Genomic DNA, 54,130 nt, shown 5'->3' on the forward strand with positions numbered 1-54,130 from the left:
CGCGCCTTGAGGATGGCGTTCTCGACGAACGACAGGCCAGTTTCTTCCGGTTCCACCTGGCTGAACTCACCGATCGAGCGCAGTTGCACGGATTCGCCGAGCATGGCCTGGAGTTCTTTGAGTTTGCCGGCGTTATGGCTGGCCAGCACGAGTTGAGTCAGGTTCATCAGTCCGCCGGAAACAGTTCCTGGTTGAATTGGAAACCATGGGCCTTGCCGCCGGTTTCAACGTTGATGGTGAAAACCCGCATTTCTTGTTGCGGCACGTTGTAGGGCGCGAGGTAATAGATCGCACCTTTCTCGGTAATCTGCTTGAACGTCAGGATTTCGCTCCTGCCGCTCAGGTCTTTGACCGTACCGGTGACTTGCGCGGCCACGGGCGTCACGCCCTTGATCACGGTCACGTTGATCAGCCCCTTGTTTTTGCTGCGTACCACGCCAACCGCCTGGGCCGTGTCGGGCTGCAGGAAGCTGGAGGTGAAGGTGTTGTAGTGTACGGTGATATCGCCAAATTCTTTCTGGCGTTTACTGTCGATAGGGTCGGCGGCCATGGCGCTGACGCCCAGGCACGCGGTGAGTAGAAAAACAGCCAGGCGACTCATGATCGTCCTCCTTAAAAATAGTTAGACGGCAATCTTATGGTCCGTCAGACCAGGACTGCTGACCCGGTAAATCCCAATCTCACCCAACAAATTAGGCCATAGCTTACTCGCCCAGCCGTGGCGATGCTGTTGATCGACGGCAAGGCGGTTGATCACCTTGGCTTTGCGTTCGCCGCACAGCGCTTCGAAGTCTTCGAACGTGCAGAAGTGGATGTTCGGCGTGTTGTACCAAGTGTAAGGCAGGAAATCCGATACCGGCATGCGGCCCTTGGTGGCCAGGTACCAGCGGCAGCGCCAGTGCCCGAAGTTGGGGAAGGTGATGATGCACTGGCGGCCGACGCGCAGCATCTCGTCGAGGATGCGGTCCGGGTAATGCACCGCTTGCAGGGCCTGTGTCATCACGACGACGTCGAAGCTGTTGCTGGCAAAGTTGCCCAGGCCCTTGTCCAGGTCCTGCTCGATCACGTTGATGCCCTTGGCCACGCACTGGGCGATGTTGTCCGGGTCATTTTCCAGGCCGTAGCCGGTGACCTGCTTGTTGTCGCGCAGCCAGCTCAGCAGTTCGCCATCGCCGCAGCCAAGGTCGAGCACACGGCTGCCGGCGGGTATCCAGTCTTGGATGATTTCCAGGTCGGCTCTCATGGCGTTCTCACAGAGTAATGCGGTTCATGTAGTTCCTGAACGCCTGCAGATAACGAGGGATCGGGATCAGGAAGGCGTCGTGGCCTTGCGGAGCATCGATTTCCAGGTAGCAGACGTCTTTCTTCGCTGCCATCAAGGCATCCACCAGTTCCCGCGAGCGGGCAGGCGAGAAGCGCCAGTCGGTGGTGAACGACATCACGCAGAATTTGGCCTTGGCACCTTCGAAGGTTTTCGCCAGGTCATCGTTGAAGTTCGCCGCCGGGTCGAAATAGTCCAAGGCCTTGGTCATCAGCAGGTAGGTGTTGGCATCGAAACGCCCGGAGAACTCCTCGCCCTGATAACGCAGGTAGCTCTCCACCTGGAATTCGACGCTGTGGAAGTCGTAGTTGAGCTTCTCGCTCTTGAGGCCACGGCCGAATTTTTCGCCCATGGAATCATCGGACAGATAAGTGATATGCCCGACCATCCGCGCCAGCATCAGCCCACGCTTGGGGATCACGCCCGCTTCCTGGAACGAACCGCCGTGAAAATCGGGGTCGGTCAGGATCGCCTGGCGGGCCACTTCGTTGAAGGCGATGTTCTGCGCCGACAACTTGGGCGCCGAGGCGATCGCCAGGCAATGGCGCACGCGATCCGGGTAGGTGATGGTCCATTGCAGCGCCTGCATGCCGCCCAGGCTGCCGCCGATCACGGCGGCCCATTGCTGGATGCCCAGCAGGTCGGCCAGGCGGGCCTGGCTGTGGACCCAGTCTTCCACGGTCAGCACCGGGAAGTCCGCGCCGAACGGCTTGCCGGTTTCCGGGTTGAGGCTGCTGGGGCCGGTGGAGCCGTTGCAGCCGCCGAGGTTATTCAGGCTGACCACGAAGAACTTGTTGGTATCGATGGGCTTGCCGGGGCCGATGCAGCTGTCCCACCAGCCCGGCTTGCGCTCGTCGGCACTGTGGAAGCCGGCGGCGTGATGATGGCCGGACAAGGCGTGACAAATCAGCACGGCGTTGCTCGCCGTGGCGTTCAGTTGCCCGTAGGTTTCATAGATCAGGTCATAGGCAGGCAGCGAACGGCCGCAGGCCAGGGCCAGCGGTTCGCTGAAGTGCGCCACTTGGGGCACGACCAGTCCAACAGAATCGGGGGGGAAGGCAGTTGGCATCGACCCTGCTCTCGTTTAAATGAGGCGTAAGTCTAAAGACCGCTGCACCCAGCGGCAAGCAAAGGCCGGAGGGGAGTGGGAGATCGTTCTCGCGCAGGGCGTGAGAACGATCATCCGAGGGAGGATCAGATCAGGCCAAACAACAGCGGCGGCATGGCGACGAAGTCCGCCAAGTATGGAATCGCCCAGCTTTGCAGGAGCTGGATCGCAATGAACGCGAAAATCGGCGAGATATCCAGGCCACCCAGGTTGGGAATCAAACGACGGAACGGCGCCAGCACCGGCTCAGTGATCTGCGCCACCAGCTCAGCCCCCGGGCTGCGGCTGCCCGGTGCCACCCACGACAGAATCACGCTGATGATCATCGACCAGAACAGGATCTTCAAGAACAGCGAGAACACGCCAATCAGTGCCCACGGCAGCAACAGCAAGGTTTTGGGCAAGTAGCCCTTGAGCATCAGGATGACCGCAAACAGCAGGATCTGCAGCAGCAGCGCCAGCACCAACGAGGACATGTCCAGGCCGAACATGCTCGGGACCACCCGGCGCAGGGGCTTGAGCAGTGGTTGCGTGGCCTTCACCACGAATTGGCACAGCGGGTTGTAGAAGTTCGCCCGCACCAGTTGCAGGATAAAACGCATCAGCACGACCAGCAGGTACAGGCTGCCCAGGGTCTGGATGATGAAGATCACAGCGTCATTGAGTCCAAGCATCATTTATTCCTTTGTAAGGGACGACTATTGGCCCAGTTGTTCGGCCATTTCAGCCGAACGGTGCGCAGCGGCGCCGAGAGCTTTTTCCACCAGGGCTTCAAACCCCCCGGCCTGGAACGATTCGATAGCGGCTTGCGTGGTGCCGCCTGGGGAGGTCACGCGACGGCGCAGCTCGGCGGCATCCACTTCGCTGGTCACGGCCATCTGCGCGGCGCCCAGGGCGGTTTGCTCGGCCAGTTGCTTGGCGACTTCCTGGGGCAGGCCCAATTTCACGCCGGCGGCGGTCATGGCTTCGATCAGCAGGAAAAAGTACGCCGGACCGCTGCCGGACACGGCGGTGACCGCATCCAGTTGCTGTTCCTGTTCCAGCCACAAGGCGATGCCCACGGCGGACAGCAGTTCCTGGGCCTGGTCGCGCTGTTGGGCGGTCACTTCGGACGTGGCGTACAAACCGCTCACACCCTTGCGCAGCAGCGCCGGGGTGTTGGGCATGCAGCGTACGATCGGCTGGGCGCCGAGCCAGTTGTTCATGCTGGCGCAAGTGATGCCGGCGGCGATGGACACCACCAGTTGATGGGGTTGCAGGCTTGGGCGCAGGCTTTCGCACACGGCCTTCATGGCCTGCGGCTTGACCGCCAGCACGACCACGTCGACGCCCTGGATGGCCTCGGCGTTGTCGGCGAACGTGTCGATACCGTGCTCGGCGCTGACGCGGGCGCGGGTCTCGGCGCCCGGGTCGCTGGCGCGAATCTGTTGGGCTTGCAGGCCCTTGGCCCGCAGGCCGCCAATCAGGCTGGCCGCCATGTTACCGGCGCCGATAAAGGCAATACGCGTGTTGCTCATGACAGGTCCTTATTCAGTGGGAGATCAGCCATTTCACGGCTGGCCATAATCGCGGGCGCCAAACAGGGCGGTGCCGATCCGCACCCAGGTGGCACCTTGGGCGATGGCCGACTCAAGGTCATGGCTCATGCCCATGGAAAGTGTGTCCAGCGGCAGGTTCAGGCTGGCTTGCAGGTCACGCACGGTGGCGAACGCTGCATCTTGAGCGGTTCGATCTTCCGTCGGCTCGGGGATCGCCATCAGGCCGCGCAGCTTCAAGCGCGGCAGGGCGCTGATGGCGTTGGCCAGGGCCGGCAGGTCGGCGGGCGTACAGCCGGATTTGCTGGCCTCGCCACTGACGTTGACCTGGATGCAGATATTCAGTGGCGGCAGGTCAGCCGGGCGTTGTTCGGAGAGGCGTTGTGCGATTTTCAGGCGGTCCACGGAATGCACCCAAGCGAAATTCTCGGCGATCGCACGAGTCTTGTTCGATTGAATGGGGCCGATGAAGTGCCAACTCAAGGGCAGGTCGGTTAATTCGGCCTGTTTGCCCAATGCTTCCTGCAGGTAGTTCTCACCGAAGTCGCGCATGCCGGCGGCATAGGCTTCGCGCACGGCTTGCGCGGGTTTGGTCTTGCTCACGGCCAGCAGGTGGATGCTGTTTGCGTCACGTTGCACGGCGTTGGCTGCGGCGCGGATCCGCTCGCTAACCAGGCCGATGTTGTCTGCTATCGTCGACATTCAAGATGCGCCCGTGGATATGGAGTCCGCGGCATTCTACTGGAAATGGAAAGCCCTATGGATATCACTGAATTACTGGCGCACAGCGTACGCCAGGGCGCCTCCGACCTGCATCTGTCGGCTGGCCTGGCGCCGATGCTGCGGGTGGACGGTGAGGTATGGCCGTTGGATTGGCCGGTGCTGGCACCTGCCCAAGTGGCTAACTTATTGAGCCCTTTGCTCAACCAATACCAACAAAAGGATTTCGAAACATCTCTTGAAACGGATTTTGCCTTCGAACTGCCCGGTGTGGCGCGGTTCCGGGTCAATGTATTTCAGCAGGCGCGCGGTATGGGGGCGGTGTTTCGCACGCTTGCAGCCGAGGTCCAGAGCTTGGAAGCCCTTGGCCTGGGGGAGGTGTTCCAGCGTATTGCCCAGTTGCCGCGCGGCCTGGTACTGGTGACCGGACCCACCGGCTCCGGCAAGTCCACCACCCTGGCGGCGATGATCGACTACCTCAATCAGCATCGGCGCCAGCACATCCTCACCCTCGAAGACCCTGTCGAGTTTATCCATACGCCGAAAATGGCCCTGATCAACCAGCGTCAGGTCCACCGCGACACCCACAGTTTTTCCACCGCCCTGCGTTCGGCCCTGCGGGAAGACCCTGATGTGATCCTTGTGGGCGAATTGCGCGACCTGGAAACCATTCGCCTGGCGCTGACGGCCGCTGAGACCGGCCACCTGGTCTTTGGCACCCTGCACACCACCTCGGCGGCAAAGACCGTGGACAGGCTGGTGGACGTGTTCCCGGCGGGGGAAAAGGCCATGGTCCGCACCATGCTGTCTGAGTCGCTGCAAGCGGTGGTGTCACAGGTGTTGGTCAAGAAGCTCGGCGGTGGGCGGGTGGCCGCCCATGAAATCATGTTGGGCACGCCAGCCATCCGTAACTTGATCCGCGAAGACAAGGTGGCGCAGATGGTCTCGGCGATTCAGACCGGTGCAGCGTTGGGGATGAAAACCTTGGATATGAGTTTGAAGGCGTTGGTCACGCAAGGCGTGATCAGCCGGGAAGAGGCGCGGGAGAAGGCGAGGGTACCTGGGGATATCTGAGGGCTTGTGGACAGTACAAATCAAATGTGGGAGGGGGCTTGCCCCCGATAGCGGTGGATCAGTCACTTTGATGTCGACTGACACTCTGCTATCGGGGGGGCAAGCCCCCTCCCACATTTATTACTGCATTCCAGCTTTGGATCAGCGTTGGACTACCCGCAAGGTGTTCTGCTCTTTTGGCAGAACCCGCTTGGCAATCACGTAGTTCTTGTCCCAGAACGGCTTTTTCAGGGTGTCGATGCTGACCGACTTGCCACGGCGTGGTGCGTGGATAAAGCGGTCGTTGCCCAGGTAGATGGCAACGTGGTTGACCTTGCGGCTCTTGAGTTTGAAGAACAACAGGTCGCCCGGTTTCAAATCCTTGCGCTCAACCTTTTGCCCGTGGCCGGCGGCCATGGCGTTGGAGGTGCGCGGCAAATCCACGGCCGCTACGTCGTTAAACGCATATTTCACCAAACCGCTGCAGTCGAACCCTTTACTTGGGCTGCTGCCGCCCCAACGATAAGGAGTACCGAGCACGTTGACGGCGCGGCTGAGGACGGTGCTGCTTTGTTTGGTGTTGGCTGCCATCAGGCCTGGGGTGGTTTTGCCGTGGGCCTTGCTCAGTTGAGTCGGGCGGCTGACAGTAGGCTTGGCTGATTTGGCCGTGCTTGGTGTGCTGTGAACTTTAGGGGTGAAACCGTTTACGTTAGGAAGTCGTTGCTCACGATTGGTGGCGTGGGCGGCCAGTGGCATTAATAGGCAAATGGTTAGCCATGTCTTGAAAAATGGTCGCATTAGGCGTGGCTCTTATGGGTTTGCGCGCAACTTTATAACAGCTTTTTGTGTCGTTCTCAGGCCGTTTGTCGACTGAACCTTGGGGTCAAATCCAGGAAAAACGCGACGAATCGCCGCAATTGTCCTACACAAGTCAGGTGGCATAAGGCTTTCAGGGGAGGGAAGATACCATTGGCCGTACGTCGGGCGCCCGTAAAAAAGTCACAAATAAAGTGAAAAAATTTATCTATCAAGGCAAAAGAGGTACTCCATGAACACCTATCAACAGCTTGGTTCGCAGCAAGACACCCACAGCAAGGTGATCGGTTACCTGCTCTGGATTTTCGGGTTTACCGGCTCGCACCGCTTCTATTACGGCAAGCCGGTGACCGGCACGATCTGGTTTTTCACCTTCGGCTTGCTCGGTATTGGCTGGCTGATCGACCTGTTCCTCATCCCGGCCATGGACCGTGAGGCCGACCTGCGTTTTACCGCCGGGCCGATCGAATACAACGTGGCGTGGATTCTGTTGACGTTTCTCGGGGTATTCGGTGTGCACCGGATGTACCAGGGCAAATGGATCACCGGCCTGATCTACCTGCTGACCGGAGGTTTGTTCCTGGTGGGGGTGCTGTATGACTTCTGGACGTTGAATACGCAGATTTCGATCCGCAATGCCGAGCTAAGAGGCGGGCGCTGATTTCTCAGACCTTATAGCGAACTCAATGTGGGAGGGGGCTTGCCTCCCACATTGACCGTGCCCGCTTCAGGCCTGGTAGCTGATCCGCCCATCCACCAGGGTGTAGCGTACCGTCGCCGGCAGGCTATGGCCGATGAACGGGCAGTTTTCACCCTTGGACAACCAGTGCTCGCCGGCAATCGTCGAGCTGGCTGGATCAAACAGCACCAGGTCTGCCGCGGCACCTACCGCCAACTTACCCGCCGGCAGGCGCAAGGCCTCGGCCGGGCCTGCGCTCAGGCGTGCCAGCAGTGTCGGCAGGTCCAGCAAGCCATCCTCCACCAAGGTCATCGCCAGTGGCAGCAACAACTCTACGCTGCTGATACCCGGCTCTGTTGCGCCAAACGGCGCCAGCTTGGCATCGCGCTCGTGGGGTTGGTGATGGCTGGAAATGGCCGAGACCACGCCAGACTTCACTGCGGCACGTAAACCGTCACGGTCGGCACGGGTACGCAGCGGCGGTTGCACGTGATACAGGCTGGAGAAGTCGATCAGCGCCTCGTCCGTCAGGATCAACTGGTACAGCGCCACATCCGCCGTCACTGGCAGGCCACGGGCCTGGGCCTGGGCGATCAGGGCGACGCCGCGAGCACTGGTCAGCTGGCTGAAGTGCGCGCGTACACCGCTTTGCTCCACCAGCAACAGGTCGCGGGCCAGGGCGACGGTTTCAGCGGTTTCCGGAATGCCCGGCAGGCCGAGGAAGCTGGCGACGGCGCCCTCATGGGCCAGTCCACCTTCGGCCAGGTCGCGGTCCTGGGAGTGGAAGATAACGGTCAGGTCGAAGGTCGCGGCGTATTCCAGGGCGCGGCACAAGGTGCGAGTGCTGCGAAAACTCTCCAGCCCGTTGCCGAAGGCCACGCAACCGGCGTCACGCAGGGCGATCAGCTCGGCGAGCTGTTCACCTTCCAGGCCCTTGCTCAGGGCGCCGATGGGAAACACTTTGCAATTACCGGCCTCACGGGCGCGGTCGAGGATCAGTTCGGTCACGGCCGAGGTGTCCAGTACCGGCTTGGTGTGCGGCGGGCAACACAGGCTGGTCACGCCACCGGCAGCGGCGGCGCGGGTTTCGCTGGTAATGTTGCCCTTGCGGCTGTAACCCGGCTCGCGCAGGGCGACGTTCAGGTCAACCAGGCCAGGCGCGGCCACCAAGCCTTTGGCATCGATGGTCTCGACCGCGGTGAACCCGCTGGGCGCCGCACCGATGGCGATGATCTTGCCGGCTTCCAGATGAAGATCGGTAACTTGATCCAGGCCACTGGCTGGATCGATGACTCGGGCGCCGAGAATGCTGAGCTTCACTGGGCCTTCTCCTGCTCGAATTGACGTTGCGCGGTTTGCCCGCTCATGGCCATGGACAACACCGCCATGCGCACGGCGATGCCATAGGTGACCTGGTTGAGAATCACCGACTGGTTACCGTCGGCCACCGCCGACTCAATCTCCACCCCTCGGTTGATCGGCCCCGGGTGCATCACGATCGCATCGGGCTTGGCGCCGGCCAGGCGTGCGGTGGTCAGGCCGAACAGGCGGTAGAACTCGCCTTCGCTGGGCAGCAGGCCACCGGCCATGCGCTCGCGTTGCAGGCGCAGCATGATCACCACGTCCACATCCTTGAGGCCGGTGGTCATGTCGGTGTAGACCTTCACGCCATATTGCTCGATACCCACGGGCAGCAGGGTTTTCGGTGCGATCACGCGGATATCCGGGCAACCCAGGGTCTTCAGGGCCAGCATGTTCGAGCGCGCCACCCGCGAGTGCAGGATGTCGCCGACGATCGCTACCGAGAGGTTTTCAAAGCTGCCCTTGTGCCGACGGATGGTGAGCATGTCGAGCATGCCCTGGGTCGGGTGGGCGTGACGGCCGTCACCGCCGTTGATGATCGCTACCTGCGGGCACACGTGTTCGGCGATGAAGTGCGCGGCACCGGAGTCGCCGTGGCGCACGACGAACATATCGGCGGCCATGGCTTCCAGGTTGCGCAGGGTGTCGAGCAGGGTCTCGCCCTTGCTCGCCGACGAGGTGGACACGTTCAACGTGATCACGTCGGCCGACAGTCGCTGGGCCGCCAGTTCAAAGGTGGTGCGGGTGCGGGTGGAGTTCTCGAAGAACACATTGCAGATGGTCTTGCCGCGTAGCAGCGGGACCTTCTTCACCGCGCGGCCACCGACCTCGAGGAACGAGTCGGCGGTGTCGAGGATTTCGGTGAGCAGTTCGCGGGGCAAACCGTCTAGGGACAAGAAGTGTTGCAACTGGCCCTGAGCATTGAGCTGCAGCGGGCGCTTGGCATCGAGAGGCGTCATCGCGGGGACTCTTTACAAGGCGGTTTAAAGGGCAAGGTCTTGCAGTTCGAGTTCGAGCGGCGTGGGACCGGACAATTTTACCCGCTGGTGGGCTGAAAGCGACAGGGTGGCGCCGACCACATCGGGGCTGATCGGCAATTCGCCGGCGTCCAGGTCGAGCAGGCAGACCAGGGTCACACTGGCCGGGCGGCCATAGTCGAATAGTTCGTTCAGGGCGGCGCGAATGGTACGGCCGCTCATCAGTACGTCATCGATCAGCACCAGATGCTGGCCTTCGATCTCGAACGGCAGCGCCGAGGGACGCACCTGCGGGTGCAGGCCGTTCTGGCTGAAGTCGTCGCGGTAGAAGGACACGTCCAGGGTGCCCAGTGGCGAATCGCTGCCCAGTTCCTTCAACAGTGCCTGGGCGACCCATACGCCGCCGGTGCGAATGCCGATAAAGCGCGGTTCGCTGATGGCACGGTGTTCCAGATGGGCCTTGAGGCGTATCGCCATCTGGCTGATCAGGTCGGCGGGATTGGGCAGGCTCATGGTGGCTCCTTCAAGGCCCTGCGTGGCGGGGGTGCCTGCACGGTCCGGGCTCAAACGTAAAAAGACGCGGCAAGCCGCGTCAGTCAGGATTCAAATAAAGCGGTGTTTTCATCCAGCCAGCCCTGCAACAGCAAGGCGGCGGCGATGGCGTCCACGGGGTTGTCGCGGTAGCTGCCTTTTTGCCCGCCACGGTCACGTCGCTCACCCTTGGCTTCGAAAGTGGTCAGGCGTTCATCGTGGGTATAGAAAGGCAGGTTGTAGCGGCCGTTAAGACGGCGGGCGAACTTCTCGGCGCGCAGGCACATGTCGCTGGGGGTGCCGTCCATGTTCAAAGGCAGGCCAACCACGACGGCGTCGGGTTTCCATTCCTTGATCAGGGCTTCGACCTGGTTCCAGTCCGGCACCCCATTCTGGGCTTTCAAGGTGCACAGCTCGCGGGCCTGGCCGGTGATCACCTGGCCGACCGCAACGCCGATCTGTTTGGTGCCGTAGTCAAAACCGAGGATCAGACGCAAGGCCATCAGGCGTGCCCCGCCTGGCTGGTGAGCAGGCTGAGGTTGACCCGCAGCTTGGCGGCGGCAGCTTCCAGGCGCAGCTCACTGGCGGTGTTGAACAGGATGTCGGCGTCGTACGGGCAGGTCAGCCAGGCGTTACTGGCCAGTTCGGCTTCCAGTTGCCCGGCTTCCCAGCCGGCGTAGCCGAGGGTGATCAGGCTCTGCTCGGGGCCGACGCCATCGGCAATGGCAAACAGCACGTCCTGGGACGTCGACAGCGACAGCCCCTCGAGGTCTACCGTGGCCTGGAACTTCGGCCCGCTCGGGTGCAATACAAAGCCGCGATCGGTCTGCACCGGCCCGCCGGTATAGATCGGCACGCCTTGGCAGCGGGCCGGTGGGTCGACCTCCGGGCGCAGTTGCTCAAGGATATCGGCCAGGTTGAGCTCTTGTGGGCGATTCACCACCAGCCCCATGGCACCATTGGCCGTGTGCTCGACGATGTAGGTCAAGGTCTGCGCAAAGTTCGGGTCGGCCATATGGGGCATGGCGATCAGGAATTGGTGCTTGAGGTAGGTCGGGTCGACATTTTTCATGTCCGCTAGTGTGGCGTTGGAGCGGCGAACTGACAAGCTGGAGTTGCCTGTTGTGGCAAGCCCGCCGCAGGGTGGGTGTTATCAGTTGCTGGAGAGGCGATCGCCCTTGGCAAACTTCCAGGTGCGGATAATTTCCAGGCGGTCGACGTCGTTCAGGTCCCCGGTAAACGGGGCAAAGGGCGCAGCCAGGCGCACGATGCGCTGGGCGGCCTGGTCCAGCAGCGGCTGGCCGGACGACTCCAGCACCTGGACTTCATATAACGTTCCGTCGCGGTTGATCGACACCAATAAGCGCAAATTGCCATAAATCTGCTGGCGCCGGGCTTCATCCGGGTAATTGAGGTTACCGATGCGCTCGACCTTCTTGCGCCATTCGTCCTTATACCAGGCACCTTTGTCGCGCATGGTGGAGGCCGCGTTCAGGCGGTAGATGCGCGGGCGCTTGGCGTACAGCTGTTGTTCGTTGGCCAGTTCGGCTTCGAGGCTGGAAATCTGGTCGGAGAGTTGCGAGCTGTCAAAGGTGGGCGCCGGTTTCACCGGTTCGGGCTGCGGCTCGGTCTTGGTTTTCTCGCGTTGGGTCGGAGCCTTCTGCGGTTTTGGCGCGACGGTGGTCACGGCAGCCTTGGGCGCGGCCTGCTTGACCTCGGGCTTGGGGGCCGGGGGCGGCGTGACTTTGTTGACCTGGTTGTCCTGGAACGGCGCCAACTCGGTGGTCTTCGGCACGGCTTTCTTGTCGAGGGTGCCGCTGCCTTGCTGGTTGTCCTGGGCGAGAAAGTCTGCCTTCTCGGGCTTCTTTTCGCTCTTGAACGTGGCGAGGGTGATTTCCAGGGTTTTACTGATCTGCTTGGGTTCGACCATGGTGAAACCCACGCCCAGGATCAGGGCCAGGTGGATCAACGCCGCGAGAAACAGGGTAAATCCGAGCCGATCAGCCGGGCGCACGCCGCGTTGGGAGAGTTCGGGAGGCAGTTCGGACGGGAGTGTCATGACAAGAAAACCAACATCGCGCGTTTCACAGGTGGCGCATGATAACGCAATGTTGGTTGGTGTCCGGCTGTTCTATGTCACTTGGCTTGTAGCTTGCGTTCAATCGCTGCCATCAACATTTCGCCGATGTTCGTGCCAAATGCGTTATCAATCTCGCGGATACAGGTTGGGCTGGTGACGTTGATTTCGGTGAGGTTTTCACCAATTACGTCTAGGCCTACAAACAGCAGGCCCTTTTCCCGCAGGGTCGGGCCGACCTGGGAAGCGATCCAGCGATCCTTGTCTGACAATGGTCGCGCTTCACCGCGACCACCGGCCGCCAGGTTGCCGCGAGTCTCGCCGGCCGCCGGGATACGCGCCAGGCAGTAATCGACCGGCTCGCCGTCGATCATCAGGATGCGCTTGTCGCCATCCTTGATCGCGGGCAGGTAGGCCTGGCCCATGATCTGCTGGGTGCCCAGGTCGGTCAGGGTTTCCAGAATCACCGACAGGTTCGGGTGGCCGGCGCTGTGGCGGAAGATCGACGTGCCGCCCATGCCATCCAGCGGCTTGAAGATCACATCACCGTGCTTGTCGGCAAATTCACGCAGCACATCGGCGCGGCGGCTGACGACGGTGGGCGGGGTGCACTGCGGGAACAGCGTGGCGAACAGCTTTTCGTTGCAGTCGCGCAGGCTCTGCGGCTTGTTGACGATCAGTACGCCGGCGCGCTCGGCCTGCTCCAGCAGGTAGGTGGAATAGACGAATTCCATATTGAAGGGCGGGTCCTTGCGCATCAGGATCACGTCCAGGTCGCTCAGGGGGCTATCGATTTCGTCATGCAGCTCGAACCACCTATCAGGGTTGGCGAACACTTGCAGCGGACGCATGCGCGCGCGGGCCTCGCCGTCGCCCTGATACAGATCGCCCTGCTCCATATAGAACAGGCTCCAGCCGCGGGCCTGGGCAGCCAGGAGCATGGCCAGCGAACTGTCCTTTTTATAGGAAATGCTGGCGATAGGGTCCATGACAATGCCGACGCGAACGCTCATGGGGGATTTCCTCTAGCAAATTAGGGCATATAAAAGTGGCGTCAGAGTGGCGCTGCGGCTGTTGTGGGTCAAGGAAAAACCACCTGGCAGGCTGCTCGATAGATTGCGCCCGGAGACTGTGCTAAAAAGACTGCCACGGCGCAGCAGCCCTTGAATTCCAAGGCTTGCGGCGCTCATCCTGTGCAACATCAGGCAGTGCACACCGAAAACCGATTCGCTGTGGCGATGGTAGAGCAGATATGGAACAGCATTCCAACGCCTTGAGAGTGATGGTGATCGACGATTCGAAAACGATCCGCCGCACCGCCGAAACCTTGTTGAAGAATGTGGGATGCGATGTCATCACGGCCATCGACGGTTTCGATGCCCTGGCTCGGATTGTGGATCATCACCCGCACATTATCTTTGTCGACATCATGATGCCGCGCCTGGATGGCTATCAGACCTGCGCCCTGGTGAAGAACAACCCGGCGTTCAAGTCGATCCCGGTGATCATGCTCTCCTCCAAGGACGGCCTGTTCGACAAGGCCAAGGGGCGCATCGTCGGAGTTGATCAGTTTTTGACCAAGCCTTTCAGCAAGGAAGAACTGCTGGGCGCGATCAAGGCCTACGTGCCTGGGTTCGCCGCAGTAGAACAAGCACACTGACGTCACCTCACAAGGGCTGGCGCCGACCAATGTAGTGGGGAAAACCATGGCACGCGTTCTGATCGTCGACGATTCGCCGACTGAAATGTACAAACTGACCGGTATGCTGGAAAAGCACGGCCACCAGGTCCTCAAGGCCGAAAACGGCGCAGACGGTGTGGCCCTGGCTCGCCAGGAAAAGCCCGACGCGGTCCTGATGGACATCGTGATGCCGGGCCTCAATGGTTTCCAGGCGACCCGCCAGCTGTCCAAGGAGCCGGAAACCAACGGTATTCCGATCATCATCATCACCACCAAGGACCAGGAGACCGACAAGATCTGGGGCGCGCGCCAAGGCGCCAAGGACTACCTGACCAAACCGGTGGATGAAGAAACCCTGATCGCCACACTGAACAAGGTGTTGGCCGGCTGACGGCACGCCATCATGACCGAGTCGCAAACCGCCTTCGAGTTGCTGCTGGACATCGATCGCCGCTGCCGCCTGTTGGCCGCTGACCTGCCATCCCAGGAAGCCCGCCTGCACAGCTGGAGCGGCATCGGTTTTCGCCTGGGCGAGCATTGGTATGTGGCGCCCATGGGCGAAGTGGCCGAAGTGCTGCATGAGCCTCGCTGCACTTTAATGCCCGGGGTCAAGACCTGGATCAAGGGCGTGGCTAACCTGCGTGGGCGCCTGTTACCGGTGATGGACCTCGGCGGCTTCCTCGGCCATGCGTTGTCCAAGGCGCGCAAGCAGCGGCGGGTGTTGGTGGTGGAGTACCAGGACATATTTGTCGGGCTGCTGGTGGATGAGGTGGTGGGTATGCAGCATTTCGCACAAGACGCGTTGCAGGCACACGCCGCCCCAGGCGCGCCGTTTATCCAAGGCCAGTTTGATGGCGACCCGCTGTGGCAGGTCTTCAGCCCCTTCGCCCTGGCCCAGGCCCCAGGTTTCATGGATGTTGCCGCATGACCACTGTCACCACGCCTAAACCCCAGGCCGGCTCGCGTAGCCGCTCCCAGATCATCGTGCTGTTTATCGCGCTGATCGTGTTCATCATGTTGTTGTTCGCCAACTTCGCCTACCTCAATACCCAATCCACCTACGATAAGCAGTACATCGGCCACGCCGGTGAGTTGCGCGTGCTGTCCCAGCGTATCGCCAAGAACGCCACGGAAGCCGCCGCCGGCAAGGCCGCCGCGTTCAAGCTGCTGGGGGAGGCCCGCAATGATTTTGCCCAGCGCTGGGGGTACCTGAAGAAAGGCGACCCGGAAACCGGCCTGCCGGCGGCGCCCAGCGCGGTGCGCACCGAAATGCGCGCAGTGCAGACCGACTGGGAAGCGTTGTTGAAAAACACCGACGTCATCCTGGCCAGCGAACAAACGGTGCTGTCCCTGCACCAAGTGGCCGCGACCCTGGCCGAAACCGTGCCGCAATTACAGATGGAATCGGAAAAGGTCGTCGACATCCTCCTGCAACGCGGCGCCCCCGCCAGCCAGGTGGCCGTGGCCCAGCGCCAGTCGCTACTGGCCGAACGCATCCTCGGTGCGGTCAACACCGTGCTCGCCGGCGATGAAACCGCCGTGCAGGCCGCCGATGCCTTTGGCCGCGATGCCAACCGCTTCGGCCAAGTCCTTAATGGCATGCTCAATGGCAACCCTGGCCTGCGTATCACCCAGGTTGAAGACCGTGATGCCCGTGCGCGGCTGGCAGAAATTGCCGAGCTGTTCGAGTTTGTTTCCGGCTCCGTGGATGAAATCCTCGAGACCTCGCCGCAGTTGTTCCAAGTGCGCGCCTCGGCGAGCAATATCTTCAACCTCTCGCAAACCCTGCTCGATGAAGCCTCGCACCTGGCCACCGGCTTTGAAAACCTGGCCAGCGGACGCAGCTTCGACACCATTGGCGGTTATGTGCTGGGCCTGCTGGCGCTGGCGTCGATCATCCTGATCGGCCTGGTGATGGTGCGCGAGACCAACCGCCAACTGCATGAAACCGCCGAGAAGAACGAGCGCAACCAGAACGCGATCATGCGCCTGCTGGATGAAATCGAAGACCTCGCCGATGGCGACCTCACCGTCACCGCCTCGGTGACCGAAGATTTCACCGGCACCATCGCCGATTCCATCAATTACTCCGTGGACCAACTGCGTGACCTGGTCGCCACCATCAACCTCACCGCCGGGCAGGTTGCCGGTGCGGTGCAGGAGACCCAGGCCACGGCCATGCATCTGGCGCAAGCCTCTGAGCATCAAGCCCAGCAGATCGCCGAAGCCTCCACCGCAATCGAACAGATGGCCCAGTCCATCGACCAGGTGTCGGCCAACGCCGCTGAGTCCTCGGCGGTGGCGGAACGTTCGGTGGAAATCGCCAACAAGGGCAACGAGGTGGTGCACAACACCATCCACGGCATGGACAACATTCGCGAGCAGATCCAGGACACCGCCAAGCGCATCAAGCGCCTGGGCGAGTCGTCCCAGGAGATTGGCGACATCGTCAGCCTGATCGACGACATCGCCGACCAGACCAACATCCTCGCCCTCAACGCGGCGATCCAGGCGAGCATGGCCGGAGATGCCGGGCGCGGCTTTGCGGTGGTGGCCGACGAAGTGCAGCGCCTGGCCGAGCGCTCGTCGGCGGCCACCCGGCAAATCGAAACCCTGGTGCGAGCGATCCAGACCGACACCAACGAAGCCGTGATCTCCATGGAGCAGACCACCACCGAAGTGGTGCGTGGCGCGCGGCTGGCCCAGGACGCTGGCGTCGCGTTGGAAGAGATCGAAGGCGTGTCGAAAACCCTGGCGGCGCTGATCCAGAGCATCTCCAATGCGGCGCAGCAACAGACGTCGTCGGCGGGGCAGATCTCCCTGACCATGAACGTGATCCAGCAGATCACTACTCAGACGTCCTCGGGGTCCACCGCCACCGCCGAAAGCATCGGCAATTTGGCGAAGATGGCCAGCCAGTTGCGCAGGTCGGTGTCGGGTTTCACCTTGCCTGTGGCCAAGCAGGCAGATGATTGAAATGCGATCCAAGTGTGGGAGGGGGCTTGCCCCCGATAGCGGTGGGTCAGTTAACACACTTGCTGACTGATACACCGCCATCGGAGGCACGTCGAATCGTCGCACCGCCCCTCCCACATTTGATCTCCATCTGTCTGGAGATCTCGCACTACCAGCAACCCATGAATTCTAAGCGGAGCAGTTATGGTTGATCGGCACGACTACGTGGCCCTCGAATGGGTCAAGGGCGACATTGCCGAAACCCTGAAACAGGCCCGTTCGGCGCTGGACGCGTTTGTCGAAACCCATGACGGCGATGTGATCAGCCAGTGCCTGGCCGGTATCCACCAGGTGCACGGTGCCCTGCAGATGGTCGAGTTCTACGGCGCGGCCCTGCTCGCCGAAGAAATCGAACAGCTGGCCCTGGCGCTCCAGACCGGGCATGTCAGCCAGTGGGAAGAAAGTATCCGCCTGCTGCAACAGGCCCTGGGCCAATTGCCGCTGTACCTTGACCGTATCCACAGCGCGCGCCGCGACCTGCCCCTGGTGGTGTTGCCGCTGCTCAACGACCTGCGCAGTGCGCGCGGCGAAAGCCTGTTGTCGGAGACCAGCCTGTTCAGCCCGCAACTGCTGTCGATTGCGCCCTTGCCCGATGAAGTACTGGCCCAACGTGCGCCGCCGGACCTGACCGAACAACTGCGCCAGTGGCACCACCTGCTGCAACAAGCCCTGGCCGGCCTGCTGCGCGAAGACCATGGCCCGAGCAACCTGGAAGACATGGCGCGGGTGTTCGCGCGGCTCGAAGCGTTGTGCCAGGGCGCGCCGCTGTTGCCGCTGTGGCAAGTCACCTCGGCGCTGGTCGAGGGCATGCTCACCGGCGTGATCGCCAACAGCCCGGCGCTGCGCAGCCTGCTCAAGGCCAGCGACAAACAACTCAAGCGTCTGCTGGCCCAGGGCATTGGCGGTATCAACCAGGCGGCGCCGGACGAACTGCTCAAGAGCCTGTTGTTCTATGTCGCCAAAGTCACCCGGCCGACACCGCGTATGCAAAGCCTGAAAGAACGCTACGGCCTGGATGAAGCCTTGCCCGACAGCGCCCTGGTCGATGCCGAGCGCGCACGCATGGCGGGGCCGGATCGCAATGCCATGGGCTCGGTGCTCGGTGCCTTGTGTGAGGAGTTGGTGCGGGTCAAGGAACGTCTCGACCTGTTCGTGCGCAGCGACCGTCAGCACACCCGTGACCTTGAGGCGCTGCTGGCGCCGCTGCGGCAGATCGCCGATACCCTGGCGGTGCTTGGGTTTGGTCAGCCGCGTAAAGTCATCATCGACCAGCTTGCCGTCGTGCTGAGCCTGGCCCAGGGCCAGCGCGAACCTAACGATGCGGTGCTGATGGACGTCGCCGGCGCCTTGCTCTACGTCGAAGCCACGCTGGCGGGGATGGCCGGCACCGTCGAGCCGGACAGCCGCGAAGAAAGCCGCCTGCCCACCACTGACCTGACCCAGATTCACCAACTGGTGATCCGCGAGTGCTGCCAGTGCCTGCAACAAGCCAAGGAGCTGGTGATCGATTGCATCGAAGCCGATTGGCAGCGCCAGCGCCTGGAGTCCTTGCCGGAACTGTTGAGCCAGGTGCGCGGCGCCCTGGCGATGATCCCATTGCCACGCGCAGCGAGCCTGATGCGCGGTTGCAGCGTTTACGTCGATGAACAACTGATGATCAACGACGCCGTGCCCTCCGAGGCGCAGCTGGGGCAGTTTGCCGACGTGATCAGCGGCCTGGAGTACTACCTGGAACGCATGCTCCAAGACCCCGATGCCGCCGGCGAATGCGTGCTGGAGCTGGCCACCCGTAGCCTGGAGGCGCTGGGTTACCTGCCTGCGGAAAAACCCTGGCGCCAGGCATTGGTGGCGCCGGAGGGCGCATTGTCGGCCGAGACCTCACCGAGCCAATCGCAATTCGACGCCCTGGCCAGTCCCACCTCGCGGCTGAACCCGCCGGCCCAGCAACGCCCCGGTAGCCTGCTGCCGCCACCGGCCGGTGAAGAGCCGATTGACGAGGAGCTGCGCGACGTCTTCCTCGAAGAAACCGAAGAAGTCCTTGAGCTGCTGCATCGCAACCTGCCGAGCGGTGCCGATAGAACTGCCCTCGGCGAAATGCGCCGTGCCTTCCACACCTTGAAGGGCAGCGGCCGTATGGTCCGCGCCCTGGTGCTGGCGGAGCTGGCCTGGGCCGTGGAAAACCTGCTTAACCGCGTGCTTGAGCGCAGCGTGGCTCCCGGCCCCGAGGTGCAACAGGTACTGGATGAAGCGGTCGCCCTGCTGCCGGAACTGATCGCCGACTTCGCCGCCGGTGCCCAGCGCCAGCGCAAGGAGGTCGACACCCTGGCCGCGCGTGCCCACGCCTTGGCCAGCGGGGTTGAAGCCTCGGCCGTCGAAGCCCATGACCCGATGTTGCTGGAGATTTTCCGCAACGAGGCCCAGACCCACCTCGACAGCCTCAATCACTTCCTGCAACAAGCCGCGGAGCATGTGCCGCTGCAAGTCAGCGATGAACTGCAACGCGCCCTGCACACGCTCAAGGGCAGCGCCTACATGGCCGGCGTGCTGCCGATCGCCGAACTGGCGCGCCCACTCGATCACCTGACCCGCGAGTACAAGGCTCACCGCCTGCCGTTGGACCTGGATGAAGTGGAGTTGCTGCTGGAAGCCGAGGACCTGTTCCAACGCGGGCTGCGGCAACTGGACAGCGACCCCTTGGTGCCGATCAAAGGCGCGGCGGACCTGATCAGCCGCACACAGAGCCTGCTTGATCGTCAGCTCGAAGCCCTGCTCGACGCCCCCAGCACCGGCCTGCGCATCAAGCGCGATCCACAACTGATCGCTGACTTCCTGGCCCAGGGCATGGATATCCTGCTCGACGCCGAAAGCCTGCTGCGCCGCTGGCAACAACACCCCGGCGAGCGCCAGGAACTCACCGCATTGCTGGATGAATTGACCACCCTGGGGGAGGGCGCGCACGTCGCCGACCTGCACCCCATCGACGAACTCTGCGAAGCCTTGCTCGACCTGTATGGCGCTGTGGAAGAGAGCAGCCTGGCGGTCAGCGAGCGGTTTTTCCAGGAAGCCGAACAGGCCCATGAAGCGCTGATCAATATGCTCGACCAACTGGCCGCCGGCCAGGAGATCAGCCCGGTGCCGGCACGGTTACAGGCCCTGCGCGAGCTGCTCGATGATGCCCTCGACCCCTCTGCCACCGGCCTGATCAAAAGTGACGGCAGCCGAGCCCTGAACATCGCCGAACTGGGGGCCGCCACGGCGCGGCTGCACCAGGAAGCGGTACCGGACGATGAGATTGTCGAGATCTTCCTCGAAGAGGCCGTGGATATCCTCGACGGCGCCGGGCAGTCCCTCAAGCGCTGGTTGCTGGAGCCTGATGGCGTGGCACCGTTGTCGTCGTTGCATCGAGATTTGCACACCCTCAAGGGCGGGGCGCGCATGGCCGAAATCGGCCCGGTGGGCGACCTGGCCCATGAGCTGGAGTGTCTTTACGAAGGCTTGGCGGACCGCCGCTACAGCTACTCCACCGAGCTGTCCCAGGTGCTGATGGCCAGTCACGAACGGCTGGCGTTGCAACTTGAAGAACTGCAACACCACCAACCCCTGAGCGACTCCGGCGAGCTGATCGCGCGTCTGCGCGAGTTTCGCCAGAGCAGCACGCCTGCCGCGCCGACCGCTGCACCGCAAGGCGCGGCTGCGGATCCTGAACTGCTGGATATCTTCCTCGAAGAGGCCGCCGATATTCTCGACAGTTCAGGCAGCGCATTGCTGCGCTGGCAGGCTGAGCCGAACAATCGCCAGGAAGTGGAAACCCTGCTGCGCGACCTGCACACCCTCAAGGGCGGCGCGCGCATGGTCGAGATCGGCCCGATTGGCGACCTGGCCCATGAGCTGGAGTTTCTCTACGAAGGCCTGTCCGCCGGCTTGCTCGGCCCGTCCCCTGAACTCTTCGCGCTGTTGCAAGGCTGCCATGACCGCCTGGCGCAGATGATCGATGCAGTGGCCGATGGCGTGCCGGTGGGCCCGGTGGACAAGCTGATCGAGCGCATCAAAAGCCTGGTACACCCCGGCGTAGAGCCGGTAGCCCCGGTGGCCTTGCCGGCGAGCAAGGCCGAAGCGGCGGTTGACCCGGCCGCCGACATGGTGAAGGTTTCCGCTGACTTGCTGGATGACCTGGTCAACCTGGCCGGCGAAACGTCGATCTTCCGTGGCCGCATCGAGCAGCAGGTCAGCGACGCACAGATCGCCCTCAACGAAATGGAAACCACCATCGAGCGCATGCGTGACCAACTGCGCCGGCTCGACACTGAAACCCAGGGGCGCATCCTCAGTCGCCAGCAGGCCGAGGCCGAGCGCCTGGGCTATGAAGAATTCGACCCGCTGGAAATGGACCGCCATTCGCAGTTGCAGCAGCTCTCCCGTGCGCTGTTCGAATCGGCTTCGGACCTGGTGGACCTCAAGGAAACCCTCGAGCGCCGTAACCAGGATGCGCAACAGCTGTTGCAGCAACAGGCCCGCATCAACACCGAGTTGCAGGAAGGCTTGATGCGTACGCGCATGGTGCCGTTCGAACGCATGCTGCCGCGCCTCAAGCGCATCGTGCGCCAGGTGGCCGGCGAGTTGGGCAAGGACGTGGAGTTTGTGGTCGGCAATGCCGAGGGCGAGATGGACCGCAATGTGCTGGAACGCATGGTGGCACCGTTGGAACATATGCTGCGCAACGCCGTCGACCATGGTCTGGAGTCCCGCGATGCACGGTTGTTGGCGGGTAAACCGGAGAAGGGGCGCATCACCCTGGACCTGACCCACGAAGGCGGCGATATCGTCTTCGACATGCGCGACGACGGCGCCGGCGTGCCCCTGGAAGCGGTGCGGCGCAAGGCGATCAAGCGCGGTTTGCTCGACCCCAACCAAGAAATGAGTGACCGCGACGTGTTGCAGTTCATCCTGCAACCGGGCTTCTCCACGGCAGAAAAGATCACGCAGATTTCCGGGCGCGGCGTAGGCATGGATGTGGTGCATGAAGAAGTGCGCCAGCTCGGCGGTTCGATGTTCATCGACTCGACACCGGGCGCGGGCGTGCATTTTCGTATTCGCCTGCCGTTCACCGTGTCGGTCAACCGGGCGCTGATGGTGCAGTGCGCGGATGACCAATACGCGATCCCGCTCAACACCATCGAAGGCCTGGTGCGCGTGCTGCCCCACGAGTTGGCCGGGCACTACCAGCAAGACCCGCCGCGTTATGAGTACGCCGGCCAGCGGTATGAACTGTTCTACCTCGGTGATCTGCTGCACACCGTCAGCCGCCCGAAACTGCTGGGCCAGTACCAGCCGGTGCCGGTGCTGTTGGTGCAATGCAATGAGCGGCACGTGGCGGTGCATGTGGATGCCATGGCCGGGACGCGGGAGATCGTGGTCAAGGGCCTGGGGCCGCAATTCGCGGGGGTGAAGGGCGTCTCCGGGGCGACCATTCTCGCTGATGGCCGCGTGGTGCTGATCATTGACTTGCTGGCGCATATTCGCGCCCGGCAACCGGCCTTGCCGGCCCAGGCAGTCGATGCGCCCCTGATCCTCAACGATCCGCTGAAAAAGCGGCCGCTGCTGGTGCTGGTGGTGGACGACTCGGTCACCGTGCGCAAAGTGACCAGCCGTCTGCTGGAGCGTAACGGCATGAACGTCCTCACCGCCAAGGACGGTATCGACGCCCTTGCCGTGCTCGAAGAACACACCCCGGACCTGATGCTGCTCGACATCGAAATGCCGCGCATGGATGGTTTCGAAGTGGCTATCCAGGTGCGCAACGACCCTCGGCTGATGCGCCTGCCGATCATCATGATCACCTCCCGCACCGGCCAAAAACACCGCGACCGCGCCATGGCCATCGGCGTCAACGACTACCTGGGCAAGCCTTACCAGGAGTCGGTGCTGCTGGAAAGCATTGCCTATTGGAGCAAGTCCCATGCTTGACCACCGCACGAGCCAACTCACCGGCCTGCTGTTGCCCCTGGCCGACCGTCACCTGGTGCTGCCTAACGTCGCCATTGCCGAGCTGATCGACTTCCAGCGTGGCGAACCGGCCAGTGATGCACCGCCGTGGTATCTGCGGCAAGTGACCTGGCGGGATCGGCAAATACCGTTGATCAGCTTTGAAGCGGTGTGCGGCGAGGCGAGCGTGACGGGCGAACGCTCGCGGATTGTGGTGTTGAATGCGCTGGGCGGGCGGCCGACGTTGAAGTTTATTGCGCTGGTGATCCAGGGGATTCCGCGGTCGTACAAGCTCGATAGCGAATTGAGCTATGTGGACGTGCCGCTGTGCCCATTGGAACTGGCAGCGGTGCAGGTAGGAGAACATGTGGCGAAGGTGCCGGACTTGATGGGGCTTGAGGCGCTGCTGGTGGAGTCTGGGTTGGCCTGAGCCTGAGCCATGTGAAGATCCGCTGTGAGAGGGGGCTTACCCCCTCCCACAATCTGTAGACCTCAATCAATCCGCGCAAACCGCTCAATCACCGGCTGCTCCCGATGCTCGGCCTGCCACAAGTCGTAGGCACTTTGCATCGACAGCCATAGCTGCGCAGTACTTACGCCGGCTCTCTCCAACCGGACGGCAAGGTCCGGGCTGACGGGAGCGTGGCCATGCAAGATCCTTGAAAAAGTTTCGCGGGCAAAGCCAAGACGTTTAGCCATTTCGGTGATGGTGATGCCCAAGGCTGGGACCACGTCTTCAAGCAGAATTTCACCTGGGTGAGGTGGGTTGTGCATACCCATATCGATACCTCCACTCAGTGGTAATCAAGATAATCGACCAGTTCGACCTGATCGTCGAACATTCGAAAAATGATGCGCCAGTTACCACTTATGCTGACGGACCAGTAGTCGATCAGGTCGCCCTTCAAACGGTGGAAGCGCCAGCCGGGCAGGTCCAGTGCATCTGAGTTCTCGGCCTTGTCCAGAATGAGCAGAACGCGGCGCAAGCGCTTTGCATGATTTGCGTTGATGCCTCTGGTTGAACCCGTCTCATAGAACGCCCTAAGTCCCTTATGTTTCCAGCTGACGATCATGGCGCGATTGTGATGTTATACATCACACTCTGCAATGGCCTTGCATCGGGTTTAACGGTCGGATTCATGATGTCTGCCCGTGGCACGATTCGGATGGAAAAGGCTAGAGAGGCGAGTTCCGAGCAACAACCTGAAAAGCCTGTCGGAGCATTCTGTTCTGCCTGTCGGTAACTTCTGGATCCTACAAACAGTCCTGTCTTGAGCCCCGTATACGTAAGGCTTGGATCGAATGGTTGTCTGAAATTTCTGTAAGTACGGACTCAGCACTTTTGCTGATTGTTGAGTGCTAGCTTTTGACGCTCAACCCCATCAGCAAGGATTCGCAAATGGCCGTCCCTCCCATGCCCCCAGGCGTTTCGCTGCAAGACAATATCGCCCAGGCCAACAACCGCAGGATGCATTTGAAGCCCGGTTCGGCGTTCACCTATTCATGGTTTTATTCACAGGTCAGAGGACGTGGCCCTTGGGATTACAAACAGAAAAGTCGTGAGTACGAGGCGTTCGGTAACTTCAACTATGGCGTTACCGGTACGGTGTTGGGGATTCCGGAAAGCGTGTTATTGAGAGCGGCCGGTGCTGCGCAAAAGGCGGCGGGGACATCTCGAACGGAGTTTGGAGACTGGTGGGGGGATGCGCCTTATGGCGATGACCATAGCGACCAGCACTGGATCAAGGAGGGCATCGAATATGCCAGAGCTCAAGGGTATTAAGTGGTCGGTCCAGGTCCTGCTCAACGGGCTTCTGGTGGTGTGTCTCGGGTACTTGGGCGTTGGTTGGTTGATGAGTCCCGGTACACCAGAGTTGGATGAGGTAGTACTCAAGCATTCCTTGAGTAACGGCAACTCTATTTATGGGGTGCGGAATAGCCAGGGCGGCGCGACAGTGGGCTTTTCCTACAGGTACTACGTCCATAAGGATCTGGGTAATGATCACGAAATACTCACGACATTGGTGTCTACACATCCATTTCTAAAAACCAAGGAGCCTGATGTCCAAGTGAACCAGGTGGATGGAGTCATCCACCTCATTGTTCGTGGGGAGGTTTATGAGTATCGCAGCTACCCGCTTGACGCTTTGGGGGCTGTGAGCATCGACATGAGGCTGTAGGCCTGCTGGCTTCGGATTTTTCCTGCAAGATTTTGGGCCGTGCATGAACTTGCCGCGTGCAGCCCGCGCGCCTAGTCTTCGTCCCGTCATCGCAAAAAACGGTGACACGGACGTGCAAGTCCGACGAAACTGTTTAGGCGTACAAACGCCCTGCCAACCAACGGGCGTTTTTTGTGCTCGCTGCTTTATGGCGGCTGCGCGCAGGAGGTCTTCGGACCTGCTGGGTGTCCTAAACAGGCCCGGTCTTGCACACCTGCGCACGGTCGCCACCCTCATTCGCGTGCAAGCGAACAGTGGCGCTCCTTACTGACTGTTTAGGAGTTTCATCATGATCAAACCTACCCCTAATCTGCCTCCCTTCACCGTAACCCCCCACCAAAACACCGAAACCCTGCTGGTCAACGCCAGCGAAACCCTGTCCTCCCTCAACGCACTCACCTGCAACCTGGCCTTCGACCTGGACACTTCCCAGCGCGCCATCATGCTCGGGATCCAGCAAATGGCCGAGTTTGGGCAGTTGTTGGTGGATCGGGCGCTGGAGCAGGTCAGCCCTTCGCTGGAAAAGGTCCCAAACAGGGACTGATCATTCCCTTTTTGGGACCGCTATCTAACAGACACCAATGAGCAAATGTGGGAGGGGCGGTGCGACGATTCGACTTGCCCCCGATGGCTTATTCGACAGTTGGTACATCACTTAGCTGACCCACCCTCATCGGGGTGTAGAACCCCCCACATTTTTGATCTTCACTGGGCTCAGGTCTGCGTTTGCTGATGCTCCATTACTCCAACCGTAACGATCTGCCACTGAGCTTGATTGATACCCCCCTGAATCACTCCTAAGGTACAGCCCACGACAGCAAACCCGTGGAGCGACCATGACAACAATAATCAACCCCGACTCGCGCTGGACGCGGCGGCGCGACGAGAAGCAGCGGCGGCTCGAGCGGGTCAAGCACTACGCAGACGGGGCCGTGTTGCCCAGCGATAAAATCGTCGAAGCCCTCGAAGCCCTGATCCTCCCCGGCGACCGCGTGGTGCTGGAAGGCAACAACCAAAAGCAGGCCGACTTCCTCTCGCGTTCGCTGGCCAAGGCCGACCCGGCCAAGCTTCACGATTTGCACATGATCATGCCCAGCGTCGGGCGGTCCGAGCACCTGGACCTGTTTGAAAAGGGCATCGCACGCAAGCTGGACTTCTCCTTCGCCGGTACCCAATCCCTGCGCATCAGCCAGTTGCTCGAAGACGGCCTGCTGGAAATCGGCGCGATCCACACCTACATCGAACTCTATGCCCGGCTGGTGGTGGACCTGATCCCCAACGTGGTGCTCTCGGCGGGTTTCATGGCCGACCGCGCCGGCAATATCTACACCGGCGCCAGCACCGAAGACACCCCCGCGCTGATCGAACCCGCTGCGTTCAGCGATGGCATCGTGATCGTGCAGGTCAACCAGTTGGTGGATGACGTCACCGATTTGCCCCGTGTCGACATCCCCGCCAGTTGGGTGGACTTTGTGGTGGTGGCCGACAAGCCGTTCTACATCGAGCCGCTGTTCACCCGCGATCCGCGCCATATCAAGCCGGTGCATGTGCTGATGGCGATGATGGCGATCCGTGGCATCTACGAAAAACACAATGTGCAGTCGCTCAACCACGGCATTGGCTTCAACACCGCCGCCATTGAATTGATCTTGCCCACCTACGGCGAATCCCTCGGCCTGAAGGGCAAGATCTGCCGCAACTGGACCCTTAACCCGCACCCCACGTTGATTCCGGCCATCGAAAGCGGTTGGGTGCAAAGCGTGCATTGTTTCGGCACCGAGCTGGGCATGGAGAACTACATTGCCGCCCGCCCGGATGTGTTTTTCACCGGTCGTGACGGCTCGATGCGTTCCAACCGTATGTTCTGCCAACTGGCTGGCCAATACGCGGTGGACCTGTTTATCGGTGCCACCCTGCAAGTTGATGGCGATGGCCACTCTTCAACGGTGACCCGTGGCCGCCTCGCCGGTTTCGGTGGTGCGCCGAACATGGGGCACGACCCGCGCGGTCGCCGCCATGGCACGCCGGCGTGGTTGGATATGCGTCACGATGATGCGCCCGAAGCCCTGCTGGAGCGCGGCAAAAAGCTCGTGGTGCAGATGGTTGAAACCTTCCAGGAAGGCGGCAAACCCACCTTCGTCAACACGCTCGACGCCGTGGAAGTAGCGCGTAAAAGCGGCATGCCCCTGGCGCCGATCATGATCTATGGCGACGACGTGACTCACTTGCTCACCGAAGAAGGCATTGCCTACCTGTACAAGGCGCGCTCTCTCGAAGAGCGCCAGGCGATGATCGCCGCCGTCGCCGGGGTGACCGCCATCGGCATGCGCCATAACCCCAAGGACACCGCGCGCATGCGCCGCGAGGGGCTGATCGCCTTGCCCGAGGACTTGGGGATTCGCCGTACTGACGCCACCCGTGAGCTGTTGGCCGCCAAGAGCGTCGCCGACCTGGTGGAGTGGTCCGGTGGCTTGTACAACCCGCCCGCCAAATTCAGGAGCTGGTAAATGCGCGCCCTCAAACTGCATGAACTGAGCCTCGCCGAACGCCTGGCGGATATGGCCGTGGATGCGCTGATCGATGAAGCCGACCTGTCGCCCAAACCTGCCTTGGTGGACCGTCGTGGTAACGGCGCCCATAGCGATTTGCACCTGGGGCTGATGCACGCCTCGGCGCTGTCGCTGTGGCCGATGTTCAAGGAGATGGCTGATGCCGCGCTCGACATCGGTGAAGTCGGCTTACCCCTGCGCGAAGCCCTCGGCCGATTGGGCCGCGAAGGTGAGCAGGCGATGCTCGCCACCACCAACGGCGTGAACACCCACCGCGGTGCGATCTGGGCCCTCGGCCTGCTGACCGCCGCAGCGGCACTGGAACCGCAGTCCGCCCATGCCAGCGCCGTGACCTTGAAAGCCGCCAAACTGGCCCTGCTCAATGACCGCTACGCGCCCCAGCCAATGAGCCATGGCGCACACGTCGCCCAGCGCTACGGCGCACGCGGCGCCCGTGAAGAAGCGCAACTGGGCTTCCCCTCGGTGCTGCAACGCGGCCTGCCGCAACTGCACAAAAGCCGCCGGCAAAATGCCGGTGAACAGAACGCACGCCTGGATGCCTTGCTCGCGATCATGACCGAGCTGGCCGACACCTGCGTGCTCTACCGTGCCGGCCTGGAAGGCCAACACGCCATGCAACGCGGGGCCCAAGCCGTGCTGGAGGCGGGCGGCAGCGCAACCCTCGCCGGCCGCCGCCAACTGCATGAACTCGACCAACAATTGCTGGCCCTGAATGCCTCCCCCGGCGGTGCCGCCGACCTGTTGGCCGCCTGCCTGTTTATCGACCGCCTCGATGGAGCGTTGTGATGGAAACCTTATCCTTTGAATTCCCCGCCGGGCAGCCACCCAAAGGCCGTGCGCTGGTGGGGTGTGTCGGCTCGGGCGACCTGGAAGTGCTGCTGGAACCGGGCACGGCCGGCACCCTGACCATTCAGGTGCAAACCTCGGTGAATGGCGCCGAACAACGCTGGCAACACCTGTTCGAGCGGATCTTCCAGGAACAAACCCCGCCGGCCCTGAAGATTGATATCCACGATTTCGGCGCGACTCCCGGCGTGGTGCGTTTGCGCCTGGAACAGGGTTTCGAGGAGATCGGCCATGACTGACTTGCTCAGCAAACACAGCTTCGTTGAACTGGGGGCGCGGCAGCGGGCCAAGGCTCTGCTGGACAGCGGCACTTACCGAGAATTGATCGACCCATTCCAGCGCGTCATGTCGCCCTGGCTCAGTCGCCAGGGTGTGGTGCCCCAGGCCGATGACGGCGTGGTGATTGCCAAGGGCAGCATTGAAGGCGTGCCTGTGGTGATTGCCGCGATCGAAGGCAATTTCCAGGGGGGCAGCCTGGGGGAAGTGGGCGGCGCAAAAATCGCTGGCGCCCTCGAATTGGCCGCCGAAGACAACCGCAACGGGGTTCCGACCCGCGCCGTGCTGCTGCTGGAAACCGGTGGCGTGCGCTTGCAGGAGGCCAACCTGGGCTTGGCAGCGATTGCCGACATTCATGCGGCCATTGTCGATCTGCGCCAGTACCAACCAGTGATCGGTGTGGTGGCGGGCAGTGTCGGTTGCTTCGGTGGCATGTCCATCGCGGCCGGGTTGTGCAGTTACCTGGTCGTCACCCGCGAAGCCCGTCTTGGCCTGAATGGCCCGCAAGTGATCGAGCAGGAAGCCGGTCTTGATGAGTACGACTCCCGCGACCGGCCTTTCATCTGGAGCCTCACCGGTGGCGAGCAACGCTTCAACAGCGGGTTGGTCGACCGTTATGTGGCAGATGATGTGGCGCAACTTCAAGAGACGGTCAGCGCGCTGTTGCAACAAGGTTTGCCTGCGCAGCAGCGCAGCCGCCAGGCCGATTATTACCTCGCGCGCCTGGCCGAATTGGACGCTGCACCGCAAATCGACCCGGCGACGGTTCGCGCTCTGTATCAGGGAGAACGCTCATGAGAGGCTTGCAGTGGTTTAACGCATTGAGCGCCGGTGCCACGCCTGTGGCCGATTTGCCCGGCTCGTTGAAAGTTGCCGACGGCGTATTGGGGGAACATGCGGTGCGCTTTATCGCCGTGGTCCCCGACGCGCAAAACCGTTTCCCCCGTGCACGCAACGGCGAAGTCGGTCTGCTGGAAGGCTGGGGGTTGGCCAAGGCCGTGGATGAAGCCATCGCCCGTGGCGACAAGCGTCCCATCATCGCCATCGTCGATGTCCCGAGCCAAGCCTATGGCCGTCGCGAAGAAGCCCTCGGCATCCACCAGGCCCTGGCCGCCGCCGCCGACAGTTACGCCCGTGCCCGCCTGGCCGGGCACCCGGTGATTGCGCTGCTGGTGGGCAAGGCCATGTCCGGTGCCTTCCTCGCCCACGGTTACCAGGCCAACCGCCTGATTGCCCTGCGCGACCCCGGCGTGATGGTGCATGCCATGGGTAAGGCATCGGCGGCGCGGGTGACCCTGCGCAGTGTCGAAGAGCTTGAAGCCCTGGCTGCCAGCGTGCCGCCCATGGCCTATGACATCGACAGTTTTGCCAGCCTCGGCCTGCTGTGGGAAACCTTGTCGGTCAGCCAGATTGAACAGCCGACGCAGGACGATGTGACGCGAGTCAGCGATTGCCTGGTCAGTGCGATCCAGGATATCGATAGCCGTGATTTGAGTGGGCGCCTCGGTGCTACTAATCGCGCGGCCTCCAGCCATGTACGCCAGTTGCTGCGGGAACAATGGTGAACGCTCACGATTTGCTCTGGGGCATGACCCCTGCGCATCTGCCCAGCGACGCGCCGGGCTGGGCGCTGGAGGCCATCGGCGCCGGTCACCCGGTGGTGGTGCGTCGCGCCATGGCCGAGCCGGGCCAGGTGGCGGTCGGTGTGCGCGGGCGTCTGCGTGAGCAGCGTTTTGCGACGGCAATGCCCCTGGCCGCCGTGCAGCGCAGTGTGGCGCCGGAAGCCCTGCGCGACGCGATCTCGCCCCGGGATTTGCCGGCGTTGCGCGCACTCGATCAACTGCGGCCGGTGTTGGCGCAGCAGACCTGGGGCGTCACGGGCAGCGCGGGTTTCGAGTTGGCCACGGGCATTGAGGCACTGCATGCAATGAGCGATCTGGATTTGCTCCTGCGCACGCCCGCGCCGCTTGACCGACGGGATGCACAAGACCTGCTGGCGATCCTGGACACCGCGGCCTGCGCCGTGGACCTGCAACTGCAAACCCCGTTCGGTGCCGTCGCCTTGCGCGAATGGGCCGGCGGCTCGCGGCGGGTGCTGTTGAAAACCGCGCGTGGCGCACACCTTGTGCTCGATCCCTGGCAGGCCGTGGCATGAGCAGCCTGCTGGTGTTTCCGGGGCAGGGCGCGCAGCGTCCGGGCATGCTCACGCGGTTGCCCGTCTCGGTACTGGACGAAGCCAGCGATGCCCTCGGTGAAGACGTGCGCCAGCTCGATTCGGCGCAAGCCTTGGCCAGTACCCGCGCGGTGCAGCTGTGTCTGTTGATCGCGGGTGTGGCCCATGCGCGCTTGCTGGAGCGCACACCGGATTACGTAGCGGGCTTGTCCATCGGGGCGTATCCGGCGGCGGTCATTGCCGGTGCCCTGGACTTGGCGGACGCTGTCAGGCTGGTCAGCCTGCGGGGTGAACTGATGCAGCACGCTTATCCACAAGGCTACGGCATGACCGCGCTGATCGGCCCTGAGTTATCCACCGTCGAAGCTCTGCTGGCCGATATCCACAGCCCGCAGACCCCGGTATACCTGGCCAATATCAACGCCGATAACCAGACCGTCATCGCCGGTAGCGACGAGGCGATGAAGCAGGTCGCGGCACGCATCAAAGGCAACGGCATCGCCAAGCGCCTGGCCGTGAGCGTGCCGTCCCATTGCGCGCTGCTGGAACAACCTGCCCGGGCACTGGCCCAGGCGTTTGTCACGCTTAAAGCGCCGCGCATCACTTACCTGAGCAGTACCCGGGCGCGTCCCATTCACAACCCCGAGCACTTGCGCGACGACCTGGCCTTCAACATGTGCCGCGTCGTCGACTGGCGCGGCACCGTGCAAAGCGCCTATGAGCGCGGCGTGCGCCTGCAAATCGAACTGCCCCCAGGCAGCGTACTCACCGGCCTGTCACGCCGAGTATTTGAACAAGGCACGGTGATCGCCTGCGAAGGCGCACGCCTGGACACCTTGCAGGCCCTGTTGGAAGAGGAGGAGCGCCGCCACCGATAAAGCACCACCCAAGGCTTTCGAAGCACAACAACAACAATTTCGATCGAGCACTTTGAGGACAACAACAATGATTATTTACGGTGTGGCATTGCTGGCGATCTGCACGCTGGCGGGCGTGATCATGGGCGACATGCTCGGCGTACTGCTCGGCGTGAAATCCAATGTGGGCGGGGTAGGGATCGCGATGATCCTGTTGATCTGCGCACGCCTGTGGATGCAAAAGCGTGGCGGCATGACCAAGGACTGCGAAATGGGCGTCGGCTTCTGGGGCGCGATGTACATCCCCGTGGTGGTTGCGATGGCGGCGCAGCAAAACGTGGTCACCGCCCTGCACGGTGGCCCGGTCGCGGTGCTTGCGGCCATTGGTTCGGTGGTGGTGTGTGGGTGCACCATCGCCCTGATCAGCCGCACTCATAAGGGTGAACCGTTACCCGCTGAAGAGCCGCTGATCGCGCCAGTGGGAGGTCGCTGATATGTGGGATCTCATTGAAAAAGGTTTGGAACATAACGGCCTGATCACCGCGTTTGCCTTCGTCGGCGTGGTCATGTGGATTTCCGTGGTGCTGTCCAAGCGCCTGACGTTCGGGCGCATCCATGGCTCGGCGATTGCGATCGTGATCGGCCTGGTGCTGGCCTGGGTCGGCGGCACCATGACTGGCGGGCAAAAAGGCCTGGCGGATCTGTCGCTGTTCTCCGGCATCGGCCTGATGGGCGGGGCGATGCTGCGCGACTTCGCGATTGTCGCCACGGCGTTTGAAGTGCAAGCCACCGAAGCGCGCAAAGCCGGGATGATCGGCGTGATTGCGCTGCTGCTCGGCACGATCCTGCCGTTTATTGTTGGTGCGAGCATGGCCTGGGCCTTTGGTTATCGGGATGCGATCAGCATGACCACCATCGGCGCGGGCGCCGTGACCTACATCGTTGGCCCGGTGACCGGTGCGGCGATTGGTGCGACCTCGGATGTGATGGCGCTGTCGATCGCCACCGGCCTGATCAAGGCGATCCTGGTGATGGTCGGCACGCCGGTAGCGGCGCGTTGGATGGGGTTGGATAACCCGCGTTCGGCGATGGTGTTTGGTGGCTTGGCCGGGACCGTGAGTGGCGTGACGGCGGGGCTGGCGGCGACGGATCGTCGGTTGGTGCCGTATGGTGCGCTGACGGCGACGTTCCACACCGGGCTTGGGTGTTTGCTTGGGCCTTCGTTGCTGTACTTCATTGTTCGCGGGTTGGTTGGCTAGCTTTGGAAGTTGTGTTGTCTGGTTTGGCCTCATCGGGGCATAGGTATCTACACAACGTTGGCTTAACGCTGAATGCCCGGAAAATAGGGCTGTTGTGGCGAGCGGGCTTGTCCCGCGTTGGGCTGCGTAGCAGCCCTAGTCAAGAAGAACGCGGTGTATCAGACACTCTGCAGAGACTGGTTTTGGGGCTGCTACGCAGCCCAACGCGGGACAAGCCCGCTCGCCACAGGGAGATTTGTCAGGGGCTGAAAAGTTGTGTAGATACCCATGCTCATCGGGGGCAAGCCTCCTCCCACATTTTGAATTGCGAACACATTCAAGTGTGGGAGGGGGCTTGCCCCCGATGGCTATCTCAAGCCTGCCGATTGGCATACATCCGACACTCCGCCAACAACGCCAGCAAGTTCGGGTCGCGCTCCTTGGCCTTCAAGAACACCACCCCGATATGCTGCTGCAGCCGGTACCGCGTCTGCAGCGGTATCAGCTTCACGCGGTTCTCGTAGACTGCCGCAATCCGCCCCGGCAGCAACGCATAGCCCACCCCTGAACTGACCATGCTCAGCAAGGTGAAGATGTCGTTGACCTGCATCGCCACCTTGGGCTCGAACCCCGCCTGCTTGAACACACGGTTGCCATCCTGGTGGGTGGCGAAGCCTTGGGTGAGGGTGATGAAAGTGGCGTCGCGCACGTCGGCCAGGTCGATTTCCTGGTCGCGATCGAAGGGCGAGTCAGCCGGGGTGGCGAGGAAGATGTCGTCGGAGAACAGCGCGATCTGCTCGCAGTCGGGGTCGTTGGCGTGTTCGTCGAGGGAGATGAGGATCGCGTCCACTTCCATGTTCTTGAGCTTGTAGAGCAGGTCGAAGTTGGAGCCCAGGATCAAGTCGATATTGAGTTCGCTGCGCCTGATTTTCAGGCCCATGATCAGTTGCGGCACGGTCTTGACCGTCAACGAATACAGCGAGCCGAGCTTGAAGCGCTCGGCGGAGAAACCGGCGGCTTCGCGGGTCAGGCGCACGCTGTCGACCACATCGGCGACCAGTTTCTGCGCACGTTCTTCCAGCACGTAGGCGCTTTCCAACGGTGTGAGGTTGCGGCCTTCGTGCTTGAACAGCGGGCAACGCAGGGCATTTTCCAAAGAGTGGATCGCGCGGTGCACGCTGACGTTGCTGGTTTGCAGTTCGGCGGCGGCGCGGGCCAGGTTGCCGGTGCGCATGAACGCCAGGAAGACTTCCAGCTTCTTGAGGGTGAATTCTTCGTCGATCAGCATGGCCATGACTCTTGTTCGAATGCGCTCGATTGTGCCCGCAAAACCGCCCGGCGTCGCCGGAACGTCACAAGGCCCTTGCACTCTTATGTGCAAGGCGGGAGGCTTGCCAGCCTGCGGTTAACGGTTACAGGAGGTCAGTGTCAGATGTACCACGGGGAACGATTCAACGCCTGGAGCCATTTGCTCGGTGCCGTCGCGGCGTGTATTGGCGCTGTGTGGATGTTGGTGGTGGCGAGCCTGGACGGCAGCCCCTGGAAGATTGTCAGCGTCGCGATCTATGGCTTTACGCTGATGGTGCTGTACAGCGCATCCACCGTGTACCACAGCGTGCAGGGGCGGCGAAAAGCGATCATGCAGAAGGTCGATCACTTTTCGATCTACCTGTTGATCGCCGGCAGCTACACGCCGTTTTGCCTGGTGACCTTAAGAGGGCCGTGGGGCTGGACGCTGTTCGGCATCGTGTGGGGGCTGGCGGTGATCGGCATTTTGCAGGAGATCAAGCCACGTTCCGAGGCCCGCATCCTGTCGATCGTGATCTATGCGGTGATGGGCTGGATCGTGCTGGTGGCGGTCAAGCCGCTGCTCGCCGCGCTGGGCACGGCGGGGTTTATCTGGCTGGCGTCGGGCGGGGTGCTATACACCGTCGGCATTATCTTTTTTGCCCTGGAGGAACGCCTGCGGCATTCCCATGGGATCTGGCATCTGTTTGTGATCGGCGGCAGCCTGCTGCACTTTGTGGCGATCATGCGGTACGTGCTCTAACAGCGGGAGGGGGCTTGCTCCCACACGAGGTTCGCGGTGCGCTTACAAGCGTTCCAGTAGTTCCCTGGCGCGGTTGCCGAAGATATCCAGCAGGTTGGCCAACATATGCGGCGGCGGTTCATCGGCACGGGTCAGGGCGTACAGGGTGATCGGCAGCGGTGGCGTGAGTGTGCGGATGCAGGTGGTGGCCGTTGAGGCGCCCAACGCCGTGAACGGATCGATCACGGTCAGGCCGGCGCCCGATTCGACCATGGCGCGGGCCAGGGAATAGGTTTGCACCGAGATGGTCACGCGCGGTGGCGGCTCGACGTTTTCCAGGTAGCTGTCGAGTTTGGCCGCCAACGGGTCGGCGCTGGACAGACCAATCAGCGGTGCCCCCGCCAGGTCAGCCAGTGGTAAGGGGGTGTGCATTTGTGCGTCGGGCCAATAGCCCTTTGAGGCCAATGCCACCAGCACACCGTTGGCCAGCACCTGTGTGGTCAACCCTGGATGCCCGGAGAAATTGAGGGTCAGCGCCAGGTCGATCTCGCGCATCAACAGTTTCTGCACCAGCTCGCGACTATGGTCGCTGGACAGCTCGCAGGCGATGTCCGGGTATTCGCGTTTCCATTCCAGAATCGCCGGTGGCAGCAGCGACAGCGCCAACGCCGGAATAGCCCCGATCCGCACGCTTTGCTCAGGTGCACGGCGCAAACTCTTGGCCAGGCGTCGCACGCCTTGCAGGCTCTCGGTGACTTTCTCGACTTCGCGTTCCAGCGCCAGGGCTTCAGGTGTTGGCTGCAATTTACCGCGCACCCGCAGAAACAGCGGGAAGCCTAACTGTAATTCGGCGTGTTGCAATACTTTGGTCACCGCCGGTTGCGAGACGTGCAGCAACTGCGCAGCAGCGCTGACGGAGCCGGTCTGGCGGATGGCCTGGAAGATTTCGATATGACGCAAGCGCATGGCAGGTCCATAACCTTTGTTTATAGGTGACCCATCTTTATTCATTGTCGGTGGCCTGTCACCTGCCCCTAGGCTTGGCCTCTCTTAATCAACGGTCGGGGGCTGGCATGGCCAAGCAGGTTTGCATCATCGGCGGCGGGGTCATCGGCTTGGCGAGCGCCTATGCGCTGGTGCGCGCCGGCCATGAGGTGACAGTGATCGACGCACGCGACGCCTTGGGTCGCGAGACGAGTTTCGCCAATGGCGGGCAATTGTCCTACCGCTATGTTGCGCCGCTGGCGGATGCCGGGGTGCCGCTGCAAGCGATTGGCTGGCTGCTGCGGGGGGATTCGCCGTTGAAGCTGCGCCCGCGCCTGGACCCCCAGCAATGGCGCTGGATGGCGGCGTTCCTGCGTGCTTGCCGTGGCTCGGTGAACAAGCGCAATGCGGCCCACCTGCTGCGCCTGGCTTCCCTGAGCCAGGACACCTTGCAGCAATGGCGCGAGCATGATCGCCTGGAGGGCTTCAACTGGCGTCGCAACGGCAAGCTGGTGACGTTTCGTCATGCCGGCAGTTTCGAGCATGCGCGCGGCAAGGTCGTCGATATCCTGCAACAGCAGGTGCTGTCGGCCGTGGATTGCGCGCGCGTGGAACCGGCGCTGGCTGAGGGCGATTTTGTCGGCGGTATCTACACACCGAATGAGGAAGTGGCCGATTGTCATGCCTTCTGCCAACGCCTGGCGGCGCGGCTTGATGCGTCGGGGCGGTGCCGCTTTTTGTTGGGCCGCAAGGTCACCGCGATTCGCCATGCCGGCGGCGCGGTGCAGGCCATCGAGGTGGGCGATGAGGTGATGCCGGTGGAGCATCTGGTGCTGGCGGCCGGGCATCGCAGCGCTGAACTGGGCTTGCCAGGGTTGTCGCTGCCCCTTTATCCGCTGAAGGGCTACAGCCTTAGCGTACCGATTGGCGCGCAGCACCAGGCGCCAAAGGTGAGCATCACGGACTACGACCGCAAGATGGTCTACGCGCGTATTGGCGAGCAACTGCGGGTGGCGGCCATGGTGGATATCGTCGGCTTCGACGCCGGCCTTGAGCCCAAGCGCCTGGCGCTGATGAAGCGCCAGGCGCTCGAGACATTTCCTATGGCCGGCGACTATGCCCAGGCGATTGAATGGGCCGGCATGCGCCCGGCCACGCCAACCGGTGTGCCGCTGATTGGCGCCAGTGCCTACCGCAACCTGTGGCTGAACCTGGGCCACGGCGCCCTCGGCTTTACCCTGGCATGCGGCAGCGGCCAATTGCTGGCCGAGCTGATCGACCAACACCTTCCTTCCATTGATATGCAGGGCCTGGCGCCCCGCGCCGCTTGAGGATGCACCGATGACCATCAACCGAATCAGCAGCAATGAGCGTCTCTCGGGTGCCGTGACCTACAAGGACCTGGTATTCCTCTCCGGCCAGGTGCCGGGAGACGCCCAGGATGTGGCGGGCCAGACTCGCGAGGTGCTGGCCAAGATCGATGCGCTGCTGGCTGAAGCAGGCAGCGACAAGGATCATCTGCTCAACGCGACCATCTACCTGAAGGATATCGCGCAAGGGTTTGCGCCGATGAACACGGAGTGGTCCGCGTGGCTTTCGCCAGGCATGGCGCCTACCCGAACCACCCTGCAAGCGGAACTGGCACGCCCTGACGTGCTGGTGGAAATCAGCGTGATTGCAGTACGTCAGTAACTCAAAGACCAACGGAGCATAACAATGAGAACAATCCTGTTGACCGGTTGCACCCTGGGGCTTTTGTTCGGCGCACAGGTTCAGGCGAACGAACCGGCGCTGGGCGGCACGCTGAGCAAGATCGCCAGTGCCAAGTCCATCACCCTGGGGTACCGCGACGCCTCGGTGCCGTTTTCCTATGTGGGTGACCACAGCGGCAAACCCATGGGCTATTCGGTGGACCTGGCGAGCAAGATCGTCGAGCGCGTGCAGCAGAAAACCGGGGTTGCCGACCTCAACGTGAAGTACAACCTGGTGACCTCCCAGACCCGTATCCCGCTGGTACAGAACGGCACCGTCGACCTGGAATGCGGCTCCACCGGGGTGACCGCCGAGCGGCAGAAGCAGGTGGCGTTTTCCTATGGGTTTATCTACGTGAAGGGCCAATTGCTGACCGCCAAGGACAGCGGCATCAACGGTTTTGACGACCTCAAGGGCAAGAACGTGGTCACCACCGCCGGCACCACCAATGAGCGCTTTCTCAAGAGCTACAACGCCGAGCACAAGAGCAATATGTTCGTGATCAGCGCCAAGGACCATGGCGAGGCGTTCAAGATGCTCGAGACCGGCCGCGCAGTGGCGTTCTATATGGACGACGCATTGCTTTATGGCGAGCGGGCCAAGGCCAAGGACCCGCACAACTGGGTCGTGGTAGGCAAAGAGCAATCGCGGGAAATCTACAGCTGCATGGTGCGCAAGGATGATCCGCAGTTTCTCGCGGTGGTCAACGAAACGCTGGGGGACTTGTACCGCTCGGGGGAGATCAATGGGATTTACCAGCGCTGGTTTGAACAGCCGATTCCGCCCAAGGGCTTGAACCTGGAATTCCCGATGACCAGTGAGCTGAAGGCGATCATCGCCAAGCCGGTCAGCGATCCGGTGGAGTGATCACCGCATCCAAATGTGGGAGGGGGCAAACCCCCCTCCCACATTTTTGATTGGGTTCGCAATGGGGGGTTAGAAGTCGCCCCACAACTGCTGGGCGACCGCCAATGCGACCACTGGCGCGGTCTCGGTGCGCAACACGCGTGGGCCGAGGCGGGCGGCATGGAAGCCGGCGCCTTGGGCAGTGTCGACTTCGTTGTCGGTCAGCCCACCCTCCGGCCCGATCAAAAACGCCAGGCTCCCAGGCTTGGCATGGCTGATCATCGGCTCGGCCACCGGGTGCAGCACCAGCTTCAGGTCCGCCTCGACCTGCTTCAACCAGTCCGCCAGCAACAACGGTGGATGAATCACCGGCACCGTCGAACGCCCGCATTGCTCACAGGCGCTGATCGCCACCTGGCGCCAGTGCAGCAGGCGTTTGTCGGCGCGTTCGTCCTTGAGGCGCACTTCGCAACGCTCGCTGAAAATCGGCGTGATGGCGTTGACCCCCAGTTCGGTGGCTTTCTGGATCGCCCAATCCATTCGCTCGCCTCGGGATAAACCCTGACCGAGGTGGATATGCAGCGTCGATTCGCTCTGCCCGGCAAAGCTTTCGGTCAGTTGCACGGTGACGCGTTTTTTTCCGACCTCCAGCAGCGTGCCACGAAACTCCTGGCCGGAGCCGTCGAACAATTGCACGGCGTCACCTTCGCCCATGCGCAGCACGCGGCTGATGTAGTGCGCCTGGGCTTCCGGCAGTTCATGGTCGCCGAGGCTCAGCGGGGTGTCGGTGAAAAAACGGGACAGTCTCATTTCTGTTCTCTGGAAAAGTGTTCTGTAGGCGCGAGCTGGCTTGCTCCCGTTCGACTGCACAGCAGTCGCCGGCTGTTGGGGCGCTTCGCACCCCAGGGGGAGCAAGCGCCCTCGCCACAGGAAGCCGGCTCCTGCAGGGGCGCGGGATGATCAGCCCGGATCACGAAAACCTGGGTGGAAGTCCTTCGGCACCGCCACACTGACCTGGCTGTTGGTCGCGATATCGATGCCCTCGCTGGCGACTTCTGCCAGAAAGTCGATCTGCTCCGGCGTGATCACATAGGGCGGCAGGAAATACACCACGCTGCCCAGCGGCCGTAACAGCGCGCCACGTTCCAGAGCATGTTCGAACACCTTGAGGCCACGGCGTTCCTGCCACGGGTAGGCGGTCTTGGTGGCTTTGTCCTGGACCATCTCGATGGCCAGTACCATACCGGTCTGGCGCACTTCGGATACGTGCGGGTGGTCGACCAGGTGCGCGGTGGCGGTGGCCATGCGCTGGGCCAATGCCTTGTTGTTCTCGATGACGTTGTCTTCTTCGAAAATATCCAACGTCGCCAATGCTGCCGCGCACGCCAGCGGGTTGCCGGTGTAGCTGTGGGAATGCAGGAAGGCGCGCAGGGTCGGGTAGTCGTCGTAGAAGGCCGCGTAGACGTCTTCGGTGGTCACCACCGCCGCCAGCGGCAGGTAGCCACCCGTGAGGGCCTTGGACAGGCACAGGAAGTCCGGGCGGATGCCGGCCTGCTCACAGGCAAACATGCTGCCGGTGCGACCGAAGCCCACGGCGATTTCGTCGTGGATCAGGTGCACGCCATAGCGGTCGCAGGCTTCGCGCAGCAGCTTGAGGTACACCGGGTGGTACATGCGCATGCCACCCGCGCCCTGGATCAGCGGCTCGACGATCACGGCGGCGACGGTGTCATGGTTGTCCGCCAGGGTCTGCTCCATGGCCAGGAACATGGTGCGCGAGTGCTCTTCCCAGCTCATGCCGGCGGGGCGCAGGTAGCAATCCGGGCTGGGCACCTTGATCGTGTCCAGCAGCAGCGCCTTGTAGGTCTCGGTAAACAGCGGCACGTCGCCCACCGACATCGCGGCGATGGTTTCGCCGTGATAGCTGTTGGTCAGGGTCACGAAGCGCTTTTTATTCGGCAGGCCGCGATTGAGCCAATAGTGAAAGCTCATCTTCAGGGCGACTTCGATACACGACGAACCGTTGTCGGCATAGAAGCAGCGGGTCAGGCCTTCGGGCGTCATCGCGACCAGGCGTTCGGACAGTTCGATCACCGGCTGGTGGCTGAAGCCGGCGAGGATCACGTGTTCCAACTGGTCGACCTGGTCCTTGATGCGCTGGTTGATGCGCGGGTTGGCGTGACCGAAGACGTTGACCCACCAGGAGCTGACGGCGTCGAGATAGCGCTTGCCTTCGAAGTCTTCCAGCCACACGCCTTCACCGCGCTTGATCGGGATCAGCGGCAGTTGCTGGTGGTCTTTCATCTGGGTGCAGGGATGCCACAGCACCGCGAGGTCGCGTTGCATCCACTGGTTGTTCAAGCCCATCGGGTTATCTCCTCGAAGCGGTCCTGCAACTGGCGCAGGTGAAACAATCGCGCAAGCCTATGCAATGGGCGGGTTTGTCACAACCTGTTATGTATGAATTGGCAGTAAACGCAGGACGGTCTGTCACGTTTCTTCTGGATAGTCCTTAATCCTTGGTTAATTTACTCTTCATACCCTCAAGATCGTATTTCTCGATATTTCAAAGCAAAATTTTCCGCTTTAATTCGATAGGTAAATCGCTAGTCTTGGGCACAGTTCTTACGGGATTAAGTACATGCAGCTACGTAACTCTCCGGCCCGATACGGCTGGGTCAGTATGATTTTGCACTGGGGCGTGGCCCTGGTGGTGTTTGGCCTGTTCGCCCTGGGCTTGTGGATGGTCGGGCTCGACTACTACAGCGCCTGGCGCAAAGACGCGCCGGACCTGCACAAGAGTATTGGCATCACACTGTTCGCCATCATGCTGGTACGTATCGTCTGGCGTTTGATCAGCCCGCCGCCGCCACCGTTGGCCAGCTACAGCCGCTTGACTCGTATCGGCGCCGCGTTTGGCCACGCGTTCCTGTATATCGGCCTGTTTGCCGTGATGATTGCCGGTTACCTGATTTCCACCGCAGACGGTGTCGGTATCCCGGTGTTTGGCCTGTTCGACATTCCTGCCGTGGTTTCCGGTCTACCGGACCAGGCGGACACCGCTGGCGTGGTGCACCTGTACCTCGCCTGGGTGTTGGTGGTCTTTGCCGGCTTGCACGGCGTGGCTGCTTTGAAACACCACTTTATCGATCGTGATGCGACCCTTAAGCGAATGCTGGGGCGCAAAGCCTGATGTTCAACCTCGACTCACAAGGAATAGAAAGCATGTTGAAAAAGACACTCGCCGCGCTGGCAATCGGTTCTGCTCTGCTGTCGGCAGGCCAGGTGATGGCCGCTGATTATGTTGTCGACAAAGAAGGCCAGCACGCCTTCGTTGATTTCAAGATCAGCCACTTGGGCTACAGCTACATCACCGGTACCTTCAAGGATCTGGACGGCAAGTTCAGCTTCGATGCCGCCAAGCCTGAAGACAGCAAGATTGAGTTCAATGTCCGTACCGCCAGCGTGTTCACCAACCACGCCGAACGTGACAAGCACATCTCCAGCAAAGACTTCCTGGACGTGGGCAAGTTTGCCGATGCCAAGTTCGTCTCCACCAGTGTTAAAACCACCGGTAAAAATGCTGCAGGCCAAGTCACTGCTGACGTGACCGGCGACCTGACGTTTCACGGTGTGACCAAGCCGATCGTCGTCAAGGCGACTTTCCTGGGTGAAGGCAAGGACCCATGGGGCGGCTACCGTGCTGGCTTTGAAGGCACCACCAGCTTCAATCGCCAGGACTTCGGCAAGCAGATGGACCTGGGCCCAGCGTCCAACACGGTTGAACTGTACGTCACGTTTGAAGGTGTGAAAGCGAAGTAATTTTCGCCTCGCATACAAAAATGCCCCGCATCTTTGGATGCGGGGCATTTTTTATGGTGCTTTGAAACTCAGCGGTTGCGGGTCAGCAGCGCTGGTTTTTCACCACGAGGACGGCCTGGCAGTTGATCCAACTGCTCCGGTGTCGGGAAGCGGTCGGCTTTCGACTCCTTGTGGATGATCTTTGGCGCCGGGCCACCGCGTGGGTTCTGCACGGCGGGTTCGGACAAGCGTGGCTGGTCGTCACGGGCCGGGCGGCGATTGTTGCTGCGCGAATCTTCGCGACGCGCCTGGCCATCACGGGGTGCGCCATTACGCGGGCCGCTGCGCTTGGCCGGTGGTGTGCCGGTGGTGCCGCCGCTGCTGTTGCGAGGGCCGTTCTGACGACCGCCCTGCGGCTGGCCGCCACGTGGAGCACCAGCGCCAGCACCTTGTGCCGGTGCGCCTGGACGACGGCCACGGCCCTGGGCCGGTTTGGCCTGGGGCACGTAGTCGACGCGGTTACCGAAGTTATCCACGTCGTCATCGAGGAACTCGTCCGGGGCACGATCGGATGCGGCGCGTGGTGGCTGGCTCGGCTGGCGCTGTTCGCGGGCCGGGGTGCCTTCACGGGGTTTCTGCTCGCGGGCCGGGCGTTCGCCACGGCCGTTGGTTGGCGCTTTTTCCTTGCCGCCCTTGTCCTTGCCCTTGTCACGACGGCCACCGCCACCACCGCCGCCGTTCGGGCCATCGCCCTTCGGACCGCGTGGGTTGCGTGGGTTACGCACGTCCGGACGCTCGCGTACTTCAGGCTTTTCAGCCTCGACGGCGCTGGCATCGAAGCCCATCAGGTCGCCATCGGCGATTTTCTGCTTGGTCATGCGCTCGATGCTTTTCAGCAGTTTTTCTTCGTCCGGTGCGACCAGGGAAATGGCCTCGCCCGAACGACCGGCGCGGCCGGTACGGCCGATACGGTGCACATAGTCTTCGTCGACGTTTGGCAGTTCGAAGTTGACCACGTGGGGCAACTGGTCGATATCCAGGCCGCGCGCGGCGATATCGGTGGCTACCAGGATGCGTACTTCACCGGCCTTGAAGTCGGCCAGGGCCTTGGTACGCGCGTTCTGGCTCTTGTTGCCGTGGATGGCGACGGCGGTCAGGCCGTGCTTGTCCAGGTACTCGGCCAGGCGGTTGGCGCCGTGCTTGGTGCGGGTGAACACCAGGACCTGTTCCCACGCGCCGTGGGTGATCAGGTGCGCCAGCAACGAACGCTTGTGGCTGGCGGCCAGGCGGAACACGCGCTGCTCGATACGCTCGACCGTGGTGTTCGGCGGCGTGACTTCGATGCGTTCCGGGTTGTGCAGCAGCTTACCGGCCAGGGCGGTGATGTCGTTGGAGAACGTTGCCGAGAACAGCAGGTTCTGACGTTTGGCCGGCAGGCGGGCGAGGACCTTCTTCACGTCATGGACAAAGCCCATGTCGAGCATGCGGTCGGCTTCGTCCAGCACGAGGATTTCCACGTGGGACAAATCGACGCTGCCTTGGCCGCACAGGTCAAGCAAGCGACCTGGGCAGGCGACCAGCACGTCGACACCGCGGGACATGGCCTGAACCTGTGGGTTCATGCCGACGCCGCCGAAGATGCAGGCGCTGACGAACTTCAGGTCGCGGGCATACAGCTTGAAGCTGTCATGCACCTGGGCGGCGAGTTCGCGGGTAGGGGTCAGGACCAGGACGCGCGGTTGGCGCGGGCCGTGACGCTGGGATTTGTCCGGATGACCGTTGGGGAACAACCGCTCCAGAATCGGGAGGGCGAAGCCGCCGGTTTTACCAGTACCTGTCTGAGCCGCAACCATCAGGTCGCGACCTTGCAACACGGCGGGAATGGCCCGCTGTTGCACCGGAGTAGGCTCGGTATAGCCCGCTGCCTCGATGGCGCGGACTAAAGCCTCGGAGAGACCGAGGGAAGCAAAGGACATGAGTAATCCTGTTTTAGTTAGGGCTTGGCCCAAAGGGATAATCTTGCCGGGCGTGAATGGCGCTTAGGGGAGCGCAATCCCGTCCGGTCCTGCTGCGTCTGGCGGGCACTCCACCGGCTCGCGCGGGCTTGAAAGCTGCGCAGTAGCGGGGTTGGGTGCCTTTTTCAAGACCTCAGCGGCCGGGCGTAAGCCTGGCGGGAAGGCCGGAGTATAACAGAGCAATCACCGCGCGCTGCTTTCCTGCTGCTCAACGGTGCGTTCAGGTGCCGTAATGGCAGCGTTTTTGGCATGGAGGCCGCCGTATTTGGCGCTCAAGGCAGTGTAGGCCGGCTCTTGTTTGAAGCGTTTGAGCTCGGCGGCAAAGCGTTGCACCAGCAGGTCCATGCCCGCGCCACGGCGCACGGCGAGGAATTGCTGTTGGCGGCTGACCACCAGGGGGGCCTGGCTGACCTTGCCCTCCAGGCCCAGTTGCTTGATCACATGCTGACCCACTCGGCTGTCGGTGATCAGCAGATCGATGCGCCCCAGCAACAATTTGCCGAAGTTGGCTTCATGGCTGGGAGCCGGTTCGCGGGTGAACAGGCTGGAGTCGGTGAATTCGGTGCCATACAGATAGCCCGGCGAGGTGCCGACCGTCCGGCCGCGCAGGTCATCGAGGGTCTGGGCCGGGTAAGGGCGTTCGTTGGCGTAGAACAATACGAATTCCACTTCCGACAGGGGCTCGCTGGGATACAGCAGCAGTGCGTCGCGGTCGTGGCTGTGGAAAATATCCAGCGCGCCGTCGGCATGGCCCTGTTCGAGCATGGCCAGGCAGCGCTTCCAGGGCAGGAATTGCCATTCAACATCGACGCCCAGGCGCTGGAACACGATCACCGTGGTTTCGTAGTCCAGTCCGCGCATGGCCCCGTTATCGTCGTACACATAGGGCGCCCATGGCTCGGTGACAATGCGCAGTTTCTCGCCATAAGCGGCCAGGCTCAGGCAAGTCAAGAGGGCAACGGTCAACAGCTTGGGGATGACGGACATACCCGGAGGTTACGACGCTCCTGCGCTAAAGAGAAGCTCTGGCGCAAGCTTCTGCGGGCGCTGCTACTTGGCCGGCGAGGTCATCAAGTGTTCGTAGATCGCGGCGCGTCGAGCGCCGAGAATCAGGCGTACCACCGGGTTGGCGAACCAATGCTCCAGCTGGTGGGCATCGATCGGGCGTTTCTGCCGCTCTTCCTGGTTCTGCCGGGCCTTGTCCCACCAAACCGGGCCGCAAGCCTGGTCGAATTCGTTCTCATGCTCGTAGCAGCCATAGAGGATTTCGCGGATGAACTGCTGCTGGTGCTTGGGCAAAAGCAGGGTGATCAGCTTGTACATCAGGCGCTGCACGCGAGGCGGGCGCGGCAGGTGCGCCGAGACCTGGCGAGTATCGGCCAGGGCCAGCGCGCTGGTGGGGGCGGCTGCGTGCTTGGCGATCCACGCCTTGACCTTGGCGCGAAACAGTTGCTTGCGGCTCCAGTAATGGTGGATCAGGTCCGGGCACTCGCGCACGTTGACGGTGCGGTAGGCGGCGATCGACAGGCAGAACTCTTCCAGGGTGTAGGCGCCCTGGGCGTGGGGGAACAGTTCGTCCATCAACGCAATGGAGCGATCGAGGATATGCGCGTCCTGTTGCGTCAGGCCCATGACCCCGGAGTTGAGGGTCATCATGTCATCGTCGGCCACGCCCATGTCCAGCAGGCGCTGGTGCAGCGCGGTGTAGAGGACGCTTTCGTGGTTATCGCCATACCGGGTGTAGAACGCGTTGCACAACAGCGTGCCGGGTTGCACGCGCTCGAACAGGTCCATGGGCGAATGGTGGAAGAAGGTGTCGGTGTCGATCAGGATCGCCAGCGGCGACTCTTCCAGCACTTGGCGCAGCGCCACGTGCTTGGTGCGGAAATGATAGCCGTGGGGCTCGCTCCAGCGTTTGCGCGTGGCCTCGTCCAGCGGGCGCACCCGCACCGGCAGCAGGCGATAGGGCTGTGGGTTGTCGCTGAATACCTGGATGTCCACGGCGGCGTCCGGGGTTTCCTGCAGAAACGCCAGTGCGCTGGCGATACTGAATACCGCCTCCTGGTGGTAGGTCTCGGAGCCAAAGACCAGGTAGACCAGTTGCGGGCGGGAAGTCGTGGGCGCTGTATTCATGAACTGCTGGGTTCCGTAGGCATGTAAAACGACAAAGGCCCTCGTAGAAACGAGGGCCTTGGCACAGCCGGACAAGCTTTAGCGTGGCAGCTTGAGGTTGTTCCAGATGGCAAGGCTGGGTTCAGCCTGGTTCAGGGTATAGAAGTGCAACCCTGGCGCGCCACCTTGCAACAATTGTTCACACATCTCGCTGATAACCTGTTCGCCGAACGCCTGGATGCTCTTGACGTCGTCGCCATAGGCTTCCAGTTGCTTGCGTACCCAGCGTGGAATCTCGGCACCGCAGGCGTCGGAAAAACGCGCGAGCTTGCTGTAGTTGGTGATCGGCATGATGCCGGGCACGATCGGGATGTTCACACCCATGGCCCGTACACGCTCGACGAAGTAGAAGTAGCTGTCGGCGTTGAAGAAGTACTGGGTGATCGCACTGTCGGCGCCAGCGTTGGCCTTGCGCACGAAATTCTGCAGATCATCTTCGAAATTGCGCGCCTGAGGGTGCATCTCCGGGTAAGCCGCCACTTCGATATGGAAGTGATCGCCGCTTTCCTCGCGGATGAAGCTCACCAGGTCATTGGCGTGGCGCAGCTCACCGCTGGCCATGCCCATGCCGGAGGGCAGGTCGCCACGCAGGGCGACGATACGCTTGATGCCGGCTTGCTGGTATTGGGTCAGCAGGCTGCGCAGGTCGGCCTTGCTGTCGCCCACGCACGACAAGTGCGGGGCGGCGGGAACTTTGACTTCGCTTTCCAGCTGCAACACGGTGTTGATCGTACGATCACGGGTCGAGCCGCCGGCGCCGTAGGTGCAGGAAAAGAAGTCGGGGTTGTAGCTGGCCAACTGCTTGGCAGTCGCCATCAGTTTTTCATGCCCAGCATCGGTCTTGGTGGGGAAGAACTCGAAGCTGTAGCGACGGTCTTGGGACATGGTCATACCCTTTGAAACTCAGAAGCGTGCAACCCACCTGCACTGTAGGAGCGAGCTTGCTCGCGAAGAACGTCAACGATAACGCGTGCATTCAGGATGAACGCGGTGCCTTTGAGTTTTTCGCGAGCAAGCTCGCTCCTACAGGTACAGCAGGTCGGGCTGGTTACTTAGTAGCGGTAAGCGTGCGGCTTGAACGGACCTTCGACGGTCACGCCGATGTAGTCGGCCTGGGTCTTGGTCAGTTGAGTCACCACGCCGCCGAAGCCGCGGACCATTTCCAGGGCCACTTCTTCGTCGAGTTTCTTCGGCAGTACTTCCACGGTCAGGCGCTCGGCTTTCTGGGCTGGCGACAGGTCGGCGTACTTCTGGCCGAACAGGAAGATCTGCGCCAGTACCTGGTTGGCGAACGAGCCGTCCATGATGCGGCTTGGGTGGCCGGTGGCGTTGCCCAGGTTAACCAGGCGGCCTTCAGCCAGCAGGATCAGGTAGTCGTCGTTCTGTGGGTCGAAAGCGCCAGCGCCGGTACGGTGAACCTTGTGTACCTGTGGCTTCACTTCTTCCCATGCCCAGTTCTTGCGCATGAAAGCGGTGTCGATCTCGTTGTCGAAGTGACCGATGTTGCACACCACGGCGCGCTTTTTCAGGGCCTTGAGCATGTTCGAATCACAAACATTCACGTTGCCGGTGGTGGTCACGATCAGGTCGATCTTGCCCAGCAGGGCCTTGTCGATGCTCGCTTCGGTGCCGTCATTGACGCCATCGATGAACGGCGAAACCACTTCGAAACCGTCCATGCAGGCTTGCATGGCGCAGATCGGGTCGACTTCGGAAACCTTGACGATCATGCCTTCCTGACGCAGGGACTGGGACGAACCCTTGCCCACGTCACCGTAGCCGATCACCAGGGCTTGCTTGCCCGACAGCAGGTGGTCGGTGCCGCGCTTGATGGCATCGTTCAGGCTGTGACGGCAGCCGTACTTGTTGTCGTTCTTGCTCTTGGTCACCGAGTCGTTGACGTTGATGGCCGGGATTTTCAGCTCGCCCTTGGCCAGCATGTCCAGCAGGCGGTGCACGCCAGTGGTGGTTTCTTCGGTCACGCCGTGGACGCGGTCGAGGATCTGCGGGTACTTCGTGTGCAGCAGCGCGGTCAGGTCGCCGCCGTCGTCGAGGATCATGTTGGCATCCCATGGCGCGCCATCTTTCAGGATGGTTTGCTCCAGGCACCACTCGTACTCTTCTTCGGTCTCGCCTTTCCAGGCGAATACCGGGATACCGGCGGCGGCGATGGCGGCAGCGGCCTGGTCCTGGGTCGAGAAGATGTTGCAGGACGACCAACGCACTTCGGCACCCAGGGCAACCAGGGTTTCGATCAGCACGGCGGTCTGGATGGTCATGTGGATGCAGCCGAGAATCTTCGCGCCCTTGAGCGGCTGCTCAGCGGCGTACTTGCGACGCAGGCCCATCAGGGCTGGCATTTCGGATTCGGCGATAAAGGTTTCGCGACGACCCCAGGCGGCGAGGGACATGTCGGCGACTTTGTAGTCGGTGAAATCTGCAGGCGTAATTACAGCGCTCATGAAGAGCCTCCATTCGTAGTGTGCGAATGGGCGCCGTTGTGCGTTTAGTATCAGGCCAGGACAACCAGGCCGGACAACGCCCCATCCGAGCCTGACAGGCCTAGCCTGCTGCAGCGCCCCTCGGACAGGTGGCGGGAGAACGGTATCAACTGAAGATGACCGTTTTGAAGCGGGGGCGATTATAGCCGTGTACGCGGCACTTCCCAAGCCTTTCTGTCGACGACATGAAGATCGCTCATCGGCTTGATAGGCAATGGCGCATAGAGCTTGGGGGCAGGCTCTGCCATGATGTTGCCCATCATTTCGCCACGCGCTTTGGAGTGACCATGAACTTTCACACCCGCAAATGGGTAAAACCTGAAGACCTCAACCCCAACGGCACCCTGTTCGGCGGTAGCCTGCTGCGCTGGATCGACGAAGAAGCAGCCATCTACGCGATTGTCCAGCTGGGCAACCAGCGTGTGGTGACCAAGTACATCTCCGAAATCAACTTTGTCAGCGCCTCGCGCCAGGGCGACATCATCGAATTGGGCATCACCGCCACCGAGTTCGGCCGCACCTCCATTACCCTGACCTGCGAAGTGCGTAACAAGATCACCCGCAAAAGCATCCTGACCGTGGAAAAAATGGTCTTCGTCAACCTCGGCGAGGACGGTTTACCCGCGCCCCATGGCCGTACCGAGATCAAGTACGTCAAGGACCAATTCCAGGAAGACGGCATCAAGAATTAATCCTGCGGGTGGCAGTGAACGCTCTTGATAGGCGATAGGTCGTACCTGAACACCGCCCCCTCGTTCAGGTATCACCATGGCCACCCAAGAAGACGGCAAGACCCCCAACCTGTCGCAGGAAGAACAGCACGACGTCGACAAAAACCAACCGCCCCGCGCAGCGGTGCTGCACGAAATCATCCGTACCCAGGGCGACCAGGAGCTGGAGCGAAGTGTCGCTGCCTTGTGGTGGTCGGCGCTGGCCGCCGGGTTGACCATGGGGCTGTCGTTGATGGCCATGGGGCTACTCAATTCCCGCCTGCCGGACGGCGAGGCGTTCAAGGTGATCGCCAGCTTCGGTTACTGTGCGGGCTTTCTGGCGGTGATTCTTGCACGCCAGCAGTTGTTCACCGAAAACACCCTGACCGCGGTGTTGCCGGTGATGAGCAAACCTACATTGGCCAACGCCGGACGCTTGTTGAGGTTGTGGAGCGTGGTGCTGGTGGGCAACCTGTGCGGCACTCTGCTGGTGGCCTACGTGATGCTGCACCTGCCGATCTTCGATACCAAGACCGACCATGCTTTCCTTGAAATCGGGCGCAAGATCATGGAAAACGATGCCGGCCAGATGTTTGCCAAAGGCATTGTTTCCGGTTGGATGATCGCGACCATGGTGTGGATGATTCCGTCCATGGAAAGCGCCAAGATGTGGATCATCATCCTGATCACCTACCTGATGGCCTTGGGCGATTTCACTCACATCGTCGTGGGCTCGGCCGAGGTGTCCTACCTGGTGTTCGCCGGTGAGCTGCCGTGGAAGGATTTCTGGCTGGTCTTCGCCGGGCCGACCCTGGCCGGCAATATCATTGGCGGCAGCTTCATCTTTGCGCTGATCAGCCATGCGCAGATTCGCAGTGAAAGCAGTTTGCCGGGCAAAAAGGCTGCGGACCCCAGGCATCCGCAGCAGATTGACAAGGGTCAGTGAGTGTCGGGCGTGGCCTGGGGTTCGCCCTCGGTCACGCGCTTGACCAGCTTGCCGATGCTCAGTCCCTGCAACAGGATCGACGACAGCACCACAATGTAGGTGATGCTCAGCAGCAGGTCGCGCTCCGGGCCCAACGGCAGGGCCAGCGCCAGCGCCACCGAAACCCCACCGCGCAGCCCGCCCCATGTCAGGATGCGAATAGTCCCGCGAGGTACCGTGCGCCAGCGCCGTAGCAGCAGGATCGCCGGGGCCACTGTCAGCAGGCGCGACAGCAGGATCGCCACCGCCAGCAAGCTGGCCGCGAACACATGCAGCCAGTTGAACGGCAACAGCAACAACTCCATGCCGATCAACGCGAACAGCAGGGCGTTGAGCATGTCGTCGAGCAACTCCCAGAAACCGTCCAGGTAGCGCCGGGTCATATCGTTCATCGCCAGCTTGCGGCCCAGGTTGCCGATGATCAGGCCTGCCACCACCATCGCAATCGGTGCCGAGACGTGCAGTTCGGTGGCCATCGCCGAGCCACCGATCACCAATGCCAGGGTCAGCATCACTTCGATCTGGTGCTGTTCGATGCTCTTGATCATCAGGTAGACCAGGTAACCGATCAGCCCGCCAAACACCACGCCGCCGATTGCCTCATGGGCGAACAGCATCGCGGTGGCGCCCACGGTGGGCGTCTCGCCCAACTGTGCGATACCCAGCAATACGGTAAACACCACTACGGCTGTACCGTCGTTGAACAGCGACTCGCCGACGATCGTGGTTTTCAGTGGTTTCGACGCATTGGCGGTACGCAGCACGCCCAGCACCGCAATCGGGTCGGTGGGTGAGATCAGCGCGCCGAACAGCAGGCAGTAGAGGAAGCTCACGTGCCAGCCGAACAGGGCGAAGATGTAGTACGCCAGGCTGCCGATCACCCCGGTGGCGATCAGCACGCCAAAGGTCGCCAACAGGCCGATGGGCCAACGGTAGCTGCGCAGGTCGTTGAGGTTCACGTGCAAGGCGCCGGCGAACAGCAGGAACGACAGCATCCAGTTCATCAGCAGGTCGCCGAAGTCGATCTGGCCAATCAACTGCTGGATACGTTCCTCCAGGCCCGGGTAGCCGAGCACGCTCAGGCCTTGCAGGATCAGCGAAAACAGCAGGGCGGTGACCATCACGCCAATGGTGGGCGGCAGGCCGATAAAACGGAAGTTCACATAGGTGAGCAGGGTGGTGAGGCAAATGAAGGCGGCGACAAGTTCAAGCATCCGGGGTCCTTGGGGAGGTGGGAGAGGGGATTCAACTGGGCAGATGCAGGCGCGGCAGGTGCGCCGAGGCGGCGTTTAGTATAAACAGGCGTTGATACATCACGAATCAATTAAGGAGATTGCATTGGTAGCGACAGCTCTGGTGCTGGTAGCGGCGCTGTTGCATGCGACCTGGAACACCTTGATCAAGTTCAGCGGCGAGCGCCTGCTTGTGATCGCTTGCATGGACACTGTGGCCTTGCTGTTTGTGGTGCTGGCGGTGGGGTTTGTGTCGGTGCCGCCGCTGGACATCTGGCCGTGGATCATCGCCTCGGCGCTGTTTGAGCTGCTCTACCGTTATCTGCTGATTCAAGCTTATCGCGTCGGCGACCTGGGGCTGGTCTATCCGCTGATGCGTGGCCTGTCGCCCCTGGTGGTACTGGCGTTGACTCTGGTGTTCGCCGGTGAAGTGCTGAGCACCCAGCAAATCCTCGGCATCCTGCTGATCCCGTTCGGCATGCTGTGCCTGCTATGGCAGGGCGGTGGTGGCGACCGTTTGCCCTGGTCGATGTTGCCGGTAGTGGCGCTGATCGGCCTGTGCATTGGCTGCTATACCTTCCTGGACGGCCAGGCATTGCGGCGCTGGTCACACCCGCTGGATTACCTGGTGTGGCTGACGCTGATCAGCGCCTGGCCATTCCCGTTGCTGGCGGTGGTACGCAAGCGCGCGGCGTTCAACCTGTTTTGGCGCACCCAATGGCGGCTGGGGTTGAGCGTGGGGTTCTGCGTATTGTTGAGCTACGCTCTGGTGCTCTGGGCCATGCAGTTGGGCTCGATTGCCGAGGCTGCCGCGCTGCGGGAAGTCAGCGTGATCCTGGTGGTGTTGTTCGGCATGCGTTATCTGAAAGAACCTTTCGGCCGGCCACGGCTCATAGCCTGTGGGTTGGTGCTGATCGGCATGTTCGTGATGAAGCTCTAACCGTCGGATAAAACCAAAAAAGGAATGAGTGATGACAGCGGCTTTCTGGTGTGTGTTGATTGCAATCTTTCTGCCGTACCTGTGCACGGGCGTCGCCAAGTTCAGTGGCGGCAAGTTCGGCCTCAGGCAGAACCACGACCCGCGCGCTTTCCTCGATACCCTCGAAGGCTTTGCCAAGCGTGCTCACAGTGCGCAACTCAACAGCTTTGAAGTGACCCCGGCGTTTGCCGCGGCGGTGATCATTGCGCACATCGCCGGTACGGCGTCGCTGGTGACCATCAACGTGTTGGCGGTGCTGTTTATCACCAGCCGCCTGCTGTACATCATCTGCTACCTGGCGGACTGGGCGATATTGCGTTCGTTGGTGTGGACGGTGGGCATGGTGCTGATTGCGAGTTTCTTCTTCGTCTCGATCTGACCTGGCTTCGCGGGAGCACGCTTGTTCCCGCTGGCGTGCGTAGCGCTCCCAAAACCGCTGGGGCCGCTACGCAGCCCAACGGGAGCAAGCTTCCTGGCCACAACGGCCGGTTTCATCGTTGACGGTCAGTGGCTGTCAGCTGCCGGCGGGCGCATCCGGTACCTGCGGTAACGCTGCGCCTTTGGGCCACAGCATCCAGATCTGCCCCTGCTGCTTCATGTTGCCGGCCAGCTCGCCCGCGGCATCGCCCGTGCCCCAGAACAAGTCTGCCCGCACCTCGCCGGTAATGGCGCCGCCCGTGTCCTGGGCCGCCACGGGCCTTGTGATCGGTGAGCCATCGGGCTTGGTGGTCGACAGCCACAACAGGCTACCGAGTGGGATCACCTTGCGATCCACCGCCACGCTGTAGCCGGCGGTCAATGGCACATTCAGCGAGCCGCGTGGGCCTTCGTTGCTGTCGGGGCGGGCGCTGAAGAAGACATAGCTGGGGTTGCTCGCCAGCAGCTCGGGAATGCGCTGCGGGTGTGCCTTGGCCCAAGCGCTGATGGCGCCCATGGTCACGTCTTCTTTTTTCAGTTCGCCTTGTTCCACCAGCCAGCGGCCGATAGGGCGATAGGGGTAGCCGTTCTGGTCGCCGTAGCCGACGCGTAGTTGACGACCGCCAGCCAGCTGGATACGGCCGGAGCCCTGGATCTGCAGGAATTGCAGG

At 61.8% G+C, this 54,130-nt stretch carries 58 protein-coding genes and 1 riboswitch (2 of these 59 running past the window's edge); of the genes, 30 read left to right on the forward strand and 28 right to left on the reverse strand.

Annotation, left to right across the window (positions count from 1 at the left end; translation table 11 throughout):
• The 7 genes from rdgB to AC1Q6I_RS00295 form a co-directional block, all read right to left on the reverse strand.
• Nucleotides 1-170, reverse strand: the 5' portion of a protein-coding gene (gene rdgB / locus AC1Q6I_RS00265) for an RdgB/HAM1 family non-canonical purine NTP pyrophosphatase (RefSeq protein ID WP_162163625.1). The gene continues 427 nt to the left of window position 1, outside the view; the window shows 170 of its 597 coding nt (coding positions 1-170); it begins with the start codon at nt 168-170; its stop codon lies beyond the left edge, outside the window.
• Nucleotides 167-601 (reverse strand): DUF4426 domain-containing protein, encoded by a 435-nt coding sequence (locus tag AC1Q6I_RS00270; RefSeq protein WP_024077911.1) that lies wholly within the window; start codon nt 599-601, stop codon nt 167-169. The genes rdgB and AC1Q6I_RS00270 overlap by 4 nt, the downstream gene beginning before the upstream one ends.
• A gap of 21 nt (nt 602-622) precedes the next feature.
• Nucleotides 623-1,243 carry a methionine biosynthesis protein MetW gene (gene metW / locus AC1Q6I_RS00275; protein ID WP_024077910.1) on the reverse strand — a complete coding sequence of 207 codons (621 nt, stop codon included), beginning with the start codon at nt 1,241-1,243 and terminating at the stop codon, nt 623-625.
• A 7-nt stretch (nt 1,244-1,250) separates the two neighbouring features.
• Nucleotides 1,251-2,390, reverse strand: coding sequence for a homoserine O-succinyltransferase MetX (metX, locus tag AC1Q6I_RS00280; RefSeq protein ID WP_024077909.1), 1,140 nt, complete (start codon nt 2,388-2,390; stop codon nt 1,251-1,253).
• A 125-nt stretch (nt 2,391-2,515) separates the two neighbouring features.
• Entirely contained in the window at nt 2,516-3,103 is a 588-nt protein-coding gene (locus tag AC1Q6I_RS00285; RefSeq protein ID WP_024077908.1) for a YggT family protein, read from the reverse strand.
• A 24-nt stretch (nt 3,104-3,127) separates the two neighbouring features.
• Nucleotides 3,128-3,946, reverse strand: a complete 819-nt coding sequence (gene proC / locus AC1Q6I_RS00290) for a pyrroline-5-carboxylate reductase (protein ID WP_102623712.1) — start codon at nt 3,944-3,946, stop codon at nt 3,128-3,130.
• 33 nt (nt 3,947-3,979) lie between these two features.
• Nucleotides 3,980-4,666 carry a YggS family pyridoxal phosphate-dependent enzyme gene (locus tag AC1Q6I_RS00295; RefSeq protein ID WP_024077906.1) on the reverse strand — a complete coding sequence of 229 codons (687 nt, stop codon included), beginning with the start codon at nt 4,664-4,666 and terminating at the stop codon, nt 3,980-3,982.
• Between the two features lie 57 nt (nt 4,667-4,723).
• Here AC1Q6I_RS00295 and AC1Q6I_RS00300 point away from each other — a divergent pair, with 57 nt between their 5' ends.
• Nucleotides 4,724-5,758, forward strand: a complete 1,035-nt coding sequence (locus tag AC1Q6I_RS00300; protein ID WP_102623711.1) for a type IV pilus twitching motility protein PilT — start codon at nt 4,724-4,726, stop codon at nt 5,756-5,758.
• 141 nt (nt 5,759-5,899) lie between these two features.
• Here the strand turns inward: AC1Q6I_RS00300 and AC1Q6I_RS00305 are convergent, their stop codons facing one another.
• The gene (locus AC1Q6I_RS00305; protein ID WP_024077904.1) at nt 5,900-6,535 is read right to left on the reverse strand and encodes a C40 family peptidase; all 636 of its coding nucleotides are present in this window, start codon (nt 6,533-6,535) and stop codon (nt 5,900-5,902) included.
• Between the two features lie 250 nt (nt 6,536-6,785).
• Here AC1Q6I_RS00305 and AC1Q6I_RS00310 point away from each other — a divergent pair, with 250 nt between their 5' ends.
• Nucleotides 6,786-7,214: an NINE protein gene (locus AC1Q6I_RS00310; protein WP_024077903.1), complete on the forward strand. Its 429-nt coding sequence runs from the start codon at nt 6,786-6,788 to the stop codon at nt 7,212-7,214.
• A gap of 66 nt (nt 7,215-7,280) precedes the next feature.
• On the opposite strand, the gene AC1Q6I_RS00315 is transcribed toward AC1Q6I_RS00310, so the two are convergent.
• From AC1Q6I_RS00315 to gshB, 7 genes are all read right to left on the reverse strand, one after another.
• The gene (locus AC1Q6I_RS00315; protein ID WP_024077902.1) at nt 7,281-8,552 is read right to left on the reverse strand and encodes a dihydroorotase; all 1,272 of its coding nucleotides are present in this window, start codon (nt 8,550-8,552) and stop codon (nt 7,281-7,283) included.
• Nucleotides 8,549-9,553 carry an aspartate carbamoyltransferase catalytic subunit gene (locus AC1Q6I_RS00320; protein WP_024077901.1) on the reverse strand — a complete coding sequence of 335 codons (1,005 nt, stop codon included), beginning with the start codon at nt 9,551-9,553 and terminating at the stop codon, nt 8,549-8,551. The genes AC1Q6I_RS00315 and AC1Q6I_RS00320 overlap by 4 nt, the downstream gene beginning before the upstream one ends.
• A 24-nt stretch (nt 9,554-9,577) precedes the next feature.
• Nucleotides 9,578-10,084, reverse strand: a complete 507-nt coding sequence (gene pyrR / locus AC1Q6I_RS00325; protein ID WP_024077900.1) for a bifunctional pyr operon transcriptional regulator/uracil phosphoribosyltransferase PyrR — start codon at nt 10,082-10,084, stop codon at nt 9,578-9,580.
• An 83-nt stretch (nt 10,085-10,167) separates the two neighbouring features.
• Entirely contained in the window at nt 10,168-10,605 is a 438-nt protein-coding gene (gene ruvX / locus AC1Q6I_RS00330) for a Holliday junction resolvase RuvX (RefSeq protein ID WP_003195067.1), read from the reverse strand.
• A complete protein-coding gene (locus AC1Q6I_RS00335) occupies nt 10,605-11,174 on the reverse strand; it encodes a YqgE/AlgH family protein (RefSeq protein ID WP_069077200.1) in 570 nt (189 codons plus the stop codon). The genes ruvX and AC1Q6I_RS00335 overlap by 1 nt, the downstream gene beginning before the upstream one ends.
• An 81-nt stretch (nt 11,175-11,255) precedes the next feature.
• Entirely contained in the window at nt 11,256-12,161 is a 906-nt protein-coding gene (locus AC1Q6I_RS00340; protein WP_024077898.1) for a TonB family protein, read from the reverse strand.
• Between the two features lie 77 nt (nt 12,162-12,238).
• Entirely contained in the window at nt 12,239-13,192 is a 954-nt protein-coding gene (gene gshB, locus AC1Q6I_RS00345) for a glutathione synthase (RefSeq protein ID WP_069077201.1), read from the reverse strand.
• 239 nt (nt 13,193-13,431) lie between these two features.
• Between gshB and pilG the strand changes: the two genes are divergently transcribed.
• The 6 genes from pilG to AC1Q6I_RS00375 all read left to right on the forward strand — a co-directional run bounded on the left by pilG (nt 13,432) and on the right by AC1Q6I_RS00375 (nt 23,287).
• A complete protein-coding gene (pilG, locus tag AC1Q6I_RS00350; protein ID WP_010564379.1) occupies nt 13,432-13,839 on the forward strand; it encodes a twitching motility response regulator PilG in 408 nt (135 codons plus the stop codon).
• Nucleotides 13,840-13,885: 46 nt separating this feature from the next.
• A complete protein-coding gene (pilH, locus tag AC1Q6I_RS00355) occupies nt 13,886-14,251 on the forward strand; it encodes a twitching motility response regulator PilH (protein ID WP_014720320.1) in 366 nt (121 codons plus the stop codon).
• Nucleotides 14,252-14,263: 12 nt separating this feature from the next.
• Entirely contained in the window at nt 14,264-14,788 is a 525-nt protein-coding gene (locus AC1Q6I_RS00360; protein ID WP_024077896.1) for a chemotaxis protein CheW, read from the forward strand.
• On the forward strand, nt 14,785-16,836 hold the full coding sequence (locus AC1Q6I_RS00365) for a methyl-accepting chemotaxis protein (RefSeq protein WP_024077895.1): 2,052 nt from the start codon (nt 14,785-14,787) through the stop codon (nt 16,834-16,836). The genes AC1Q6I_RS00360 and AC1Q6I_RS00365 overlap by 4 nt, the downstream gene beginning before the upstream one ends.
• A gap of 183 nt (nt 16,837-17,019) precedes the next feature.
• Complete coding sequence (locus AC1Q6I_RS00370; protein ID WP_102623710.1) at nt 17,020-22,839, forward strand: Hpt domain-containing protein; 5,820 nt, start codon at nt 17,020-17,022, stop codon at nt 22,837-22,839.
• A complete protein-coding gene (locus AC1Q6I_RS00375; RefSeq protein WP_010207210.1) occupies nt 22,832-23,287 on the forward strand; it encodes a chemotaxis protein CheW in 456 nt (151 codons plus the stop codon). The genes AC1Q6I_RS00370 and AC1Q6I_RS00375 overlap by 8 nt, the downstream gene beginning before the upstream one ends.
• A 62-nt stretch (nt 23,288-23,349) precedes the next feature.
• Here AC1Q6I_RS00375 and AC1Q6I_RS00380 read toward each other — a convergent pair whose 3' ends face one another.
• Nucleotides 23,350-23,637 carry a HigA family addiction module antitoxin gene (locus AC1Q6I_RS00380; RefSeq protein WP_102623709.1) on the reverse strand — a complete coding sequence of 96 codons (288 nt, stop codon included), beginning with the start codon at nt 23,635-23,637 and terminating at the stop codon, nt 23,350-23,352.
• Between the two features lie 14 nt (nt 23,638-23,651).
• On the reverse strand, nt 23,652-23,930 hold the full coding sequence (locus AC1Q6I_RS00385; RefSeq protein ID WP_102623708.1) for a type II toxin-antitoxin system RelE/ParE family toxin: 279 nt from the start codon (nt 23,928-23,930) through the stop codon (nt 23,652-23,654).
• 326 nt (nt 23,931-24,256) lie between these two features.
• On the opposite strand from AC1Q6I_RS00385, the gene AC1Q6I_RS00390 reads away from it, so the two are divergent.
• From AC1Q6I_RS00390 to madM, 12 genes are all read left to right on the forward strand, one after another.
• Nucleotides 24,257-24,640, forward strand: coding sequence for a polymorphic toxin type 44 domain-containing protein (locus tag AC1Q6I_RS00390; RefSeq protein WP_069077204.1), 384 nt, complete (start codon nt 24,257-24,259; stop codon nt 24,638-24,640).
• Nucleotides 24,618-25,037, forward strand: a complete 420-nt coding sequence (locus tag AC1Q6I_RS00395; RefSeq protein WP_069077205.1) for a hypothetical protein — start codon at nt 24,618-24,620, stop codon at nt 25,035-25,037. The genes AC1Q6I_RS00390 and AC1Q6I_RS00395 overlap by 23 nt, the downstream gene beginning before the upstream one ends.
• A 328-nt stretch (nt 25,038-25,365) precedes the next feature.
• Nucleotides 25,366-25,620: a DUF6124 family protein gene (locus AC1Q6I_RS00400; RefSeq protein WP_102623707.1), complete on the forward strand. Its 255-nt coding sequence runs from the start codon at nt 25,366-25,368 to the stop codon at nt 25,618-25,620.
• Between the two features lie 292 nt (nt 25,621-25,912).
• Nucleotides 25,913-27,583 carry a malonate decarboxylase subunit alpha gene (gene mdcA / locus AC1Q6I_RS00405; RefSeq protein ID WP_024077888.1) on the forward strand — a complete coding sequence of 557 codons (1,671 nt, stop codon included), beginning with the start codon at nt 25,913-25,915 and terminating at the stop codon, nt 27,581-27,583.
• Nucleotides 27,584-28,432 carry a triphosphoribosyl-dephospho-CoA synthase gene (locus AC1Q6I_RS00410; protein ID WP_024077887.1) on the forward strand — a complete coding sequence of 283 codons (849 nt, stop codon included), beginning with the start codon at nt 27,584-27,586 and terminating at the stop codon, nt 28,430-28,432.
• The gene (locus AC1Q6I_RS00415) at nt 28,432-28,731 is read left to right on the forward strand and encodes a malonate decarboxylase subunit delta (protein WP_024077886.1); all 300 of its coding nucleotides are present in this window, start codon (nt 28,432-28,434) and stop codon (nt 28,729-28,731) included. The genes AC1Q6I_RS00410 and AC1Q6I_RS00415 overlap by 1 nt, the downstream gene beginning before the upstream one ends.
• Entirely contained in the window at nt 28,724-29,566 is an 843-nt protein-coding gene (locus AC1Q6I_RS00420; protein ID WP_069077207.1) for a biotin-independent malonate decarboxylase subunit beta, read from the forward strand. The genes AC1Q6I_RS00415 and AC1Q6I_RS00420 overlap by 8 nt, the downstream gene beginning before the upstream one ends.
• Nucleotides 29,563-30,333, forward strand: a complete 771-nt coding sequence (mdcE, locus tag AC1Q6I_RS00425) for a biotin-independent malonate decarboxylase subunit gamma (protein WP_069077208.1) — start codon at nt 29,563-29,565, stop codon at nt 30,331-30,333. Before AC1Q6I_RS00420 ends, mdcE begins: the two co-directional genes overlap by 4 nt.
• Entirely contained in the window at nt 30,327-30,923 is a 597-nt protein-coding gene (locus AC1Q6I_RS00430) for a malonate decarboxylase holo-ACP synthase (protein WP_024077883.1), read from the forward strand. Before mdcE ends, AC1Q6I_RS00430 begins: the two co-directional genes overlap by 7 nt.
• Nucleotides 30,920-31,819 carry a malonate decarboxylase subunit epsilon gene (gene mdcH, locus AC1Q6I_RS00435; protein ID WP_102623706.1) on the forward strand — a complete coding sequence of 300 codons (900 nt, stop codon included), beginning with the start codon at nt 30,920-30,922 and terminating at the stop codon, nt 31,817-31,819. The genes AC1Q6I_RS00430 and mdcH overlap by 4 nt, the downstream gene beginning before the upstream one ends.
• Nucleotides 31,820-31,886: 67 nt before the next feature.
• Complete coding sequence (gene madL / locus AC1Q6I_RS00440; protein ID WP_024077881.1) at nt 31,887-32,291, forward strand: malonate transporter subunit MadL; 405 nt, start codon at nt 31,887-31,889, stop codon at nt 32,289-32,291.
• A 1-nt stretch (nt 32,292) separates the two neighbouring features.
• A complete protein-coding gene (madM, locus tag AC1Q6I_RS00445; RefSeq protein WP_024077880.1) occupies nt 32,293-33,057 on the forward strand; it encodes a malonate transporter subunit MadM in 765 nt (254 codons plus the stop codon).
• Between the two features lie 352 nt (nt 33,058-33,409).
• Here madM and AC1Q6I_RS00450 read toward each other — a convergent pair whose 3' ends face one another.
• A complete protein-coding gene (locus tag AC1Q6I_RS00450; protein ID WP_069077210.1) occupies nt 33,410-34,324 on the reverse strand; it encodes a LysR family transcriptional regulator in 915 nt (304 codons plus the stop codon).
• Nucleotides 34,325-34,468: 144 nt separating this feature from the next.
• On the opposite strand from AC1Q6I_RS00450, the gene trhA reads away from it, so the two are divergent.
• A complete protein-coding gene (gene trhA, locus AC1Q6I_RS00455) occupies nt 34,469-35,086 on the forward strand; it encodes a PAQR family membrane homeostasis protein TrhA (protein WP_024077878.1) in 618 nt (205 codons plus the stop codon).
• Nucleotides 35,087-35,128: 42 nt separating this feature from the next.
• Here trhA and AC1Q6I_RS00460 read toward each other — a convergent pair whose 3' ends face one another.
• Nucleotides 35,129-36,031: a LysR family transcriptional regulator gene (locus AC1Q6I_RS00460; protein WP_102623705.1), complete on the reverse strand. Its 903-nt coding sequence runs from the start codon at nt 36,029-36,031 to the stop codon at nt 35,129-35,131.
• A gap of 107 nt (nt 36,032-36,138) precedes the next feature.
• Between AC1Q6I_RS00460 and AC1Q6I_RS00465 the strand changes: the two genes are divergently transcribed.
• From AC1Q6I_RS00465 to AC1Q6I_RS00475, 3 genes are read left to right on the forward strand one after another with little or no spacing between them, the layout of a single operon-like run.
• Nucleotides 36,139-37,380: a D-amino acid dehydrogenase gene (locus AC1Q6I_RS00465; protein ID WP_102623704.1), complete on the forward strand. Its 1,242-nt coding sequence runs from the start codon at nt 36,139-36,141 to the stop codon at nt 37,378-37,380.
• Nucleotides 37,381-37,390: 10 nt separating this feature from the next.
• Nucleotides 37,391-37,741: a RidA family protein gene (locus AC1Q6I_RS00470; RefSeq protein ID WP_024077871.1), complete on the forward strand. Its 351-nt coding sequence runs from the start codon at nt 37,391-37,393 to the stop codon at nt 37,739-37,741.
• A gap of 24 nt (nt 37,742-37,765) precedes the next feature.
• Nucleotides 37,766-38,668: a transporter substrate-binding domain-containing protein gene (locus AC1Q6I_RS00475; RefSeq protein ID WP_024077870.1), complete on the forward strand. Its 903-nt coding sequence runs from the start codon at nt 37,766-37,768 to the stop codon at nt 38,666-38,668.
• A gap of 69 nt (nt 38,669-38,737) precedes the next feature.
• Here AC1Q6I_RS00475 and AC1Q6I_RS00480 read toward each other — a convergent pair whose 3' ends face one another.
• Nucleotides 38,738-39,457 (reverse strand): 16S rRNA (uracil(1498)-N(3))-methyltransferase, encoded by a 720-nt coding sequence (locus AC1Q6I_RS00480; protein ID WP_024077869.1) that lies wholly within the window; start codon nt 39,455-39,457, stop codon nt 38,738-38,740.
• A 150-nt stretch (nt 39,458-39,607) separates the two neighbouring features.
• Nucleotides 39,608-41,014 (reverse strand): adenosylmethionine--8-amino-7-oxononanoate transaminase, encoded by a 1,407-nt coding sequence (locus AC1Q6I_RS00485; protein ID WP_024077868.1) that lies wholly within the window; start codon nt 41,012-41,014, stop codon nt 39,608-39,610.
• A 274-nt stretch (nt 41,015-41,288) separates the two neighbouring features.
• Here AC1Q6I_RS00485 and AC1Q6I_RS00490 point away from each other — a divergent pair, with 274 nt between their 5' ends.
• Both AC1Q6I_RS00490 and AC1Q6I_RS00495 read left to right on the forward strand, forming a co-directional pair.
• Entirely contained in the window at nt 41,289-41,840 is a 552-nt protein-coding gene (locus AC1Q6I_RS00490) for a cytochrome b (protein WP_024077867.1), read from the forward strand.
• A gap of 32 nt (nt 41,841-41,872) precedes the next feature.
• Nucleotides 41,873-42,469 carry a YceI family protein gene (locus AC1Q6I_RS00495; RefSeq protein WP_041161044.1) on the forward strand — a complete coding sequence of 199 codons (597 nt, stop codon included), beginning with the start codon at nt 41,873-41,875 and terminating at the stop codon, nt 42,467-42,469.
• A gap of 68 nt (nt 42,470-42,537) precedes the next feature.
• Here AC1Q6I_RS00495 and rhlE2 read toward each other — a convergent pair whose 3' ends face one another.
• From rhlE2 to ahcY, 5 genes are all read right to left on the reverse strand, one after another.
• Nucleotides 42,538-44,424 carry an RNA helicase RhlE2 gene (rhlE2, locus tag AC1Q6I_RS00500; protein ID WP_069077190.1) on the reverse strand — a complete coding sequence of 629 codons (1,887 nt, stop codon included), beginning with the start codon at nt 44,422-44,424 and terminating at the stop codon, nt 42,538-42,540.
• A gap of 222 nt (nt 44,425-44,646) precedes the next feature.
• Nucleotides 44,647-45,450, reverse strand: coding sequence for a substrate-binding periplasmic protein (locus AC1Q6I_RS00505; protein WP_102623703.1), 804 nt, complete (start codon nt 45,448-45,450; stop codon nt 44,647-44,649).
• Nucleotides 45,451-45,513: 63 nt separating this feature from the next.
• Complete coding sequence (locus AC1Q6I_RS00510; RefSeq protein WP_024077863.1) at nt 45,514-46,596, reverse strand: hypothetical protein; 1,083 nt, start codon at nt 46,594-46,596, stop codon at nt 45,514-45,516.
• 78 nt (nt 46,597-46,674) lie between these two features.
• Entirely contained in the window at nt 46,675-47,520 is an 846-nt protein-coding gene (metF, locus tag AC1Q6I_RS00515) for a methylenetetrahydrofolate reductase [NAD(P)H] (protein ID WP_069077461.1), read from the reverse strand.
• Between the two features lie 167 nt (nt 47,521-47,687).
• On the reverse strand, nt 47,688-49,097 hold the full coding sequence (gene ahcY / locus AC1Q6I_RS00520; protein WP_069077187.1) for an adenosylhomocysteinase: 1,410 nt from the start codon (nt 49,095-49,097) through the stop codon (nt 47,688-47,690).
• A 21-nt stretch (nt 49,098-49,118) separates the two neighbouring features.
• Nucleotides 49,119-49,225: riboswitch (S-adenosyl-L-homocysteine riboswitch) on the reverse strand.
• Between the two features lie 198 nt (nt 49,226-49,423).
• Here ahcY and AC1Q6I_RS00525 point away from each other — a divergent pair.
• Together AC1Q6I_RS00525 and AC1Q6I_RS00530 are read left to right on the forward strand one after the other, a co-directional pair.
• On the forward strand, nt 49,424-49,828 hold the full coding sequence (locus tag AC1Q6I_RS00525; protein WP_041161043.1) for an acyl-CoA thioesterase: 405 nt from the start codon (nt 49,424-49,426) through the stop codon (nt 49,826-49,828).
• A 76-nt stretch (nt 49,829-49,904) separates the two neighbouring features.
• Complete coding sequence (locus tag AC1Q6I_RS00530) at nt 49,905-50,792, forward strand: formate/nitrite transporter family protein (protein ID WP_024077859.1); 888 nt, start codon at nt 49,905-49,907, stop codon at nt 50,790-50,792.
• Here the strand turns inward: AC1Q6I_RS00530 and AC1Q6I_RS00535 are convergent.
• Entirely contained in the window at nt 50,786-52,045 is a 1,260-nt protein-coding gene (locus tag AC1Q6I_RS00535; protein ID WP_024077858.1) for a cation:proton antiporter, read from the reverse strand. The two genes, AC1Q6I_RS00530 and AC1Q6I_RS00535, sit on opposite strands and share 7 nt — an antisense overlap.
• A 124-nt stretch (nt 52,046-52,169) precedes the next feature.
• On the opposite strand from AC1Q6I_RS00535, the gene AC1Q6I_RS00540 reads away from it, so the two are divergent.
• Together AC1Q6I_RS00540 and AC1Q6I_RS00545 are read left to right on the forward strand one after the other, a co-directional pair.
• A complete protein-coding gene (locus tag AC1Q6I_RS00540; RefSeq protein ID WP_024077857.1) occupies nt 52,170-53,003 on the forward strand; it encodes an EamA family transporter in 834 nt (277 codons plus the stop codon).
• A 31-nt stretch (nt 53,004-53,034) separates the two neighbouring features.
• Complete coding sequence (locus tag AC1Q6I_RS00545; protein WP_024077856.1) at nt 53,035-53,421, forward strand: MAPEG family protein; 387 nt, start codon at nt 53,035-53,037, stop codon at nt 53,419-53,421.
• A 135-nt stretch (nt 53,422-53,556) separates the two neighbouring features.
• On the opposite strand, the gene mltA is transcribed toward AC1Q6I_RS00545, so the two are convergent.
• Nucleotides 53,557-54,130: the 3' portion of a murein transglycosylase A gene (mltA, locus tag AC1Q6I_RS00550; protein ID WP_102623702.1), read on the reverse strand. Its footprint extends 611 nt past the window's final position; only the last 574 of its 1,185 coding nucleotides appear in the window; the start codon falls outside the window, past its right edge; it ends in the stop codon at nt 53,557-53,559.

Source organism: Pseudomonas sp. MPR-R2A5 (assembly GCF_058793055.1).

Excerpts from the sequence above, each read along its gene's own strand:
- AC1Q6I_RS00270 (WP_024077911.1), bottom strand. The coding sequence starts at position 601 with ATGAGTCGCCTGGCTGTTTTTCTACTCACCGCGTGCCTGGGCGTCAGC.
- metW (WP_024077910.1), bottom strand. The coding sequence starts at position 1,243 with ATGAGAGCCGACCTGGAAATCATCCAAGACTGGATACCCGCCGGCAGC.
- metX (WP_024077909.1), bottom strand. The coding sequence starts at position 2,390 with ATGCCAACTGCCTTCCCCCCCGATTCTGTTGGACTGGTCGTGCCCCAA.
- AC1Q6I_RS00285 (WP_024077908.1), bottom strand. The coding sequence starts at position 3,103 with ATGCTTGGACTCAATGACGCTGTGATCTTCATCATCCAGACCCTGGGC.
- proC (WP_102623712.1), bottom strand. The coding sequence starts at position 3,946 with ATGAGCAACACGCGTATTGCCTTTATCGGCGCCGGTAACATGGCGGCC.
- AC1Q6I_RS00295 (WP_024077906.1), bottom strand. The coding sequence starts at position 4,666 with ATGTCGACGATAGCAGACAACATCGGCCTGGTTAGCGAGCGGATCCGC.
- AC1Q6I_RS00300 (WP_102623711.1), top strand. The coding sequence starts at position 4,724 with ATGGATATCACTGAATTACTGGCGCACAGCGTACGCCAGGGCGCCTCC.
- AC1Q6I_RS00305 (WP_024077904.1), bottom strand. The coding sequence starts at position 6,535 with ATGCGACCATTTTTCAAGACATGGCTAACCATTTGCCTATTAATGCCA.
- AC1Q6I_RS00310 (WP_024077903.1), top strand. The coding sequence starts at position 6,786 with ATGAACACCTATCAACAGCTTGGTTCGCAGCAAGACACCCACAGCAAG.
- AC1Q6I_RS00320 (WP_024077901.1), bottom strand. The coding sequence starts at position 9,553 with ATGACGCCTCTCGATGCCAAGCGCCCGCTGCAGCTCAATGCTCAGGGC.
- pyrR (WP_024077900.1), bottom strand. The coding sequence starts at position 10,084 with ATGAGCCTGCCCAATCCCGCCGACCTGATCAGCCAGATGGCGATACGC.
- ruvX (WP_003195067.1), bottom strand. The coding sequence starts at position 10,605 with ATGGCCTTGCGTCTGATCCTCGGTTTTGACTACGGCACCAAACAGATC.
- AC1Q6I_RS00335 (WP_069077200.1), bottom strand. The coding sequence starts at position 11,174 with ATGAAAAATGTCGACCCGACCTACCTCAAGCACCAATTCCTGATCGCC.
- AC1Q6I_RS00340 (WP_024077898.1), bottom strand. The coding sequence starts at position 12,161 with ATGACACTCCCGTCCGAACTGCCTCCCGAACTCTCCCAACGCGGCGTG.
- gshB (WP_069077201.1), bottom strand. The coding sequence starts at position 13,192 with ATGAGCGTTCGCGTCGGCATTGTCATGGACCCTATCGCCAGCATTTCC.
- pilG (WP_010564379.1), top strand. The coding sequence starts at position 13,432 with ATGGAACAGCATTCCAACGCCTTGAGAGTGATGGTGATCGACGATTCG.
- pilH (WP_014720320.1), top strand. The coding sequence starts at position 13,886 with ATGGCACGCGTTCTGATCGTCGACGATTCGCCGACTGAAATGTACAAA.
- AC1Q6I_RS00360 (WP_024077896.1), top strand. The coding sequence starts at position 14,264 with ATGACCGAGTCGCAAACCGCCTTCGAGTTGCTGCTGGACATCGATCGC.
- AC1Q6I_RS00365 (WP_024077895.1), top strand. The coding sequence starts at position 14,785 with ATGACCACTGTCACCACGCCTAAACCCCAGGCCGGCTCGCGTAGCCGC.
- AC1Q6I_RS00370 (WP_102623710.1), top strand. The coding sequence starts at position 17,020 with ATGGTTGATCGGCACGACTACGTGGCCCTCGAATGGGTCAAGGGCGAC.
- AC1Q6I_RS00375 (WP_010207210.1), top strand. The coding sequence starts at position 22,832 with ATGCTTGACCACCGCACGAGCCAACTCACCGGCCTGCTGTTGCCCCTG.
- AC1Q6I_RS00380 (WP_102623709.1), bottom strand. The coding sequence starts at position 23,637 with ATGGGTATGCACAACCCACCTCACCCAGGTGAAATTCTGCTTGAAGAC.
- AC1Q6I_RS00385 (WP_102623708.1), bottom strand. The coding sequence starts at position 23,930 with ATGATCGTCAGCTGGAAACATAAGGGACTTAGGGCGTTCTATGAGACG.
- AC1Q6I_RS00390 (WP_069077204.1), top strand. The coding sequence starts at position 24,257 with ATGGCCGTCCCTCCCATGCCCCCAGGCGTTTCGCTGCAAGACAATATC.
- AC1Q6I_RS00395 (WP_069077205.1), top strand. The coding sequence starts at position 24,618 with ATGCCAGAGCTCAAGGGTATTAAGTGGTCGGTCCAGGTCCTGCTCAAC.
- AC1Q6I_RS00400 (WP_102623707.1), top strand. The coding sequence starts at position 25,366 with ATGATCAAACCTACCCCTAATCTGCCTCCCTTCACCGTAACCCCCCAC.
- mdcA (WP_024077888.1), top strand. The coding sequence starts at position 25,913 with ATGACAACAATAATCAACCCCGACTCGCGCTGGACGCGGCGGCGCGAC.
- AC1Q6I_RS00410 (WP_024077887.1), top strand. The coding sequence starts at position 27,584 with ATGCGCGCCCTCAAACTGCATGAACTGAGCCTCGCCGAACGCCTGGCG.
- AC1Q6I_RS00415 (WP_024077886.1), top strand. The coding sequence starts at position 28,432 with ATGGAAACCTTATCCTTTGAATTCCCCGCCGGGCAGCCACCCAAAGGC.
- AC1Q6I_RS00420 (WP_069077207.1), top strand. The coding sequence starts at position 28,724 with ATGACTGACTTGCTCAGCAAACACAGCTTCGTTGAACTGGGGGCGCGG.
- mdcE (WP_069077208.1), top strand. The coding sequence starts at position 29,563 with ATGAGAGGCTTGCAGTGGTTTAACGCATTGAGCGCCGGTGCCACGCCT.
- AC1Q6I_RS00430 (WP_024077883.1), top strand. The coding sequence starts at position 30,327 with ATGGTGAACGCTCACGATTTGCTCTGGGGCATGACCCCTGCGCATCTG.
- mdcH (WP_102623706.1), top strand. The coding sequence starts at position 30,920 with ATGAGCAGCCTGCTGGTGTTTCCGGGGCAGGGCGCGCAGCGTCCGGGC.
- madL (WP_024077881.1), top strand. The coding sequence starts at position 31,887 with ATGATTATTTACGGTGTGGCATTGCTGGCGATCTGCACGCTGGCGGGC.
- madM (WP_024077880.1), top strand. The coding sequence starts at position 32,293 with ATGTGGGATCTCATTGAAAAAGGTTTGGAACATAACGGCCTGATCACC.
- AC1Q6I_RS00450 (WP_069077210.1), bottom strand. The coding sequence starts at position 34,324 with ATGCTGATCGACGAAGAATTCACCCTCAAGAAGCTGGAAGTCTTCCTG.
- trhA (WP_024077878.1), top strand. The coding sequence starts at position 34,469 with ATGTACCACGGGGAACGATTCAACGCCTGGAGCCATTTGCTCGGTGCC.
- AC1Q6I_RS00460 (WP_102623705.1), bottom strand. The coding sequence starts at position 36,031 with ATGCGCTTGCGTCATATCGAAATCTTCCAGGCCATCCGCCAGACCGGC.
- AC1Q6I_RS00465 (WP_102623704.1), top strand. The coding sequence starts at position 36,139 with ATGGCCAAGCAGGTTTGCATCATCGGCGGCGGGGTCATCGGCTTGGCG.
- AC1Q6I_RS00470 (WP_024077871.1), top strand. The coding sequence starts at position 37,391 with ATGACCATCAACCGAATCAGCAGCAATGAGCGTCTCTCGGGTGCCGTG.
- AC1Q6I_RS00475 (WP_024077870.1), top strand. The coding sequence starts at position 37,766 with ATGAGAACAATCCTGTTGACCGGTTGCACCCTGGGGCTTTTGTTCGGC.
- AC1Q6I_RS00480 (WP_024077869.1), bottom strand. The coding sequence starts at position 39,457 with ATGAGACTGTCCCGTTTTTTCACCGACACCCCGCTGAGCCTCGGCGAC.
- AC1Q6I_RS00485 (WP_024077868.1), bottom strand. The coding sequence starts at position 41,014 with ATGGGCTTGAACAACCAGTGGATGCAACGCGACCTCGCGGTGCTGTGG.
- AC1Q6I_RS00490 (WP_024077867.1), top strand. The coding sequence starts at position 41,289 with ATGCAGCTACGTAACTCTCCGGCCCGATACGGCTGGGTCAGTATGATT.
- AC1Q6I_RS00495 (WP_041161044.1), top strand. The coding sequence starts at position 41,873 with ATGTTGAAAAAGACACTCGCCGCGCTGGCAATCGGTTCTGCTCTGCTG.
- rhlE2 (WP_069077190.1), bottom strand. The coding sequence starts at position 44,424 with ATGTCCTTTGCTTCCCTCGGTCTCTCCGAGGCTTTAGTCCGCGCCATC.
- AC1Q6I_RS00505 (WP_102623703.1), bottom strand. The coding sequence starts at position 45,450 with ATGTCCGTCATCCCCAAGCTGTTGACCGTTGCCCTCTTGACTTGCCTG.
- AC1Q6I_RS00510 (WP_024077863.1), bottom strand. The coding sequence starts at position 46,596 with ATGAATACAGCGCCCACGACTTCCCGCCCGCAACTGGTCTACCTGGTC.
- metF (WP_069077461.1), bottom strand. The coding sequence starts at position 47,520 with ATGTCCCAAGACCGTCGCTACAGCTTCGAGTTCTTCCCCACCAAGACC.
- ahcY (WP_069077187.1), bottom strand. The coding sequence starts at position 49,097 with ATGAGCGCTGTAATTACGCCTGCAGATTTCACCGACTACAAAGTCGCC.
- AC1Q6I_RS00525 (WP_041161043.1), top strand. The coding sequence starts at position 49,424 with ATGAACTTTCACACCCGCAAATGGGTAAAACCTGAAGACCTCAACCCC.
- AC1Q6I_RS00530 (WP_024077859.1), top strand. The coding sequence starts at position 49,905 with ATGGCCACCCAAGAAGACGGCAAGACCCCCAACCTGTCGCAGGAAGAA.
- AC1Q6I_RS00535 (WP_024077858.1), bottom strand. The coding sequence starts at position 52,045 with ATGCTTGAACTTGTCGCCGCCTTCATTTGCCTCACCACCCTGCTCACC.
- AC1Q6I_RS00545 (WP_024077856.1), top strand. The coding sequence starts at position 53,035 with ATGACAGCGGCTTTCTGGTGTGTGTTGATTGCAATCTTTCTGCCGTAC.